The sequence below is a fragment of the Vibrio sp. 14N.309.X.WAT.E.F5 genome, from assembly GCF_030397615.1.
Classification (GTDB): domain Bacteria; phylum Pseudomonadota; class Gammaproteobacteria; order Enterobacterales; family Vibrionaceae; genus Vibrio; species Vibrio lentus.
Genome location: NZ_JAPNXR010000001.1, coordinates 1 through 57,671, shown reverse-complemented (window position 1 = coordinate 57,671; position 57,671 = coordinate 1). Strand labels below are relative to the sequence as shown.

57 protein-coding genes and 1 pseudogene (1 of these 58 running past the window's edge) are annotated in these 57,671 nt (G+C 44.4%); 27 read left to right on the top strand and 31 right to left on the bottom strand.

Translation table 11 applies throughout. The annotated features are described in order from the left end of the window. Window positions 1-348 carry the 3' end of a M14-type cytosolic carboxypeptidase gene (locus tag OW495_RS00290; protein WP_029225770.1) on the top strand. It extends 777 nt beyond the left edge of the window, so the window shows 348 of its 1,125 coding nt (coding positions 778-1,125); the start codon falls outside the window, past its left edge; it ends in the stop codon at window positions 346-348. Window positions 349-504: 156 nt separating this feature from the next. Here OW495_RS00290 and OW495_RS00285 read toward each other — a convergent pair whose 3' ends face one another. Further along, window positions 505-861, bottom strand: coding sequence for a hypothetical protein (locus tag OW495_RS00285; RefSeq protein ID WP_017109877.1), 357 nt, complete (start codon window positions 859-861; stop codon window positions 505-507). A 218-nt stretch (window positions 862-1,079) separates the two neighbouring features. Then, the gene (locus OW495_RS00280) at window positions 1,080-1,706 is read right to left on the bottom strand and encodes a LysE family translocator (protein ID WP_017105700.1); all 627 of its coding nucleotides are present in this window, start codon (window positions 1,704-1,706) and stop codon (window positions 1,080-1,082) included. 248 nt (window positions 1,707-1,954) lie between these two features. Here OW495_RS00280 and OW495_RS00275 point away from each other — a divergent pair, with 248 nt between their 5' ends. The 3 genes from OW495_RS00275 to OW495_RS00265 all read left to right on the top strand — a co-directional run bounded on the left by OW495_RS00275 (window position 1,955) and on the right by OW495_RS00265 (window position 4,109). Beyond that, window positions 1,955-3,193: a DEAD/DEAH box helicase gene (locus OW495_RS00275; protein ID WP_289884364.1), complete on the top strand. Its 1,239-nt coding sequence runs from the start codon at window positions 1,955-1,957 to the stop codon at window positions 3,191-3,193. Between the two features lie 251 nt (window positions 3,194-3,444). Next, window positions 3,445-3,666: a hypothetical protein gene (locus OW495_RS00270; protein WP_065103807.1), complete on the top strand. Its 222-nt coding sequence runs from the start codon at window positions 3,445-3,447 to the stop codon at window positions 3,664-3,666. A 140-nt stretch (window positions 3,667-3,806) separates the two neighbouring features. Beyond that, a complete protein-coding gene (locus tag OW495_RS00265) occupies window positions 3,807-4,109 on the top strand; it encodes a thiamine-binding protein (protein ID WP_032501079.1) in 303 nt (100 codons plus the stop codon). A gap of 74 nt (window positions 4,110-4,183) precedes the next feature. Here the strand turns inward: OW495_RS00265 and OW495_RS00260 are convergent, their stop codons facing one another. Further along, window positions 4,184-4,351 carry a hypothetical protein gene (locus OW495_RS00260; RefSeq protein WP_229633946.1) on the bottom strand — a complete coding sequence of 56 codons (168 nt, stop codon included), beginning with the start codon at window positions 4,349-4,351 and terminating at the stop codon, window positions 4,184-4,186. 109 nt (window positions 4,352-4,460) lie between these two features. Next, window positions 4,461-4,721 carry a DUF1289 domain-containing protein gene (locus OW495_RS00255; RefSeq protein ID WP_017109882.1) on the bottom strand — a complete coding sequence of 87 codons (261 nt, stop codon included), beginning with the start codon at window positions 4,719-4,721 and terminating at the stop codon, window positions 4,461-4,463. Window positions 4,722-4,911: 190 nt separating this feature from the next. Here OW495_RS00255 and OW495_RS00250 point away from each other — a divergent pair, with 190 nt between their 5' ends. The 5 genes from OW495_RS00250 (at window position 4,912) to OW495_RS00230 (ending at window position 9,812) form a co-directional block, all read left to right on the top strand. Further along, complete coding sequence (locus OW495_RS00250; protein WP_004734625.1) at window positions 4,912-5,358, top strand: META domain-containing protein; 447 nt, start codon at window positions 4,912-4,914, stop codon at window positions 5,356-5,358. Window positions 5,359-5,716: 358 nt separating this feature from the next. After that, window positions 5,717-6,883 carry an ABC transporter substrate-binding protein gene (locus OW495_RS00245; RefSeq protein WP_102485150.1) on the top strand — a complete coding sequence of 389 codons (1,167 nt, stop codon included), beginning with the start codon at window positions 5,717-5,719 and terminating at the stop codon, window positions 6,881-6,883. 5 nt (window positions 6,884-6,888) lie between these two features. Continuing rightward, a complete protein-coding gene (locus OW495_RS00240; protein ID WP_289884363.1) occupies window positions 6,889-8,589 on the top strand; it encodes a thiamine ABC transporter permease in 1,701 nt (566 codons plus the stop codon). Continuing rightward, on the top strand, window positions 8,555-9,205 hold the full coding sequence (locus OW495_RS00235; protein WP_289884362.1) for an ATP-binding cassette domain-containing protein: 651 nt from the start codon (window positions 8,555-8,557) through the stop codon (window positions 9,203-9,205). The genes OW495_RS00240 and OW495_RS00235 overlap by 35 nt, the downstream gene beginning before the upstream one ends. Then, window positions 9,195-9,812, top strand: coding sequence for a CDP-alcohol phosphatidyltransferase family protein (locus tag OW495_RS00230; RefSeq protein ID WP_289884361.1), 618 nt, complete (start codon window positions 9,195-9,197; stop codon window positions 9,810-9,812). Before OW495_RS00235 ends, OW495_RS00230 begins: the two co-directional genes overlap by 11 nt. Before the next feature lie 80 nt (window positions 9,813-9,892). Here the strand turns inward: OW495_RS00230 and OW495_RS00225 are convergent, their stop codons facing one another. From OW495_RS00225 to OW495_RS00210, 4 genes are all read right to left on the bottom strand, one after another. Further along, the gene (locus OW495_RS00225) at window positions 9,893-10,846 is read right to left on the bottom strand and encodes a class I SAM-dependent methyltransferase (RefSeq protein ID WP_102514215.1); all 954 of its coding nucleotides are present in this window, start codon (window positions 10,844-10,846) and stop codon (window positions 9,893-9,895) included. A gap of 8 nt (window positions 10,847-10,854) precedes the next feature. Then, complete coding sequence (locus tag OW495_RS00220; protein ID WP_102514247.1) at window positions 10,855-11,553, bottom strand: TIGR01621 family pseudouridine synthase; 699 nt, start codon at window positions 11,551-11,553, stop codon at window positions 10,855-10,857. 179 nt (window positions 11,554-11,732) lie between these two features. Next, window positions 11,733-13,349 (bottom strand): methyl-accepting chemotaxis protein, encoded by a 1,617-nt coding sequence (locus tag OW495_RS00215; protein WP_102514214.1) that lies wholly within the window; start codon window positions 13,347-13,349, stop codon window positions 11,733-11,735. 205 nt (window positions 13,350-13,554) lie between these two features. After that, window positions 13,555-14,988, bottom strand: a complete 1,434-nt coding sequence (locus OW495_RS00210) for a sodium-dependent transporter (RefSeq protein WP_076671411.1) — start codon at window positions 14,986-14,988, stop codon at window positions 13,555-13,557. A gap of 367 nt (window positions 14,989-15,355) precedes the next feature. Between OW495_RS00210 and cls the strand changes: the two genes are divergently transcribed. Together cls and OW495_RS00200 are read left to right on the top strand one after the other, a co-directional pair. Continuing rightward, complete coding sequence (cls, locus tag OW495_RS00205; RefSeq protein ID WP_076671410.1) at window positions 15,356-16,810, top strand: cardiolipin synthase; 1,455 nt, start codon at window positions 15,356-15,358, stop codon at window positions 16,808-16,810. Window positions 16,811-17,010: 200 nt separating this feature from the next. Next, window positions 17,011-18,195: a cystathionine beta-lyase gene (locus OW495_RS00200; protein ID WP_076671408.1), complete on the top strand. Its 1,185-nt coding sequence runs from the start codon at window positions 17,011-17,013 to the stop codon at window positions 18,193-18,195. Window positions 18,196-18,283: 88 nt separating this feature from the next. Here the strand turns inward: OW495_RS00200 and OW495_RS00195 are convergent, their stop codons facing one another. From OW495_RS00195 to pspA, 9 genes are all read right to left on the bottom strand, one after another. Beyond that, window positions 18,284-18,757 (bottom strand): hypothetical protein, encoded by a 474-nt coding sequence (locus OW495_RS00195; protein ID WP_102266617.1) that lies wholly within the window; start codon window positions 18,755-18,757, stop codon window positions 18,284-18,286. Then, on the bottom strand, window positions 18,748-19,767 hold the full coding sequence (locus OW495_RS00190; RefSeq protein WP_102514213.1) for a winged helix-turn-helix domain-containing protein: 1,020 nt from the start codon (window positions 19,765-19,767) through the stop codon (window positions 18,748-18,750). The genes OW495_RS00195 and OW495_RS00190 overlap by 10 nt, the downstream gene beginning before the upstream one ends. A 109-nt stretch (window positions 19,768-19,876) precedes the next feature. After that, the gene (locus OW495_RS00185; RefSeq protein WP_102339494.1) at window positions 19,877-20,443 is read right to left on the bottom strand and encodes a DNA-3-methyladenine glycosylase I; all 567 of its coding nucleotides are present in this window, start codon (window positions 20,441-20,443) and stop codon (window positions 19,877-19,879) included. Window positions 20,444-20,577: 134 nt separating this feature from the next. Continuing rightward, on the bottom strand, window positions 20,578-23,688 hold the full coding sequence (locus OW495_RS00180) for an efflux RND transporter permease subunit (protein WP_102327741.1): 3,111 nt from the start codon (window positions 23,686-23,688) through the stop codon (window positions 20,578-20,580). After that, window positions 23,681-24,766, bottom strand: a complete 1,086-nt coding sequence (locus tag OW495_RS00175; RefSeq protein ID WP_102352627.1) for an efflux RND transporter periplasmic adaptor subunit — start codon at window positions 24,764-24,766, stop codon at window positions 23,681-23,683. Before OW495_RS00175 ends, OW495_RS00180 begins: the two co-directional genes overlap by 8 nt. Before the next feature lies 1 nt (window position 24,767). Then, window positions 24,768-25,802 carry an efflux RND transporter periplasmic adaptor subunit gene (locus OW495_RS00170; protein WP_029223414.1) on the bottom strand — a complete coding sequence of 345 codons (1,035 nt, stop codon included), beginning with the start codon at window positions 25,800-25,802 and terminating at the stop codon, window positions 24,768-24,770. A gap of 156 nt (window positions 25,803-25,958) precedes the next feature. Beyond that, window positions 25,959-26,345: an envelope stress response membrane protein PspC gene (gene pspC, locus OW495_RS00165; RefSeq protein ID WP_032499058.1), complete on the bottom strand. Its 387-nt coding sequence runs from the start codon at window positions 26,343-26,345 to the stop codon at window positions 25,959-25,961. Then, entirely contained in the window at window positions 26,338-26,571 is a 234-nt protein-coding gene (pspB, locus tag OW495_RS00160; RefSeq protein ID WP_009848775.1) for an envelope stress response membrane protein PspB, read from the bottom strand. The genes pspC and pspB overlap by 8 nt, the downstream gene beginning before the upstream one ends. Window positions 26,572-26,586: 15 nt before the next feature. Then, window positions 26,587-27,258: a phage shock protein PspA gene (gene pspA, locus OW495_RS00155; protein WP_004734604.1), complete on the bottom strand. Its 672-nt coding sequence runs from the start codon at window positions 27,256-27,258 to the stop codon at window positions 26,587-26,589. A gap of 299 nt (window positions 27,259-27,557) precedes the next feature. On the opposite strand from pspA, the gene pspF reads away from it, so the two are divergent. The 7 genes from pspF (at window position 27,558) to OW495_RS00120 (ending at window position 34,814) form a co-directional block, all read left to right on the top strand. Further along, window positions 27,558-28,580: a phage shock protein operon transcriptional activator gene (gene pspF / locus OW495_RS00150; RefSeq protein ID WP_102339497.1), complete on the top strand. Its 1,023-nt coding sequence runs from the start codon at window positions 27,558-27,560 to the stop codon at window positions 28,578-28,580. Between the two features lie 102 nt (window positions 28,581-28,682). Further along, on the top strand, window positions 28,683-30,305 hold the full coding sequence (gene sapA, locus OW495_RS00145; protein WP_017108392.1) for an ABC transporter substrate-binding protein SapA: 1,623 nt from the start codon (window positions 28,683-28,685) through the stop codon (window positions 30,303-30,305). Further along, window positions 30,305-31,267, top strand: coding sequence for an ABC transporter permease subunit (locus OW495_RS00140; RefSeq protein WP_017108393.1), 963 nt, complete (start codon window positions 30,305-30,307; stop codon window positions 31,265-31,267). Before sapA ends, OW495_RS00140 begins: the two co-directional genes overlap by 1 nt. Continuing rightward, the gene (locus OW495_RS00135; protein ID WP_017108394.1) at window positions 31,254-32,141 is read left to right on the top strand and encodes an ABC transporter permease subunit; all 888 of its coding nucleotides are present in this window, start codon (window positions 31,254-31,256) and stop codon (window positions 32,139-32,141) included. Before OW495_RS00140 ends, OW495_RS00135 begins: the two co-directional genes overlap by 14 nt. Further along, entirely contained in the window at window positions 32,141-33,142 is a 1,002-nt protein-coding gene (locus OW495_RS00130) for an oligopeptide/dipeptide ABC transporter ATP-binding protein (protein ID WP_017109900.1), read from the top strand. Before OW495_RS00135 ends, OW495_RS00130 begins: the two co-directional genes overlap by 1 nt. Beyond that, window positions 33,139-33,921, top strand: coding sequence for an ATP-binding cassette domain-containing protein (locus OW495_RS00125; RefSeq protein ID WP_017108396.1), 783 nt, complete (start codon window positions 33,139-33,141; stop codon window positions 33,919-33,921). The genes OW495_RS00130 and OW495_RS00125 overlap by 4 nt, the downstream gene beginning before the upstream one ends. A 152-nt stretch (window positions 33,922-34,073) precedes the next feature. After that, on the top strand, window positions 34,074-34,814 hold the full coding sequence (locus tag OW495_RS00120) for a DUF2927 domain-containing protein (RefSeq protein ID WP_102514246.1): 741 nt from the start codon (window positions 34,074-34,076) through the stop codon (window positions 34,812-34,814). 187 nt (window positions 34,815-35,001) lie between these two features. Here OW495_RS00120 and OW495_RS00115 read toward each other — a convergent pair whose 3' ends face one another. Together OW495_RS00115 and OW495_RS00110 are read right to left on the bottom strand one after the other, a co-directional pair. Then, window positions 35,002-35,391, bottom strand: a complete 390-nt coding sequence (locus OW495_RS00115; RefSeq protein ID WP_004734596.1) for a DUF2750 domain-containing protein — start codon at window positions 35,389-35,391, stop codon at window positions 35,002-35,004. Window positions 35,392-35,531: 140 nt separating this feature from the next. Then, on the bottom strand, window positions 35,532-36,437 hold the full coding sequence (locus OW495_RS00110; RefSeq protein ID WP_102327746.1) for a manganese-dependent inorganic pyrophosphatase: 906 nt from the start codon (window positions 36,435-36,437) through the stop codon (window positions 35,532-35,534). Between the two features lie 201 nt (window positions 36,438-36,638). Here OW495_RS00110 and OW495_RS00105 point away from each other — a divergent pair, with 201 nt between their 5' ends. Beyond that, the gene (locus OW495_RS00105; RefSeq protein ID WP_102560878.1) at window positions 36,639-37,859 is read left to right on the top strand and encodes a putative manganese transporter; all 1,221 of its coding nucleotides are present in this window, start codon (window positions 36,639-36,641) and stop codon (window positions 37,857-37,859) included. Between the two features lie 370 nt (window positions 37,860-38,229). Here OW495_RS00105 and torA read toward each other — a convergent pair whose 3' ends face one another. Genes torA through torE form a run of 3 tightly spaced genes read right to left on the bottom strand, consistent with a single transcriptional unit; the run spans window position 38,230 to window position 42,130 of the window. Then, window positions 38,230-40,692, bottom strand: coding sequence for a trimethylamine-N-oxide reductase TorA (torA, locus tag OW495_RS00100; RefSeq protein WP_099166376.1), 2,463 nt, complete (start codon window positions 40,690-40,692; stop codon window positions 38,230-38,232). 24 nt (window positions 40,693-40,716) lie between these two features. Then, window positions 40,717-41,895 (bottom strand): pentaheme c-type cytochrome TorC, encoded by a 1,179-nt coding sequence (gene torC, locus OW495_RS00095; RefSeq protein WP_102352624.1) that lies wholly within the window; start codon window positions 41,893-41,895, stop codon window positions 40,717-40,719. Window positions 41,896-41,947: 52 nt separating this feature from the next. Then, a complete protein-coding gene (torE, locus tag OW495_RS00090; protein WP_017093170.1) occupies window positions 41,948-42,130 on the bottom strand; it encodes a trimethylamine N-oxide reductase system protein TorE in 183 nt (60 codons plus the stop codon). A 438-nt stretch (window positions 42,131-42,568) separates the two neighbouring features. On the opposite strand from torE, the gene OW495_RS00085 reads away from it, so the two are divergent. Further along, window positions 42,569-43,363 carry an ABC transporter permease gene (locus OW495_RS00085; protein WP_017108401.1) on the top strand — a complete coding sequence of 265 codons (795 nt, stop codon included), beginning with the start codon at window positions 42,569-42,571 and terminating at the stop codon, window positions 43,361-43,363. 299 nt (window positions 43,364-43,662) lie between these two features. Here the strand turns inward: OW495_RS00085 and focA are convergent, their stop codons facing one another. Beyond that, a complete protein-coding gene (focA, locus tag OW495_RS00080) occupies window positions 43,663-44,505 on the bottom strand; it encodes a formate transporter FocA (protein WP_017108402.1) in 843 nt (280 codons plus the stop codon). A gap of 350 nt (window positions 44,506-44,855) precedes the next feature. After that, complete coding sequence (locus OW495_RS00075) at window positions 44,856-46,160, bottom strand: ATPase (RefSeq protein ID WP_289884355.1); 1,305 nt, start codon at window positions 46,158-46,160, stop codon at window positions 44,856-44,858. A gap of 261 nt (window positions 46,161-46,421) precedes the next feature. On the opposite strand from OW495_RS00075, the gene OW495_RS00070 reads away from it, so the two are divergent. From OW495_RS00070 to OW495_RS00060, 3 genes are all read left to right on the top strand, one after another. Continuing rightward, complete coding sequence (locus OW495_RS00070; RefSeq protein ID WP_004734587.1) at window positions 46,422-46,652, top strand: TIGR02647 family protein; 231 nt, start codon at window positions 46,422-46,424, stop codon at window positions 46,650-46,652. A gap of 114 nt (window positions 46,653-46,766) precedes the next feature. After that, entirely contained in the window at window positions 46,767-47,621 is an 855-nt protein-coding gene (locus OW495_RS00065) for an NAD(P)H-binding protein (protein ID WP_289884354.1), read from the top strand. Beyond that, complete coding sequence (locus tag OW495_RS00060) at window positions 47,614-48,306, top strand: YdcF family protein (RefSeq protein WP_289884353.1); 693 nt, start codon at window positions 47,614-47,616, stop codon at window positions 48,304-48,306. Before OW495_RS00065 ends, OW495_RS00060 begins: the two co-directional genes overlap by 8 nt. A gap of 135 nt (window positions 48,307-48,441) precedes the next feature. Here the strand turns inward: OW495_RS00060 and OW495_RS00055 are convergent, their stop codons facing one another. Together OW495_RS00055 and cysS are read right to left on the bottom strand one after the other, a co-directional pair. Continuing rightward, a complete protein-coding gene (locus OW495_RS00055; RefSeq protein WP_004734584.1) occupies window positions 48,442-49,020 on the bottom strand; it encodes a thymidine kinase in 579 nt (192 codons plus the stop codon). Window positions 49,021-49,121: 101 nt separating this feature from the next. Then, window positions 49,122-50,507, bottom strand: coding sequence for a cysteine--tRNA ligase (cysS, locus tag OW495_RS00050; protein WP_102512797.1), 1,386 nt, complete (start codon window positions 50,505-50,507; stop codon window positions 49,122-49,124). A gap of 191 nt (window positions 50,508-50,698) precedes the next feature. On the opposite strand from cysS, the gene OW495_RS00045 reads away from it, so the two are divergent. The 4 genes from OW495_RS00045 to OW495_RS00030 all read left to right on the top strand — a co-directional run bounded on the left by OW495_RS00045 (window position 50,699) and on the right by OW495_RS00030 (window position 54,248). Then, window positions 50,699-51,193 (top strand): peptidylprolyl isomerase, encoded by a 495-nt coding sequence (locus tag OW495_RS00045; RefSeq protein WP_004734582.1) that lies wholly within the window; start codon window positions 50,699-50,701, stop codon window positions 51,191-51,193. 349 nt (window positions 51,194-51,542) lie between these two features. Then, window positions 51,543-52,289 carry a UDP-2,3-diacylglucosamine diphosphatase gene (lpxH, locus tag OW495_RS00040; protein WP_102512796.1) on the top strand — a complete coding sequence of 249 codons (747 nt, stop codon included), beginning with the start codon at window positions 51,543-51,545 and terminating at the stop codon, window positions 52,287-52,289. Window positions 52,290-52,400: 111 nt separating this feature from the next. After that, window positions 52,401-53,618: an EAL domain-containing protein gene (locus tag OW495_RS00035; protein ID WP_017109913.1), complete on the top strand. Its 1,218-nt coding sequence runs from the start codon at window positions 52,401-52,403 to the stop codon at window positions 53,616-53,618. A gap of 117 nt (window positions 53,619-53,735) precedes the next feature. Continuing rightward, window positions 53,736-54,248, top strand: a complete 513-nt coding sequence (locus OW495_RS00030) for a YchJ family protein (protein ID WP_102512795.1) — start codon at window positions 53,736-53,738, stop codon at window positions 54,246-54,248. A 200-nt stretch (window positions 54,249-54,448) separates the two neighbouring features. Here OW495_RS00030 and hisIE read toward each other — a convergent pair whose 3' ends face one another. From hisIE to OW495_RS00005, 5 genes and pseudogenes are all read right to left on the bottom strand, one after another. Next, complete coding sequence (gene hisIE / locus OW495_RS00025) at window positions 54,449-55,099, bottom strand: bifunctional phosphoribosyl-AMP cyclohydrolase/phosphoribosyl-ATP diphosphatase HisIE (RefSeq protein WP_017109915.1); 651 nt, start codon at window positions 55,097-55,099, stop codon at window positions 54,449-54,451. After that, complete coding sequence (gene hisF / locus OW495_RS00020) at window positions 55,096-55,869, bottom strand: imidazole glycerol phosphate synthase subunit HisF (RefSeq protein WP_102512794.1); 774 nt, start codon at window positions 55,867-55,869, stop codon at window positions 55,096-55,098. The genes hisIE and hisF overlap by 4 nt, the downstream gene beginning before the upstream one ends. Then, a complete protein-coding gene (gene hisA, locus OW495_RS00015) occupies window positions 55,851-56,588 on the bottom strand; it encodes a 1-(5-phosphoribosyl)-5-[(5-phosphoribosylamino)methylideneamino]imidazole-4-carboxamide isomerase (protein WP_076671376.1) in 738 nt (245 codons plus the stop codon). The genes hisF and hisA overlap by 19 nt, the downstream gene beginning before the upstream one ends. A 43-nt stretch (window positions 56,589-56,631) precedes the next feature. Continuing rightward, window positions 56,632-57,246, bottom strand: coding sequence for an imidazole glycerol phosphate synthase subunit HisH (gene hisH / locus OW495_RS00010; RefSeq protein ID WP_008223538.1), 615 nt, complete (start codon window positions 57,244-57,246; stop codon window positions 56,632-56,634). Window positions 57,247-57,270: 24 nt separating this feature from the next. Continuing rightward, a pseudogene (locus tag OW495_RS00005) lies at window positions 57,271-57,671 on the bottom strand (bifunctional histidinol-phosphatase/imidazoleglycerol-phosphate dehydratase); the annotation flags it as partial.

Below are 57,671 nucleotides of genomic sequence, written 5' to 3'. Positions count from 1 at the left end.
GGCGACGAAGCAATCCCGTATAACTTTGTCGCGGGCAGCGAAGGCACACCTTCATACAACGAGCGCATTGCAAAACTAGAGAATCACTTCAAGCAAGCGCTTCTGACTATCACGCCAGAGTTCCAAGATGAATTTGGTTACGATAAAGATGAGCCGGGCAAAGCGAATATGACGGTCGGCACAAACTGGATCGGCGAGCAGTTCAAATGTTTGGCTTACACCGTAGAGATGCCATTTAAAGATCACATCAGCCACGCTGACGAACTGTACGGTTGGTCTCCAGAGCGTAGCGTTGCATTTGGTCACGACATGCTAGCAGCGGTTTGGGCAACAGTAGACGAGCTATAAAACGAACCATAAGACGAACTAAGCTCCTTAGTTTGTCCGTATAGTTAGTTTGCTTACACATATAGCAAAGCCCAGCTCTTGTGAAAGTGCTGGGCTTTTTAATATCGGATCTAAATGAGTGACTTGGGTTTTAAGGCATCTAACTTTAAATGCGTTCTATGCCACTCTGAGGCTAGCAAAAAACACCGGGTACCTTTGCCTAATGTGTCTTTGTTCTGACACCATATCTTTGAAGCTTGGTCCTTGTAGCAACTGAACAATCACTTCATCGCCTTCTTGTCGCAGCACTGCACCACTAATATCAATGGTGTTGTTATCGTGCAATCTTAAGCTTCCTGCCATTGAGAAACCTCGATAAACAGGAATGATGTTACGCATCATCAAGCGCACACCCTTTTCAGACACTTCACTGACATGAAAAAGCTCATCCTTAATTCGCATCACTGGACGTGCCTTTTTTGGGTACTTCAAGCGGTAATATTTGCGTTTCTGGGTGAATGACTCTTCACTCATCTGTGACTCCCTGTCTCTGTTTACTCGGTCAAACAATAGTCGTTAGCTTCAATTGGTTTTCGAACGAACATATTCACCAAATTGATAGCTGATTATTATATCGACTTTACGACCTAATGCTTTAGAGATTTATACAGAGGAACAAGAATTACTGAGTATTCAGTAAAAAGTGAGATGTGAGTCGGATATGTTAGGAGCTCGATTGTTAGCGATGAACCCTAAAGCTGAAACAGCGCCAATTGAATACTGAAGCCAACAAACAACAACCCGCACACAATGTTCATCCATTGAGAAGTGCGCTTTTGAGTTAATAACCTCTTAAACGTATCAGCCATCAGAATGACAACCAAAAACCATGTAGCAACCACTGTCGCCTGTATCGCGCCCAACATTAAGCTGTCGGATACAATGTTGTTCGTAGAAACAAACTGAGGGAATATTGAGAGGTAAAACAGAACAATTTTAGGGTTGAGTAAATTGGTCAATAACCCTTTCACAAACTGATGATAAAGCTTACTTCCCGATGCACTCACCACAGCAAGCACGCCATCTTGAGCGCGCAGTGCCGCTCGAAAGTGATTATAACCGAGCCAGACTAAATACAAGACGCCCAGCCACTTAAGACCTTCAAACGCCATTGGGGTCTGAGATAATAGTAAGCTCATGCCATTTGCAGAAACAAACGCATGAAAAAAGAACCCGCATGACACACCCAACACGTTAATAAACGCAAACAGCTTTCTTTGGGTTAAAGCCGTGCTCAATACCAACAGAGCATTTGGGCCCGGAATAATGGCAATAAAAAACACGATGACAATAAACAGCCAGATACTTTCCCAACTCATTTCGCTCTCATTTCCTTATCGCTTCCTAATCATTCTTGATCGTTTTAGGGCGGGTATTGTACGTCCATTCAACACCATTACAATATGCCAAACGTTTATTAGCTTATGCTTGTCTAGTTCACTTGTATGGATAACGCTTAAATTTAACGTGTATAATTCGTCCGTTTATCCTGTAACGCTGCAAAACTCATTCTCTAACATTTATAGCCCTGTTAGACTCCATCTCCCTTTTGATACTTGGTTCATTTATGTCATTTAATAGCCTAACCCTAAACGCTCAAACTCTTGCTGCGATCCCCATCCACCTCCAGACTCCTACAGAGGTGCAGCAATCGGCTATTCCCCATATTGTTTCGGGCAAAGACGTTCTCGCCTTAGCCCAAACAGGCAGCGGGAAAACATTGGCGTTTGGCTTACCTGTGTTAAATAACATCAATGTTGCGATACGTGAACTGCAAGCGGTCATCATTGTTCCAACCCGTGAGCTTGCCTCTCAAGTAGCCAAAGCTCTAGAACCCATCGCAACCGCACTTGATATCAAAACGGTGACACTGACTGGTGGAATTGATATCGATAGTCAGCAACAGCAATTGTTAGAGAAGCCACAACTCGTGATCGCAACTCCTGGCCGCCTACTTGCCGTTATTCAAGAGAACAAGCTAGCGCTAACCCAATGCAAGTCCTTAGTTCTTGATGAGGCAGACCGTTTACTCGACATGGGGTTTTGGCCAGATATTCAAACCATTATTTCTGCTCTTCCGAAAAAACATCAAACACTGCTGTTTTCGGCTACGCTGCCAAAAGAGCTGGTCAGTCAGGCTGAGGCGCTACTTACTAATCCAGTAAAGGTCACGACGCACCAAGAGAACAGTGTCGTTTCAGCCATTGAAGAAACACTCTACCTAGTGAACAAGGGAAGCAAACCTCAAGCACTGATCGCGTTATTGAACCAACATCAGTGGCCACAAGTACTGGTTTTCATCAGTGCCAAAGACAATGCTGACGCGCTCACCAAGCGACTGAATAAAGCAAAAATTAGCGTAAGTGCTTTACACGGCAACAAAAGCCAAGAAGAAAGAACGCAAGCATTAGAAAATTTCAAAAATAGTGAAACACGAGTGTTGATCGCAACTGATGTGATGGCTCGAGGCATACATATAGACCAACTGCCCGTCGTGATTAACTTTGACTTGCCATCTCACTCTGCGACTTACGTGCACCGTGTCGGGCGCACGGCAAGAGCAGGAAGCACTGGATTCGCAATTTCCCTTGTGAGCCACGGTGAAACTGAGTATTTAGACGCCATCCGTACTCTCACCAACAAAGCACTTCCGTTGCAGTCATTAGACGGTTTTCCGGTAACAGATAAACCCGCCTCTCAAGCAACAGCGAGAAAACGTCCACCAAAGGACAAAATGGCCAATCGCAGAACGGCAAAAAAGAAGAGTGTTAAGCAATTTAAGAGCAAGCCAAATTCTTCGAGATAACCAGTTCTTCAAAATAACCATAGAAAATCGATTAGCCCAGTATTAACTGGGCTTTTTTATTCAAAGAAAAACTGCCAGCTAAACCTGAAAAAGACCGCTTAATCACACCAAGTTAAATGACACTTTTATGAATTATGATGCCAACGTATTGATTCTTGGTTGCTCAAAAAAAATACTTTCTGATCACGTTGACGCCCTTATATCTGGCAACTAGATTTTTCTATTAGTGTCTAAAACAGGAGGTCATTGAAATGAAACGTGCTAGCTCTACATATCGATTGCAACTGATTAAGGAAGTGGCAACTCGCCGAGATCGTCAGTGTTCCAATGACCCGATGGCAAACTACATACAAAACCTAATAGATAACAAAGACGAGAGTGACTGTTCTGTTGAACGCAACCACAGATTCAGTGGCAGTCATTTCGATGAGCACATAGGCGGTTGGGTTAGCGACCACTGGGGTAGTAAGTAGGCTATAAGCTCATAAGCGAATAAGCGAATAAGCCAGCATAACCGCTGTAGAATTTATCTCCGCATTAACCTATTATCTGCAACAATTTCCCTTCATTGAGTAAGCAGAAAGTGTCTGAGTTAAAAAGAGAAAAAGAAGTGATGGTTGCCTTCCAAGTGATCCCTCGCGTTAAAGAAGGCAACAATTTCGAAGTGGTTGATAAAGCGATTGAAGTAGTGAAAGCAGCCGATGTTCCTTTTCAAATTGGTGCGATGGAAACCACAATGAAAGGTGAGCTTAACCAATTACTCGAAATCGTTAAAAAGGCTGAGCAAGCTTGTTACGATGCAGGGGCTGTCGAAGTCATCACCAACATTAAGATTCATAGTAAGACCACCGAGGCCGATGATACATTTTGCACATACCATCGTGGTGTAACGAAAGCGAATCACATGTTTGTTTAAGAAGACGTTCATTTAAGAACTTGTTGGCTTACGAAAATGTGACTATTGAGAAAGACTCTGATGAACCAGTGATGTTATTGAAAAGGCATGTCCGAAAGGTGAGAAAGGATTTCCATTCGCTCTTCTTCTGACATCGAGTGCCAATCACGCGGGCTCTCTTCAGGGTCATATTTCGCCCCGATAGGTTTTTTATCCAGTGCTTTGACTGGTTTTTTTTTGATTTTCACGTCCTTTTTATTCATACCGACACCACTCCTTCTGGTACAAAGGTACCTACCTTAATATTACACCCCAACCATTATGTAAAGTAATAGTTACTTCGGAGTTAAATAAAAACTCAATAGTTATTGTTTAGCCGAAAAGATCTCTTTGGGGACTTGTGTTTCCCTCTTCCTCTTCAGGCTTACCAACCAAGTTGTTTTGCTTCATTATTTTTCTTCTATAGCGCTGACGGCATAATTTTATGACATGCAACTGCTCCGCAGATGTCATCGACATCCAATTAAAGCGCTCTTCTCTTTTGCGCATACAGCCATGGCAATAGCCTTTTTCATCGCTTGAGCAAACCCCAACACAAGGGCTTGGAACTTGGAAAAACTCTAACTGCTCCACCCTGTCTCCTTACACATCGAAATTAAGCTTACTAATTCAAAAATAAGCGATTAATTTGTCGCCAGACCGATTAAATCCATACTAAACTATGACCTTATACTGACACATATAGTGTTTTGTAAACTATACTTTGAACCCATCAAGTTACACATATTCAGTAACTTCGTTCTTTCCTTTGGAGCCTTATAATATGAAGTTTAGTTCAAAAAAATTACTAGCAGTAGCCGCTTTACCTATGATGCTAGCAGCATGCACAACAACAGGTGACAACGCGATGCAAGTAACACCAACCGATCTACAGCACCATAATTGGGAACTTGCGCAAATTGATGGCAAGGACATTGTGAAAAGCGAAGACCAAGCAGCTCCTCGTCTAGAGATCGGCGAAAAGATGACTGCAAACGGCATGGCTGGTTGTAACAACTTCTTCGGTCAAGGCGAGCTGAAAGACGGTCAATTCCGTATCAAGCAAATGGGCATGACAATGAAAATGTGTCACGGTTCAGCAATGGAAATCGAACAATCGGTTTCAGCTACTCTAAGCGAGTGGAGCGACGTAACCCTAACAAACGATACGCTAGTACTGAAAAACGATGTACACACACTAACGTACACAATTCGTGACTGGGTAAACTAATCCGTCATCGAAAAAGATATTGATTGAAGGAGCCTTAATGGCTCCTTTTTTATTGCTTGCTCGACAGCCCAATGCATTCAAAACACCACTTATCGCCCGCTTTTCGTACCAACCTCCAATAAATATCAAAAAAACCTCATTTAGGTGCAATTAATTCACCACTTTAACGGTCTGTTGCTAGGATGGCAGAGGCTCCTAGTAATTGATTGAATTTACTATTGAATTAGAAATTATTTCAGAAACAGATAGAATAACTATTATGCCGTGTTGATCTTTCGTTAGCCACGAAAGGTCAACACGGCCAAGGGAGTTCGACAATACAATGCTCTTGCCCGTTCACTACCAAATGGAAAAGTTTATGAACAAGATAGTAAGTACGTTAGGAATCATGGCAACCGTTGCATACAGCGCAACCATTTATGCTGATGAAGCAACATCCACCGACAGTTGGAACCAAATAGAACAGCAGGCAGAGGGAGAAACTGTCTACTTTCACGCTTGGGGCGGAAGCCAAGAGATCAATCGTTACCTACAATGGGCAGGCAAGAAGTTACAGAGTGACTACGGTGTTACCTTAAAGCATGTCAAAGTAACCGATATTGCAGAAACCACCACTCGCTTACTTGCAGAAAAAGCGGCAGGCAAGAACAGTGAAGGCAGTGTCGATATCGTTTGGATCAATGGTGAAAACTTCCGTTCGATGAAAGACAACGCGCTGTTGTTTGGACCATTCACAGAATCACTTCCAAACTGGCAGTACGTTGATAAATCTTTACCGATTGATGTCGACTTCTCTGAACCGACAGAAGGCCTAGAAGCACCATGGGGCGTTGGACAACTTGTGTTCATCCATGACCAAGAAACGCTGCACAATCCGCCACAATCGTTCTCAGAGATGTTGAGCTACGCTCAAGCTTTCCCTAACCGCTTAAGCTACCCTCGCCCACCTGAATTTCACGGCACCAGCTTCATCAAGTCTCTACTGATTGAGCTAACAGACAACAACCCTGCACTTGCTAAGCCTGTGTCTGAAGACAACTTCCAAGAAGTTACAGCACCACTGTGGGCTTACTTAGATAAATTTCATAAAGTGGCATGGCGTGGTGGCAAACAATTCCCAGCAGGCACATCTGAAAGTATCCAACTTCTGGATGATGGTCAGCTCGATTTAGCCATTACCTTTAATCCAAACTCTGTGTATTCAGCACAAGCGAGTGGCCGTTTAGCGGAAACCACCAAAGCTTATGCATTAGAAAGCGGAGCTCTGTCTAACATCCACTTCCTTGCGATTCCTTGGAATGCTAATGCAAGTGCTGGCGCTCAAGTCACCATCAACTTCTTGTTGAGCCCGGAAGCACAATCACGCAAAGGCGACCTTAATGTTTGGGGCGATCCTTCAGTGTTGAGCAGCAAGTACTTAACCGGTAGCGCTAAAAACACCCAACAATTTAAATCAATTGATGAACCGCACCCTAGCTGGCAAAACGCGCTCGAGAAAGAGTGGCTTAAGCGATACGGTAACTAAACTTCATGCTACGCGCTCTATATTTGGTTGTTATAGCTGTGTGCATTATCCCTACGATTCCTGGGGTAGCGGGAGTAGTGGCCTCGTCACTGAGTTTCATCCCGCCCCTAGGTTTAGAGGAGCCCTCACTCAACGGTTTTAACCAAGTCTTCCAATGGGTAGGGGCTTGGCACTCGATTGGCTTAAGCCTAGGTTCAGCGATCGCCAGCAGCTACATTGCCTGCTTCCTGACTTTTTGTATTCTTCAAGCATCTTGGGGAAACAAGTTTTGGAGAAAGATTGAGTTAACGCTATCGCCAATGCTTGCTATTCCGCATGTTGCTTTCGCCATTGGCTTTGCTTTTCTATTTAGCCCAACGGGGCTTGGCGCAAGGGCCGTGCACCACATACTCGGCGAATCGGCTACCAGTTCTGAATTAGCTTTGTTGGTCAAAGACCCTTACGCGTTCGGTCTCATCATCATGTTGGCGCTCAAAGAAGTCCCGTTCTTGTTGCTGATGAGCATATCGATACTTCAACAAATCGATGTCGAACGCATCACTAAGGTCAGTGCCTCTCTGGGTTATAGCCGTGCTCAGATCTGGTGGAAGTGTATTTTCCCACAATGGTTTACCAAGCTTCGCTTCCCTATGTTGGCCGTGCTTGCTTACAGCGTGTCGGTTGTCGATATTGCTTTGATCATTGGCCCAACTAACCCGCCGACCTTTGCCGTTTTGGTATGGCAATGGTTTAACGACCCAGACCTTAACTTATTGCCACGAGCAGCCGCTGGCGCCATCGTTTTATTTGGTTTGGCTTCGTTGATCATCGCCTTAGCGCGTTTAATCGAATGGGCAATTCTGAAGTACTTTAGAACTTGGCAGTACTCAGGCAGAACAGGTACTAACCTTCCAGGAAAAACGATCTTCGCAGTGCTTGCTGCATTGTCACTGCTGATCATTCCACTAATGGGGACTTGGAGCGTCGCCCAACGTTGGCGTTTCCCTGATTTACTTCCAAGTCGCTACAGCATGCGTTTTTGGGAATTTGAGTGGGATGGCATCATGAGCACCGTCGGGCAAAGCTTATGGATTGGTCTGATTGCGGCTTCAGTCGCTTTGTTGCTTGCGCTGGTTGCTCACGAATACCGAATCAAATACAAGTGGCAAGTTCCGGGCTTCATTATCGCTATCCCAATGTTGATACCTCAACTCTCGGTGTTGTTCGGCATGCAAGTGACCACGCTTTATATCGGCAGCAGCGCCTATGAGTTCTGGGTAATTTGGGCACATGTGTTCTTCGCATTTCCGTTTGTCTATCTATCTCTAGACGGCCCTTGGAAAAGCTTCAATGATGGCCTAATAAAAGCTTCACTCAGCTTAGGAAAGTCGCCATTTCAAAGTTGGTACTCCATTAAGCTGCCAATATTGCTGCCTGCTATCGTCTTCGCTTGGGCGGTCGGGATCAGTGTGAGTTTGGCTCAGTACCTGCCGACATTGATGCTCGGTGCAGGTCGCATTAGCACGATCACCACAGAAGCCGTTGCCCTAACCAGTGGTTTCGACCGCAGGGTAACCGCAATTTATGCTATCTGGCAGGCCCTATTGCCTCTGTTCTTTTTCTCTTTAGCGATATTAGTCAGCCGACTTCAACTCAGATATCGCCGTCTTACTTTTAAAGGTTCTCTAACGAATGAGTCTGCATCTCAACGACCTCGCCATCCGTAAAACCGATGGAGATTCGCTGTTCTCAGCGCTAAACGTAACATTAGAATCTGGCCAAATACTGGCTTTGATGGGGCCGAGTGGCTGCGGAAAGTCGACCTTACTGGATGCGATTGCTGGTCACTTAAGTGAAGAGTTTTCGTATTCTGGCACCGTTATTTTGAACGACATTCAGCTGGATCACCTACCTTCACATCAGCGTGAAGTCGGTATTCTTTTTCAAGATGACTTACTGTTCCCTCACCTCAAGGTATGGGAGAACTTGGCGTTCTCTCTGCCTAATTCAGTTAAGGGTTCTGCTCGCCAACAGCAAGCGATGGCCGCATTAAAAGACATTGAACTGACCCACTTGGCAGAGTCTTTCCCTGATCAGATATCCGGTGGCCAACGAGCAAGAATAAGCTTAACTCGTATGCTGTTAGCGAAGCCTAAACTGGCTTTACTTGACGAGCCTTTCAGTAAGTTAGACCAAGAGCTCAGAGCCCAATTTCGCGATTGGGTGTTTGAACAATTGACGAAAGCGAATATCCCTACGTTAATGGTCACGCACGACGAAGCTGATGTGTCTCAAGGGGCGCAAGTGCTGTCTTGGCCATGGAGAAGTCATCATGCTGGATAAGTACTCAATCAAGGTCATTAAGTGGCCATTAAACCAATCAGCTAAGTTACTGAGTCAATTCGGTATCACCGCTAATCAAACCACCTTGTTTGGCTTTCTGGTCGGGTGTTTAGCATTTCCAGCGTTGGCATTTCAACAATATGAATGGGCGCTAGGCTTCATTGTATTCAACCGAGTATGTGATGGGCTTGATGGAGCCTTGGCTCGAATCCAAGGCATTAGTGATGCGGGTGGTTTCCTAGACATCAGCCTAGATTTCCTATTCTACTCGCTGATCCCTTTTGGATTTGTGATTGCCAACCCAGAACACAACGCCATTGCCGGTGCGTTTTTGATCTTCTCTTTTATCGGCACGGGCAGCAGCTTTTTGGCGTTTGCCGTGATGGCAGGCAAACGAGGCATCGAAAACCCAGTCTATAAACATAAGTCTCTGTACTACATGTCTGGGTTAACCGAAGGTACAGAAACTATCGCTTGTTTCATTGCTTTCTGTATTTGGCCTCAACACTTTGCCGTTATCGCTTATACCTTTGGCGCTGCATGTTGGCTGACTACGTTTATGCGTATTTATTTTGGGTTCCAGACACTCAAGAATCAAACCAGCTAGTCAAAGTTTCTGTATTCCGCATAAACAAAAACGCCGCTCAATGATGAGCGGCGTTTTTTCTAACTGATGTATAGGATCAATTAAGCATCAGCAGAAGCGCTAATCTTAAACCTCAGCACTTTTAGGCTTGAATCAAGATCGACATCGACAAACTCAGGTGGGTTTTCCAGACGCTCAATGAACTCAACGCTAGGCGCTTCTTCTGCCATCGTCTCAATCAGGAAGTTTGGTGATACCGCTGGTGAGTTTACACACGCAATCACTTCACCACCTTCTGTTAGAAGCTCAGGCAAACGACGTAAGATCTTTTTGTAATCTTTAGTGAGTGCGAAGCTGCCTTTTTGGAATGACGGCGGATCGATGATAACCAACTCGTATGGGCCGCCTTTCTTGATTTTTCCCCACGACTTAAAGATATCGTAGCCAAGGAAGTTAACCGATCGCATGTCGTGCTCATTCAGACGGTGGTTATCACGACCTTTGTTTAGCGAGCCGCGAGACATGTCCACGTTCATGCATTGGCGAGCCCCACCAGCGATAGCCGCGACGGAGAAACCACAAGTGTATGCGAACAGGTTAAGAACATTCTTATCCTTGGCATTATCTTGTACCCACTGACGACCATTGCGCATGTCTAGGAACAAACCAAAGTTCTGATTACGGCCAATGTCGAGTTGATATTTAAGACCGTGCTCAACCACAACGGGTGAGTCATTGAGTTCGCCCCATAAAACCTCTGAAGGCGCGCCATCGGCATAACGGTGTTGCAGAACAATACTAGTGCCCTGTTTTGCTTGCCAGATGTCTTTATTAGTCAGATCAACCAATCCAGCTTTAAGCGATGATAATAATTCGTCATCCACCTCTTTGAATACGTTAACCAATAACTGCCCATCAACCCAATCACATGTCAGTTGATCTAGGCCCGGCCAAAACTTACCACGACCGTGAAAAATACGGCGTAGTTCATTCGGCACTTCATTAAGTTGCTGTTCAATATGACTAAAAAACAGAGGTAAAGCTGATGCTTCCATTATTTCACTCACTTAGTGTTTAGCTTTGGCCAAATTAATGACCAAGGTTCAAGCCAACTGTCTAAACCAGAAGACACGGTCTCTTGATGCCACTTCTCACCTAAGGAGACTAGGCTCCTTGGGTCGCAGACATATTCGTAGGCTTGTGATTGATAGGTAAATCGAATCGCGAAGGCATGCAGATATCCTCTGTCAGCCTCACTCGATGGATTGTAAATAGGGTCACCAACAATGGCCGAGCCGATCGACTTCATCGCAACACGGATCTGGTGTGTGCGCCCCGTATAGGGTTTACATAAAAGTAGACGCTCGCCGGGTTCAGCGGTTGCAGATAAAAACTGGGTAATCGCTGGATTTTCTTTACTTGTCAGAAGCTTCCAACTTGAGCGTCGTGAACGCTCCATATCACCAGAAATTAACCCCTGCTTTTTCTTTGGCTTCTTCGAACCAATCGCAAGGTAGTATTTCTCGACTTCACGCTTTGCGAACAGCTGTGAAAGCTCACTCGCTGCCGAGGCACTCTTTGCTAACAGCAGAATACCTGAGGTCATTTTATCGAGGCGGTGAACGAGATATAACTTCGGCTCATTAAGCGCATTAGCGACTTCTTGCAGCAGCATGGTGTCACCATCGTCTTTGTGGACGCTGACTCCAGGGTGCTTATTAATGAGTAAAAAATCTGAATGGTTCAGAAGAATATCGAACATGTAAAGGCTAGCTCCATTGTAGAGCGTGGAGTATACCGTGTCTGAACCCAGATTCCAGCTACGAAAAAGCCCAACGAACTCAATAAACATTGAATCATTGGGCTTCTTTTTAATTGTCCGCTTTCGGTAATCGATTTTTAGTCCCTATCGAACACGAACTAAGCACTAAGCACTAAGCACTAAGCAAGCTTGAACTTACCGACTAATGCTTCTAGCTCAGCAACCTTAGCATTCAAACCTGAAGTGTTTTCAGAACTGCGAGTCGCCAGTTGCAAGGATTGCTCTGAGATATCACTGATCGCGGTAATATCCGCAGCAATTTCTTTGGTCACAGCCGTCTGTTCTTCTGCCGCAGTAGCGATAGAGTTGACCATGCTTTGTACATTGCCAGCACCGCTAACAATTGCTTCTAGAGCCGATACTGCCCCTGTACTTTGCTCTACACCAATTTCAACTAAACGACAGTTGTCTTGAGTGTAAGTCACTGCTTCTTGAGTACCAGACTGAATCGATTGGATGATGCCAGACACTTCTTGCGTTGCTTTGGTGGTTCTTTCCGCCAACGCTCTTACTTCGTCAGCTACCACGGCAAAACCTCGGCCAAACTCACCAGCACGTGCCGCTTCAATCGCCGCATTCAAAGCCAACAGGTTGGTTTGCTCAGCAATGTCTTCAATCACTTTAATCACGCTACCAATTTGTTCACCATGTGAACCTAGCGTGTTCATCTGTACCGACATGTCACTCATTTGAGCAGAAACTTGTTGAATGCTTGCTACCATCTCTACAATCACATTACGGCCATCTTCTGCTGAAGACTCAGAACGTCGAGCTTCTTCATAAGTAGAGGTGCCCTGCTGTGCCACTTCAGAGATGGTTAAGCTTAACTCTTCCGCTGCTGTTGCAATCAGATTCGCTTTATCCGCTTGTGCCGACGCACCAGAAACGATGTCATGACTAATCGACGACAGTTCTCCGGTAACCGATTGAACTTGGTTGGTCACAGAAGAGATCGAACCCAGTAGATCTACCAATGATTTCTGCATCTGGTTGATCGACTGAGCTAAATCAGCCAGTTCATCGCCAGAATCATCCACGATATCTCCAGCCGTTAGGTCACCATTTGCCACACGTCGCGCTACTTGTTCAACGCGAGTTAAACGGTTGGTGATAGAGCTAGACAATACATACGCAATCACACTACCAAATACAATCGCAATGCCAGCCAACACCATAATGGTACGTTCAATCGTGGTAAACGACTCAGTTAATACAAGCAGTGATTGCTCTGTATCAGCACGCTCACTTGCTGATGCTTGATCCAGTAAGTTTTCAACTGGGATTAGGTTGCTCTCATATAAAGAACGAAGCTGCTGGATATTCGATAACAGCGCAGATTCATCGTTGATCTTAGGTACAAGCTTCGATTCAAACTCTTGAGTGAAGCGTCCCATTAGCTCTTCGATTCGCTGAATACGACGATGGTCTTCTGAGCCTCGACTCTCTAATCGTTTTGCTTCTGCGATGGCTTGAGCAAACTCGTTCTTATTCGAGCGGTAATCATTGAGTGCATTGTCGACCTGAATAATCGCACCTAATGCATCTCGGTAGACGTCTCCTGCTTCATCTATCAGAACAAGGTAAGTAACCGTACCCGGCACATCGTCCATTCTAATTTCATCAGCGCTCTTGTGAGCCCCAATCACTTCTATCCACACAATACCGACTAACGTGACAAGCACCGCCAATATAGAGCCAAAACCGGCATACAGTTTCTTTCTCACTGACAATTTCACACAACACCTACCTAAAAAATACAGGCTCAATTGGCCTAACCGATAAGTATATCGGCTATCACACGGATAACTTTAGTGAATGTAAGCCTTTTATTTTTCGATGATAATTAAGTTAATAACATAAAAAAACGGGAGCCAATGGCTCCCGTTTCTTAACTTACTTTAACTCGCGATTGTAGCTTCTTAGAATTATGGTTTCTTAGAACTATAGCTTCTTAGAGATGATCGCAGAGCCAGCAATGATACCAATACCTAGTAGCATGATTGCACCTTTACCGCTGTCGAAGCCAGAAGAGATACCCATGAACGCTACGATAGCGATAGCTACTGGGATGATGTACTTAACTAGTGTGTACCATAGACCGAATAGTGGGAAAGATACTTCACCGTCGTTAGTGATTTCTTTCTCTAGGTCAGCACGGTTTAGTCTCCAACCAGCGAAGATACATACCAACATACCGCCAACTGCTAGGAAGATCTTATCAGTTAGTAAGTCGAAGATATCGAACGCACCAGTACCGAACAATGTTGGACCGAATCCACCAAGTGATAGAGAAGCGAAGATACATAGAATCGCCATTACTACACTTGCAGACAATACTGCAGTCACACGCTTCATGCCTTTCTCATCGATTAGGTAAGAAACCACAACTTCAAGTAGAGATACTGAAGAAGTCAGTGCCGCAACACTTAGACCAACGAAGAACATAAGAGCAAATAGAAGACCAACTACGCCGCCCATTTCAGCGAATAGCTGAGGAACAACAACGAATACTAGACCAGGACCAGCTGCTGGTTCCATACCGAATGCGAACATTGCAGGGAACATTGCAACACCAGCTAGGATAGCTACGCCTGTATCCATCGCAGTAACCATTGCTGTAGTTTGAACTAGGTTCTCTTTCTTCTTAAGGTAAGAACCGTATGTCAGCATACAACCCATACCAAGACTTAGTGAGAAGAATGCTTGACCTAGTGCAGCTAGGATTACACCGCTGTCTACTTTAGAGAAGTCAGGGCTGAATAAGAATTCAAGACCAGCCATCGCGCCCGGAAGCATGATGCCTTTGATTGATACCACGATAAGGATGATGAAAAGAAGTGGCATCAGAATCTTACCCGCTTTCTCAATACCACCAGAAATACCCTTCATAACGATGACAACGTTAAGTAGTAGGTATAGGCCCATCCACATAAGTGGTTGAACTGGGTTCGAGATAAAGCCACCGAAGCTGTCGCCGATTGCTTCAGGTGCGTCTAGTAGACCACCAGCAATCTTACCGATGTATGCGATTGACCAGCCACCTACTACAGGGTAGAAACCCATGATGAGTAGACCACTCACTACGCCGATAACACCAGCGAACGTCCAACGACGGTCAGTCGATTTAAATGCACCTACTGCTGATTTTTGCGTATGACGGCCAATCGCAAATTCAGTCAGCATGACACTGAAACCAATGAAGATTACAAAAAACAGGTAAATTGCAACGAATGCACCGCCGCCACTCTCGCCTGCTGTGTATGGGAATTTCCAGATGTTACCTAAGCCAACAGCAGAACCTGCTGCAGCCATTACGAATCCTAATTTCGAACCCCAGGTATCGCGGGGTGTTGTGGTTGCATTACTAGTAGCCACGTGTACTCCAAACTTTTGTGTTATGTGATGTTGTGTTTTGCTTTGGGTGGCGTCTTTAAAAGATAAGATGTACAAATATTTTTACACATCTAAAAGATTTGATTGACGCTCGTTATATAGCAAGTAAACCAGTTTAAGAATAAAATTGGAAGTCCGAACCGTACATATTTCGTTACCAATGTAAATTTTTATGGTTAAATGCCGACTTTTCGTACAAAACAATCGTTTTCTTCTTAAGTTAACTAAAACTTAACAACTTTCACCTATTTACCGTTTTTACTCTATTTTGTAAATAGTTGATTCCGCAAATTCCCATATTGGCAAAATAGCATTACTATCTAAGTGTCTCTTTTTTCGAGTAATCAATGTGGAAAAGCTCTACCATTTTTTAACTTTGGCTTCTGTTGCTTTGTACTGGATCCTCGTAGCCGGTGTGACTTTCCGTGTCGTACTAAAACGACGCTCTGTGAGTGTTTCTCTCGCGTGGCTGATGGTTATCTACATTATCCCGATTGTCGGCGTGGCTTGTTACTTCCTTTTCGGTGAGCTAAACCTAGGTAAGAAGCGGGCTGAGCGCGCGCACCGCATGTTTACTCCCTTCGGTGATTGGTTCCGACAACTAAATGATTGTCAGCTCCACCTTCCAGGTAAAGTTGGCTCCCCTATCCACAAGATCGATGAGCTTTGTAACAACCGAATGGGCATTCCTGCGCTCAGTGGAAACACACTTTCTCTGCAATCTTCACCCAATGAGATCCTACACGCAATTATCGAAGATATAGAAAACGCCCAGACCAGCATCAAAATGGTTTTCTATATTTGGCACCCCGGCGGCCTAACCGACTCCGTCGCTTCAGCACTCATTCGAGCAGCGAAACGCGGCGTTGATGTTAAAGTTTTGCTCGATTCTGCAGGTAGCCCTCGCTTCTTCAAAAGCCATTGGCATTCAATGATGAAAGACGCTGGCGTTCACGTTGTGCAAGCATTAGAAGTTAGCCCTTGGCGTATTTTTTTACGACGTCTCGATTTGAGGCAACATCGTAAAATCATTGTCATCGATGAAACCATTGCCTACACAGGCTCAATGAATATGGTTGACCCTGCTCATTTCAAACAGAGCTCAGGTGTTGGTCAATGGATCGACGTCATGGTGCGCGTGACTGGGCCAACAGTTAATGTTTTATCTGCGATTCATGGTTGGGATTGGGAAGTTGAAACGGGCGTACGCATTCTTCCAGATCTACCGGAGTGTGCTGTCGAAGAAATAAAGACTCATCACCCAGTACAAGTGGTTCCGTCTGGTCCAGGTATGCCGGAATATTTGATCCTCCAAGTTTTAACCATTGCGATTAATCAGGCGAATCACTCAGTTCGTATCACTACGCCCTACTTCGTACCCAGTGCCGACTTATTAGAGACACTAAAAATGACAGCGCAGCGTGGTGTGAACGTTGAACTGATCATTCCACACAACAATGACTCTTTGATGGTCAAATGGGCTTCTCGCGCGTTTTATACCGAACTGCTTGAAGCTGGCGTCAAGATCTATGAGTTTTACGGTGGCCTTCTTCATACCAAGTCAGTAGTCATCGATGAAGAGTTCTGCTTGATCGGAACGGTCAATATCGACATGCGCAGCTTGTGGCTGAACTTTGAAGTGACGCTTGCCGTTGATGATGTGCACTTCACTCAGCAACTATCTGAATTACAGCAATCCTATATTGATTCTTCTCATCCCGTCGAATTGGAAGAATGGGAAAAAAGGAATCTGAGAAACCGTTTCTTTGAAAGGCTTTTCTACTTATTTAATCCGCTCCTCTAATGTAAACAAAGTCGTGAATACATCGAAACATCAAGATCTATCACGACTTTTATATCCATCGCTTTTTAGCCTTTCATAGAAAAACCAACTGAAAAGTTAAAAAGCGAAAGAAAACCGTAAAAACTCCGCCTCTCCTCTTGCTTTGATGCGTCTTCGCGTGTTTTAAATAGAACATAACCGTTCGATAAGGAATTCACAGCATGTCCGAAAGCAAAACCACCAAACTCATCACTGCAGGCCGTGATAAGAAGTGGACCAATGGCGTCGTAAACCCACCCGTGCAACGCGCTTCAACTGTTGTTTTCAACACAGTAGAAGAGAAACGCAAAGCGACCGTTAATCGCGCTAACAAGACACTTTTCTACGGACGCCGTGGCACCACGACTCATTTCGCATTTCAAGATGCAATGGTTGAAGTTGAAGGCGGTGCAGGCTGTGCTCTTTACCCTTGTGGTACTGCAGCCATCTCAAACGCAATCTTATCGTTTGTTGAAACAGGTGATCACATCTTAATGGTCGATACCTGTTACGAGCCGACCCGTGATTTCTGTGACACCATCATGAAAAAGATGGGCGTAGAAACGACTTACTACGAGCCAACGATTGGCGAAGGCATCCAAGACCTTATCAAGCCAAATACCAAGGTACTGTTTACCGAGTCTCCAGGTTCAGTGACCATGGAAGTTCAAGATGTTCCAACTCTAGCTCGTATTGCTCACGAACATGACATCATCGTTATGCTTGATAATACTTGGGCGGCTGGTGTGAACTTCTCACCGTTTGATTTCGGCGTTGATATCTCGATTCAAGCCGCGACTAAATACATCGTGGGTCACTCTGATGTAATGCTAGGTACCGCGGTTGCCAATGAGAAGTGCTGGGATCAGCTGCGAGAGCAAAGCTACTTGATGGGACAGTGCGTATCTCCAGATGACGCTTATCTTGGTCTTCGTGGTATTCGAACTCTTGACGTTCGACTTCGCCAACACGCTGAAAGCAGCTTGAAAGTCGCGAAATGGTTAGAAACACGCCCTGAGGTTGACCATGTTCGTCACCCTGCCCTTGAGTCTTGCCCCGGTCATGAATTCTTCAAACGAGATTTCACTGGCGGTAATGGCCTGTTTTCATTCGTTCTGAAAAATTCAAACCCACAAGCGACGACAGCTCTACTTGATGGTATGACACACTTCAGCATGGGTTACTCATGGGGTGGATTTGAGAGTTTGATTCTTGCTAATGAACCAAGCAGCTTTAATAGCCTAAGAACCGTCGCCAATCCTAATTTCGAAGGAACACTAATCCGTGTACATATCGGATTAGAGGATGTCGATGATTTGATTGCAGATCTCGAGGCTGGCTTAGAGCGTTACAACGCTTTGGTTTAAGTTAAATAATAAACAAGCTTCTACAAAAAAGGCAGGATTCATCCTGCCTTTTTTATTTCAGTAAATTCTTAGCGTAAACGTTATATAACTACTTCTGGACCTTGAAACATACCCAATTAAAAATTTCGAAGCGGTTTTTATTAAATAGATAAAGTGAGTCCTCGGTAACAATAGCAGAGTAGTCAACATTCAAACCCTCATACGAACTATACTCTTGATTAATAACAGGATCACTAGTTTCAGTTGTTGGCGAATAATCAACAATAGAGATAGACAACTCTCCATCTTTTAACGAATAACGACCAGAAGAATGGTGCTCCAATTTACTCACTTGACCATCCTTTCCTTCGATCTTCACCGACTCGGTAATCATAAACGTATCATCGGATTGGAAAGTAAAAGTCATACGTTCATACAAGGATTGATAAGGTTGAAATGCTTGCGTCATGAATCCTGTTTTAATGGTTTTACAATGCCAACGAGTGCCCGCTAATTCGTTCCTATCAATCATGAAACTTGCCGCTGTCAGTACTAACACCACCAGTAAACCAATTATTCGCAAAAGTAACTCCTTTGAGCCATGTAGGTTACAAGCGAATCAAAAGCTGACTCAACTTCGAAAATTGATGAAATATAGTTAAAAGCTTCACCATTTTCCCTCTGAACTAACATATACATAGCATCATTTTCTGGTTGGTTAACCGACGGATAGATACGGACAAAGACATCGACATTACAATGACTAGGAATCACTTGTATCAGCTTCTCAGTGATGGCGGGCAACGAGTAGGCTTCATTGCGCACAATGTGGAAAAAGTAATGATTGGTTTTGTGTACAAAGCTGTCGCGATAATCACTTTTATCAACAAAGTATGGCACTGGTTGATAATAAGTCTGGAGAACATTAAATAAACTAACTAACACACAGACAAAGGCTAAAAAGTAGCCTGCACTGACTAAATGGCGATGTACAAAAAGCTTGAAGATCGACGAAGTAGCCTTAGCTGAACCATTCGTAACATCTGACGACAACGAAGTTTCCCTACCCTCTTCAACGTTTCGTATTGCAGGTGTAGAGATAACATGGTTTTGCTCATCTAACGGCTTTTTATCCGGTGACTTATTTGATGTTTGTATTTGATTTGTCATCGCTGACAGTGGCTTAAGATCTGCTTGAGAGGATGCTATCGGAGACGTTTCTGGCAAGAAGCCCGCATCTGGGGTTAGCGCTTTGGGCTCTGCAATTATAGGTTTAAATGATCCTTCGATCTCCAGAGAATAACCCGTTTTACTGACGGTACGAATCGTCGCACAACCGCAGGTAACTCTGTTAAGTGTTTTTCTAAGCTTAGAGATCACGTTGGTCAACGCTTGCTCAGAGACAATCACATCCCCCCAACACTTCTTGAATATCAGACCTCGTTCAATGCATTCGCCGACGTTTTCTAACAAGAACAGGAAAACCTTCCCTTCTAACGGCGCGATAGTTTCTACGCGGCCATCCTCACGCACAAACTGCCTAAGTAAAGGATCATAGCTAGCATCACATATTTGGTAGTTTTGTTGATTCACTATCGTTGTCTACATTAGAATCCGGCCGCATATGATATTGAATAGTTTATAAATGGCCAGTGAAATTTCCAGTTTTCACTCAATTATTTCGCGACGATAAATAACAATTTTATTTATATGGGCAATCAATCATATGATCGTTAACCATTCCTGTAGCTTGCATAAACGCATAACAGATTGTTTCCCCTACAAACTTGAAGCCTCTTTTTTTCAAAAACTTGCTCATCGCTTTTGATTGCTCGGTAGAAGCTGGAACTTGAGACATCTCTGTCCATTGATTATCAACCACCTTGTTATCAACAAACTGCCACAACGCATTAGACAGAGAACCGAACTCCTTTTGAAGCTCAAGTGTCGCTCGGGCATTATTATAGACGGAGGCGATCTTGCCCTTGTGCCTAACCACATCAAAGTTCTCAATGATTTTTGGCACATTGTCTTCATTGAGTACAGCTAGCTTATTGAGGTCGTAGTTTTCAAATGCAGCACGATAGCCTTCGCGTTTTTTGAGTATCGTAATCCAGCTAAGACCTGCTTGTGCCCCTTCTAAGGTAATGAACTCAAACAAAACTTGGTCATCATAAACCGGTACACCCCATTCCTTATCGTGATACTCCCTTTCAAGCTCGTGCTTAAGCGCCCATGCACATGTTCGATCCGATGCAGCTATTTCCATTTTAAGCCTCTCTATTTAGGGTCTGTTGACCGTTAGCCATTAGCCGTTAGCCATTAGCCGTTAGCCATTAGCCATTAGCCATTAGCCAAAAATAATGCCCCATTAAGGGGCATTCATTCTTAGGGTAACTGATATTACCTTACTTCAATTTTATGAAATAAACGGTAAAGCACAGGAACAACAATTAGTGTCAGTACTGTAGCAAAGCCCAAACCAAACATAATGGTTACCGCCATTGGCTTGAAGAAGATATCAGGCAGTAGTGGGATCATACCAAGAATGGTCGTAATCGCCGCCATACATACCGGACGTACACGACTCAATGCCGCATCCACTACCGCTACATACGGATCTTTACCTGATTTCATCTCAATCCCAATCTGATCAAGCAATACAATACCGTTCTTGAGTAGCATTCCCGATAGACTTAAGAAGCCTAGCAGCGCCATGAACCCAAAAGGTGTGTTTAAGGCCAGTAGACCCGTCGTCACCCCTATCAAGGCAAGTGGTACGGTTAGCCAAACAATCAGCGGCTCTTTCACTGAGTTGAACAGGAACACAGTGATCAAAAACATGAACAAGTAACCCAAAGGCATCGTCGTAAACAATGATGCTTGCGCATCTGCCGACGATTCATATTCACCACCCCATTCAAGTGAATAACCCGGTGGCATCTTGATCGCTTCAATTTGTGGCTGCAAACGCTTTTGAAGCGTTGATGCTGTTTCTTCACCCAATAAGTCAGGGTCAGCCATAACCGTTAGCATACGCTTACGGTTCTTACGAATGATCAACGGGTCTTCCCACTCTAGCTCATAACCTAACGTCACTTGCTGTAGCGGAATGTACTCACTTAATGCAGGGCTCCAAATCTTCATTCCTTCGATGTTACGAATATCAATACGCTCATCTTCCGGCAATCGCGCCACGATAGGCATCAGCGTCGTACCATCACGGTACACACCAATCGACTTGCCTGAAAATGACATTGCTAGGAAATCATCAACGTCAGACTTCGTGATACCGTAACGACGCGCTTGGCTTTCATTGAACTGAGGCTCTAACACCTTAGTTCTTTCACGCCAGTCATGACGAACGTTAAAAGCACCTGAATCCGCACGCATCACATCCATCACTTGAGACGCAATAGAACGAAGAATCGTTGGATCGGAACCGACAATACGAGCTTCAATTTTTGCGCCGCCGCCTGGACCTAATTCAATCTGTTTGAGTTTGTAATCAATCTCAGGGAATTGCGTATCAACATGCTCACGGAAACGAAGCATAAGCGCTTCAAGTACTTCATAGCTCTTTACACGAACCGTTATTTCACCGTACGCGCTATAACTTTTCTCCGGTGAATAGGTCAACATAAAACGCTGTAAACCTTTACCCGCTGTGGTTGTGATGTGCTCGGATTCCTCTTGCTCCGATAACCAGTTTTCCAGCACTTTAAGTTTGGTGTTGGTCGCTCGGATATCCGTCCCTTCAGGCATCCATACATCAACTTGGAACATTGGTGTTGTAGAAGATGGGAAGAAAGCTTGTTTTACAAAACCAAAGCCGTAAACGCTCGCACCCAAGCCGATAACCAAAACAAACATGGTTAACCAAGCTCGTTTCATACAAAACTCTAGGAAGTTTTTGTAGATAACGAAAACCATCCCGTTGTATGGGTCTTTACCTTCACTCTCAGGATCAACCTTCTGACCTTTGAAGAAAATATCTGCGAAAAACGGGGTAATCGAGATCGCAGTAAACCAACTCAACATTAACGAGATCAGTAGAACCGTAAACAAGGTGCCACAGTATTCGCCCGTCGAGTCTTCAGATAGACCGATTGGAGCAAAAGCCGTAACCGCAATAACGGTAGCACCGAGCAGTGGCCATTTTGTTTGAGTGACGATATCAGTAGCGGCCTGCATCCGGGATCGTCCCTTTTGCGTGCCGATCAATATCCCTTCTACCACCACAATGGCGTTGTCCACCAGCATCCCCAAGGCAATAACCAATGCGCCTAGTGAGATACGCTGAAGATCGATTTTGAAGTACTGCATGAAAATGAAGGTACCGAAAACGGTCAATAGCAGTATCAAACCAATCAACAAGCCGGAGCGAAGCCCCATGAAAAACAGTAGTACGATAATTACGATGGCAACCGCTTGTCCAAGGCTGACAACAAAACCACTGACCGACTTATCCACTTCTTTTGGTTGGTTATAGACCTCAGAAATATCTATTCCAACGGGCTGTTGATACTTAAGCTCAGCCAAACGTCGGTCAAAGGCTTCACCTACCGCCACTACGTTCACACCTTGAGCAAAAGACACCCCGAGGTTTAGAGCCAGTTTTCCGTTGTAACCAATGATATTGGTAGGCACTTCAACATAACCGCGCGTTACGTCAGCGACATCTTTTAAGTAGATAAGCCCTTGCGCGCCACCTTCAGTCAGAATCAAATCGCCGAGTTGTTCAACGTTTTGGAATTCTCCCGTTGGGTGGATACGTATATATTCATCGCCTATCCGGACTGCGCCAGCACTGGATACAATGTTTTGGGTCGATAGTAGATTGAAGACGGTGCTTGGAGAGATCCCTAGTGAGCTTATCCGTTTCATCGATATCTCAATGAAAACCTGCTCTTGCTGTTGACCGGAAACAGAGACTTTACTGACTCCATCAACCAGTTCCAGCTCGCGCCTTAGGTAATCAATATAATCGAGAAGCTCTTTATAACTGTAACCATCACCTGTCACAGCAAGCAAAATACCGTAAACGTCACCGAAGTCATCAATGACCTGAGGATCATTCACCCCGGGCGGTAATTCCACCTTGAGATCGTTCACCTTACGACGTAATTCATCCCAAATTTGCGGAAGATCGTCGGGGCCATAGTTGTTTTTCATGGTGACCGTAACCTGTGACAGGCCACGACTTGAAATAGAGTTAACTTCATCCACATAAGTCAGCTGTTGTATCGCCTTCTCTAGTGGGTAAGTCACTTCCTCTTCCACTTGTTGCGGAGTTGCACCAGGATACGAGGTAACAACCATTGCATCTTTAATAGTGAAGGCTGGATCTTCTAAACGACCCAAGCCAAAAAATGCAGAAACACCACCAATCAAAAAGATCAGCGATAGCATCCAGCTAATGACTTTATTACGTATAAAGTAAGACGCGACACCTGTGATCTGGTCATCACCTTGCGGAGCGTCATTTTGAGGCTTGTTATTCACTTCACTCATCGTTCGTCTCCTGAGGCAATACTTCCACTGTCATTCCATCACGCAATCGTGATACGCCCGCAACAACGACATGCTGCCCCATTTCTAATCCTTTAATAATTTGTAATGTAGTCTGGTTTGCTTTGCCTAACACGACTTGCTGCTTAGAGACAGTATCGTCATCGTTAAGAACCCATACGTAAGAATTTGTACGAGTGAGGTCATCCCCATCGGCGTTGAACACCGCTTCAATTGGGATAAGCACGCCAGCCTTCAGCTCAAGGCCGATATCTCTGCCGTGCGAAGTTACTTCAACCGCCATACCATCAAGAATCAAATCATCTTTAGGCATCGGTAATGCTAGCGTTACGGTGAACGTTCCAGTGCTTGGATCGGGCTCAGTCGTAAACTCTTTTATTCCAGCCGAGTACTCATTGCCGCTTGGCACCCTCACTAAAGCTTCAACGTTTGACAAGATCGTCTCGTTGGGTTGGTTTACGTAGATTTGATCCGGAAGTTGTATAATCACTTCCACATCTTCAACACTGTGAATGTTCACGATCTGTTGGCCAACTTGAATATTTTCATATTGATCAACACTGACACGCGAAATAATCCCATCAACAGGAGCACGAAGTTTAGTAAACGACAAACGCAGTTTTGCCAATTCAAGTTCGGCGTAAGCAATTTGGCGTTGGGCTGCAATTTCATCAAACTGAGACTTAGCTAGTAAGCCTTTTTTAACCAAAGGGCTAGAACGTCTGTATTGACTATCAATTACGGTGTATCTCGCTTGAGCATTGTCCACATCTAACTGGTAATCAGTCGGATCAAGCTCAGCAAGAATGTCGCCCTCTTTTACGCGCTCGCCTTCTTTAACATCCAGCTGAAATATCTCACCTGCCACTCGAAAGCTAAGGTGGGCTTTTTCAGCTGCGTTTGCGACGGCAGGGAAATAGAGTTTGTCATTAAAGTCGAGAACCGAAATTTCGATTGCTTTGACGAGAGGAAGCTTGTCAGATTCAGTGCTGGCCTTGTCTTTACAAGCCGTCAGCAAAGCTAGACAGGATAGGCTGAGAGCCATTTGAATTGTCTTCATGCTACAGCCCCCTTTCCTTGATCCACTCGCGAACCTTAACGCCAGATTCAAGTCCGTTAACACCAGAAGTCACCACACGGTCACCATCATTTAAACCCGAAACAATATGACGCTTTTCGTCGATCACAATCGCAACTTCTTCAACAATGCCGTCGTTATTCACGCGCCATACAGAGACATCGTCCCCGTCAGTCATCATCGCAGAGGTTGGAATCTTGGTTGCCGCTGCTTGTGCAGACACCAGTTTCACAGTCCCAGACATGCCCGGCAGTATGCCAATATCAGTAGGTCTCTCCATTATCATGGTGACTTTGTAAGAGCCTGTTTTTGGATCCGCTTCGGTATCGACCTCTTGAAAAGTCAGTTCGTAAAAATGTTCTGGAAAAGCATCGAATACCATGGTCGCGTCTGTTTCAAAACCTGAAGAAAAGCGAGTAATTAATTGGTCAGGTAATAGGAAGACGACTTTGAGAATTTGATTGGTTTGAATATTCATTACCCCTTGCTTTGCCGCAATATACTCGTGGTTTTCAGCAGGAATAATAGAAATAGTGCCCTCATAAGGCGCAATCAATGTGGTATAGCGTAAGTTAGCTTTCGCTTGATTCAATACAGCTCGAGCAGAATTGTGGTTGGCTTTCGCTTGATCAAAATCTTGCTCTGAGACCACTCTATCTTTACGCAGTTTAATCGCACGCTGATACTGCACATCGGCAAGTTTGAAGTTAGCTCTGGCTTGTTTCTCTAGTAGCTGATACTCATCAGGATTGAGCATCGCCAGTTTTTCGCCTTTTGATACCTGTTGCCCAGCAGTAACATCGAGCGTTTGTAATAAACCTGGAACACGAAAGGCCAAGACAGCTTTATCGCCCGCTTCAGTGGTGGCGGGGAAATTTCGTTCAAAGGCATTATTACCAACGGAGACAGTGAAAAGTTTAGCAGGTCTTGATTCGGGCTCAGGAACAGGAGGCAGCTCCTTACCACACCCAGATAACCCGGACAGGGTTACCAACAGGACTAGGGAGGCTTTGTACATGGTGATCATCCATATCTATAAGTATCTTATTAACATAGATTAATCACATGTAAGTTACCAGTTATGACAATATTTATTTAGACAAAATTATTAAAAAAAATAACGGCTTGGGATAAATTTTCCTAAACCGTTCTCTATTATTTTTAGGGTAACACGCTACATGTTCTTAAATGCACGATCGACTTTAAATGTGTCGGAAGTAACATAAGCTTCCATATTGCGTACACTGGTCTCTAACGTCTGGAAATCACCCTCTAAAGTGCCCAATAAAGACTCTGCAGTTTGCCCCTTTTCCCAAGGCTTTTGCTTCAGCGTGTGTTCTTGCTTGGCTTTCATTTGGTCGACATACTGAGGTGGTTGTTTTTCCAGCATAAATGTTAAAGCTAAATACGCTAACAAGACCAGAAAGCTACCACCAAGCAGTGCCGCAGAGATAACCAAGATACGAACCAACCAAACTTCAAGGCCAAAGTAGTTCGCTAACCCTGCACACACACCCGATAATTTGCCGTTAATGGGATCGCGATACAATTCTCTACTCATAGTTTCGTCTCCAGTTTGGCGACTCCGCATCCAGTATTTTTTCCAAAGTTTTCACACGATCTTGCATGGATTCTGCTTGCTCAGAAAGCTTGTGCAGGCGTTGAAGATCGGTTTCTGAAAGACCATTACTGGATTTCTTCTTGCTGCGGTAATGTAAGAATAACCATAGCGGTGCCACGAAGATTAAAAAGACAATCAGTGGACCTGCAATTAGAAATGTTGACATAGACAACTCCTAAAATTATTTATCGCGGTTTTCAACTTGTTGCTTCAGTTTCGCCAGCTCTTTTTCGATTTCATCTTGAGCTTGTAGATCTGCAAACTCTTGGTCTAACGATTTTGCGTTACCCGTTTTGGCGTAAACGTCCGCTTCAGCTTCTAATTCGTCCACTTTACGCGAGAATTGCTCAAACTTCGCCATTGCTTCGTGGGTTTTGCTTGAATGCAGATGCTTTTGAACATCACGACGATTGCTTGCCGCATTATTACGAATCATTAGTGCTTGCTGCTTTGCACGTGTTTCTGCGATTTTGGTTTCAAGCTTGCCAATCTCACTTGTCAGCTTTTCGATGGTTTCATGAACCAAAGTTTGCTCGGTATGAAGGCTTTTGATGATGTCTTCTAGCTTTTGCTTTTCGATTAAAGCGGCTCTTGCCAGATCTTCACGTTGCTTAGTTAGCGCGAGTGTTGCTTTATTTTGCCAATCTAGAATCTGAGTTTCGATAGCTTCAACTTTACGCGCTAGCTCTTTCTTATCTGCGATTGCTTTTGCTGAGTTCGTGCGAACCTCAACCAGCGTGTCTTCCATTTCTTGGATAATAAGGCGAATCATCTTTTCAGGATCTTCAGCCTTATCTAATAATGCACTGATGTTTGAATTTACAATGTCTGCAAAGCGAGAAAAAATACCCATGAGGAACTCCTTAATTACAATGATGGCAAATGTGCTTTAAACCGATGTTCGATTTCTCAATCCACTTGCTCACAAATTTACGTTTGTTGTTAAACCTACCATAAGTAATCCAAGTAGCGTGCCAACTTTTAAGCTATTTACTTTCAATCACTTACAATAAAATGGTGATTAACGCGAACCATGCTATGATGAATTTAACCAAGTATTGGTATTTTTCACCACTACTCTCTTACTTAAGCGATTTAAATAAAGCTCTCTGACTCACATCAACCAGTGTTCAAACCTCACAAGGACCCGCTATGCAGCAGAATCTTATTGGTGAATCCCCAAGCTTTCTCTCTGTTTTAGATAAAGTTTCTCAATTAGCACCAATCGAAAGACCGATTCTGATCATCGGGGAGCGTGGTACAGGTAAAGAGCTGATCGCGCAAAGGTTGCATTACCTTTCAAGACGCTGGGATCAACCTTTGATTTCGCTGAACTGCTCAACACTCAGTGAAGGTTTGATTGATTCTGAGTTGTTTGGTCATGAATCGGGCTCTTTTACCGGTTCAAAAGGCCGTCATCAGGGGCGCTTTGAAAGAGCAGAAGGTGGGACGCTGTTCTTAGATGAGTTGGCAACAACCCCTCTTTCGGTTCAAGAAAAACTGTTGCGCGTTATCGAATACGGCCAGTACGAACGTGTAGGTGGGCAAAAGGCATTAAGTGCCAATGTCAGGCTAGTCTGCGCAACCAATGCCGACTTACCCGCAATGGCACTCAAAGGTGAATTCAGACCAGACCTTTTAGACAGACTCGCCTTTGATGTCATTACCATTCCTCCTCTTCGCGAAAGAAAAGAGGACATCACGTTGCTCGCCGAATATTACGCCATCAAGATGTGTCGAGAGCTCGAATTGGAGCTTTTTGTCGGCTTTGCGCCATCGGCTGTTGAGGCGTTGTTGGATTATTCTTGGCCTGGGAATGTGAGAGAACTCAAAAACGTCGTTGAACGTGCTATCTACCAGCACGGTAGAAATCCATATCCTATTGAATCTTTGGTGTTTAATCCGTTTCAACCTGCATGGATAACTGAGCAAAATTCTGCTGAAGAAACTGGCAATGAGCCAACCAACAGCCATACTTCATCTGAAGGCGCTTTTTCTTTGCCTCTCGATTACAAAGCATGGCAAGAACAACAAGATATCAAACTACTCAATCAAGCCTTAAAGCAAAGTAAATACAACCAGAAACAAGCCGCCGAATTACTTGGGTTAACCTACAACCAATTACGTGGAATGGTGAGGAAGTACGCGATTGTCGGACAAGCGAACGATAAATAGCTGTCCACGCTTGATTATTATTTGGAGCCGAATAAATAAAATGTTAAATTGTCCGGATCTTGAGGCTCCTCTAACGCCTCGTTTCGAAAAGTATTTCTTTTTATGAAAGCACTAATAAGACTATCACTTAGCATCTGCACGCTTGGCTTTTTAGCTGGATGTGGTGAAAGTGTCGATCACGCGCAAATCCGTGAAAAAGGCTTCACTTATTGTGGCCAAGGTAACCCTAGTACGTTCAATCCGCAGCTGGTTGATAGTGGCATTACCTCTGAATCGTTGAGTCCTCAAATCTTCGATACGCTGCTCACTCTTGATCCCATGACATATCGACCAAAACAGAACCTAGCAACCAGCTGGTCTGTCGACAAATCAGGTACAGAATACACCTTCACATTGCGACCAAACGTTTCATTCCAAACCACCGATTGGTTTACACCGACTCGTAGCTTGAACGCACAAGATGTGGTCTTTAGTTTCGAACGTATTGTTGATAGCTCCAACCCATTCCATTATGTGGGTGGCGGTTTATATCCATGGTTCGCTGGCATCGATTTTCAGAATCTGATTGTTGATATCACAGCGGTCGATGACCTAACCGTAAAATTCCAATTAAGTCGCCCAGACAATTCATTTCTCAACAATATCGCCACCAGCTATGCCGTCATTCACTCCAAAGAATACGCCAACAAGCTTGTCGCCTCTGACGAGAAAAACGAACTCGACTCTAAGCCTGTTGGTACGGGGCCCTTTTACCTAGACGAATACCAAATCAATGACCTAGTGCGCTTGAAAAAGAACAAGCACTACTGGAAGGGTGAGGTACAAATGGACCAAGTTGTGTTCGACACTTCCCAACGTGGTACCGGAACACTGGCCAAACTGCTTCGCAGTGAATGTGACGTGTTGAATTCACCGATCTCTAGCCAAATCCCAATTATTCAAGCTCATGAAGAGTTAAAGATTTCCGCCACGCCTGCGGTGAATGTCTCTTTCATCGCGCTCAACACTGAGCACCCTGCACTGCGTGACTCTCGTGTAAGAAAGGCGTTGAATTTGGCCATCAACCGCCAAAACATTCTCGACTCGGTTTATTACGGTACGGGCACGAAAGCTTACACGCTGTTGCCACCTACTTCGTGGGCTTACCAAAAAGACAGTGTTCAAGTTCGCTATGACCGCAACTACGCTGTTGCGCTTCTTAAAGAAGCCGGCGTAGAACCCGGGCTAGAGCTGTCAATGTGGGTGCCTCTAGAGCCAAGAGCTTACAATCCGAGCCCAAGAAAAACCGCAGAATTAATCCAAGCTAACTTGGCCGATATAGGCATCGAACTTAAGCTCTATACTGATGACCGATTCGACCGCACACAGCTGTCTTCTATCGCTTCTACCGATCTGCTGCTTACTGGCTGGATTGGTAATACGGGTGACCCAGATAACTTCTTACGTCCCCTGCTCTCTTGCAGCTCTGAACGTGCCGGATTAAACGTTTCTATGTGGTGTAACTCAGACTTTGATTTCCTTCTGGATCTCGCTTTGGAAATCAATCAACAAAGGCACCGTGTGAACTTGTATCGCCAAGCCCAAAACATTCTCAATGAAGAAGTTCCAGTGATCCCTCTGGCTCACGGTGTGCAATTTCGCGTGCACGACCGCTCACTGACCGGCTTTAAACAAAGTCCGTTCAATGCCCAACCTTTTGATCAAGTCAGAAGAGAGGTGCGCTGATGTTTTGGTACACACTGAGACGCGTTAACTTATTCGTCATTACACTCGCTATTCTTACGTTAGTGGGTTTTTCCCTGCTTCGACTAGACCAGACTTCACCTTGGGCGATTCAAGATTTTTGGCCAGGCTGGATTAGCTATATCACAGAGTTATCGACGCTTAACTTTGGTTTGAGCAAACATGGTGTCCCTATCATTGATGAGCTGGTTGTGGTTTTTCCTGCCACTCTAGAGCTGTGTTTCTTTGCCTTTATTCTAGCGCTGTTTATCGGTATTCCTTTTGGTACGATAGCGGGTATGAGACAAGGCAAGTTTGTCGATACCACCATATCATTTACCTCGATGGCAGGTTACTCGGCACCAATCTTTTGGGTCGCGTTGCTGATGATCATGGTGTTCTCCTTGCACTTCGAGATGTTCCCTGTTGGCGGTCGTTACGATCTTCTTTATGAAATTGAACATGTGACTGGATTTGCAATGATCGATGCGTTCTTTGCCGAAGGTAAATATCGCGCGCACGCTCTGCAAAGCGTTATTGAGCATATGGCATTGCCTTGTCTGGTTTTAGCATTAGCGCCAACCACTCAGGTTATTCGATTGATGCGTGCATCCGTGGCAGAAGTGATGACACAAAACTACATCCGAGCGGCTCGAATTAAAGGTCTTTCAACGCGAGAGATCGTCACTCAGCACGTACTAAGAAATGCGATTCCACCGATCATTCCAAAAGTCGGAGTTCAACTATCGAGTATGTTAACGCTGGCTATTATCACCGAGTCTATCTTCAACTGGCCGGGCATTGGCCGCTGGCTACTCGATGCTCTGTCTAATCAAGATTACGTTTCAATTCAAGCGGGTGTGATTGTGGTCGCGACGTTGGTTTTGACTGCGAATATTTTGTCAGACCTGTTGGGCGCAATGGTCAATCCACTGGTAAGGAAGGAATGGTATGCTAACAAATAACGTCTACCAGGAAGAACAAATTCCAACCCAGTTTGAGCGTTTCTGGCGAAGCTTTCGTGCCAACAACCTAGCGATGTTTGGGTTGTGGTGTTTGGGGCTGATCATTTTAGTGACGATAACTTCACCTTGGTTGGCTCCTCACGATTCTCAAGAACAAACGGGGCATTTGTTAACACCGCCCTCTTGGGATCCGGCTGGTACGGTTGAGTATTTCCTTGGTACTGATGACTTGGGCCGAGACATTCTTTCTCGTCTGATCATTGGTTCGCAGCTGACCTTTGGCGCAGCGGTTATCATTACCTTCATTGCAGCGGTCATCGGCTGCCTGATTGGCGTTCTCGCGGGCATGACTCGTGGGTTGCTATCAAGCACGTTAAACCACCTGCTTGATACCGTAATGTCTATTCCGTCTTTGCTGCTCGCGATCATCTTCGTGGCTTTTCTAGGCTTTGGTGAGTTTAATATCTTACTGGCGCTGTGTTTGGCATTGATCCCGCGCTTTATACGCTCGGTGTACATTGCCGTGCATGCTGAGGTAGAGAAAGACTATATTCTGGCTTCGCGTCTTGATGGTGCGAATGACTTCTATTTGTTATGGAACTCAATTGTTCCTAATATTCTGACCGTTGTTGCGCTTGAGATTACACTGGCGCTGTCTGTCGCTATTCTCGACATTACTGCTTTAGGCTTCTTAGGCTTAGGCGCGCAAGCACCGAGTACTGAGTGGGGCTCAATCTTGGGTGACTCAGTCGAACTAATTTACCTTGCACCATGGACAGTAACCTTACCCGGCTTAGCTATTATGTTTACCGTTATCGTTGTTAACCTCGTGGGTGAAGGTGTTCGCCAAGCGCTAAATGCAGGAATCGAATAATGCCGTTACTTGATATTCGACACCTAACCATCGAAATTGAAACCCCACAAGGGATGGTTAAAGCCGTTGACCGAATGAGTCTGACCCTAAATGAAGGGGAAATCCGTGGTCTGGTGGGTGAATCAGGCTCGGGGAAAAGCTTGGTTGCGAAAGCGATCGTCGGGGTTTGTAAAGAAAACTGGAAAGTGTCTGCTGACCGAATGCGCCTTGGCAATATCGATTTGCTTCAGTTGACGCCCAAAGAACGACGTCGTGTGATTGCTCGCGATATCGCGATGATCTTCCAAGAACCATCCTCCTGTCTTGATCCCTCTGAAAAAGTGGGTCATCAACTTATTGAATCGATTCCTTCATATTCTTTCGAAGGTCGATGGTGGCAACGATTCAAATGGCGTAAGAAGCAAGCCGTTGCTCTACTGCATAAAGTCGGTATTAAAGATCACTCTCGCCTGATGGACAGCTATTCGTATGAGCTGACTGACGGTGAATGTCAAAAAGTCATGATTGCGATGGCGATTGCAGCCAAACCAAAGATCTTAATTGCCGATGAGCCGACTAACGATCTCGATCCAATCACTCAATCGCAGATCCTGCGCTTATTGAGCCGAATGAATCAACTTCACAACACGACGATTCTCCTCATCGGACACGATTTAACGACCATTACTCAATGGGCAACACGAATCACCGTGATGTATTGTGGCCAGTCAGTAGAATCAGCGGATACAGCCAAACTGTTGGATGTGCCAAAGCACCCCTATACCGTCGCGCTGCTCAAAGCGATGCCCGACTTCAACGATTGGATTCCACACAAAGAAAAATTGCAGTCGCTGCCAGGGTCAATCCCTCCATTGCAGCATCTACCGATTGGTTGCCGATTAGGGCCACGCTGTCCTTACGCACAAAGACAGTGTGTTGAGATCCCTCATACCAAACGTATTAAAAGCCACAAATTTAATTGTCACTTCCCTCTCAATATGGAGAAGAAAAAGAAATCATGAGTGCATTATTAGAAGTCAGCGAGTTATCAAAAGACTTTACGACACGCTCTGGTCTTTTCCGTAAGAAGATTCATCAGGCAGTGAAACCTGTGAGCTTTAGTCTGGAAGCCGGTCAAACTATTGGTTTTATTGGTCAAAATGGCTCTGGAAAATCGACATTGGCTCGAATGCTTGCAGGTATGGTTGAACCCACCTCAGGCGAGATTCGTGTTAACGGTGAAAGGCTAGAGCACAAAGACTATTCAACGCGCTGTAAACTGATTCGTATGATCTTCCAAGATCCCAACACCTCGCTTAACCCGCGCATACAGATCGGTCGAATCCTCGAAGGCCCTTTAAAGCGAAACACGGGCATGCCTCCAGAAGCCCGTATGAAGCGTGTGAAGGAAACTTTGTTGCGTGTTGGACTCTTACCAGAGCACGCTTACTTTTACCCGCAAATGCTGGCTGCAGGTCAAAAACAAAGAGTATGTTTGGCGCGTGCCTTAATCCTTCAACCATCAATCATTGTTGCAGACGAAGCATTGAATGGTTTAGACATGGCGATGCGTTCTCAGATCATCAACCTCTTCTTAGAGCTCCAAGAAGAGATGGGCGTATCATTTGTTTATGTGTCTCAGCATATCGGTATCGTTAAGCACATCACCGATAAGATCATTGTCATGCACGAAGGAAACGTCGTTGAGTCTGGGGAAACACATGAGGTTCTCACCAACCCAACCCACCAGATCACTCAAAGACTGGTAGAAAGCCATTTCTTCAAAGCGCCGAACCACTAGCTCACAAACTCACTCCCATCGCTAATAAGAACGTAGAGGTGGGAGATTTCGATGTGGTTCTCAAGGAGGAGAAACACTTGTTGATACGAATTCCAAACCTCAAACCAATTCTCTTACTAGCATTTCCTTTATTAATATTTCCCTTATTAACAATGCTTTCTTTCAACGTTGCCAGCACTCCACTCACTTGGCTTGATAAAACGTTTGTCGAAAATGCCTTTTATGATGTCGCGTTACGCCACGAATACGCTCAAGGCAACAAGCCCCTCGCCAAGTGGAAACAACCTATTAAAATATGGATCGATCACCGAGTCGGAGACGAAGAGCTTCATCAAGAACTCACCGAATTGCACATCCAGCACCTATCACAAGTCACGCAACATCCGATTAAAATCGTCACTCGAGAATCGGATGCAAACGTTAAATGGATATACACAAGGCAGAGTCAGTGGATAGCTGAAGCCAAAACTGTACTCAAACTGAAATCGACACAGCATCTAAACAGCGCCATCTGTACAGCAGGCTATCGAACTAATTCCAAAGGGGAGATTGTATATGCTGGGATTGTGATCCCAGTGGATCAAGCGAGAGCAAGAGGAAAGCTGGTCGCCTGTATTGTTGAAGAGATCACACAGGTACTTGGGTTACCCAATGACTCAGACAAAGCCTACCCTTCTATCTTCAACGACTACACGCCTGAAGACTTATTATCGCCACTAGATGTGCTACTACTAAAGCTGTTGTATGAACCAGAATTGAAGGTTGGAATGACTGAAGCAGAAGCAAAACCCATTGTCCGAAAGATACTGAAGAGATACAGCGAAACAGATGTGCTTCAACAAGCGTCCACAGAAGCGCAGCAGGCACCTTTGTATCAACTTATTGGGTATTAACGAAATAATCGGGTATTGACGAAGTGATCGAGTGTTAACGGAATAACTGGTTACTAACGGAAGAATCGGTTACTAACGGATATCAGTTGAGTATTGCTTTGTTTTTTGGAAACAGTTTATAAGGGAAGAATAGAACCACAGCGTTGTCAAAGATAAGACAACGCTGGCTTACAATTTGACGAGAGAATTAGCGCTTAGCAGCCTGCTTCTTCAGTTCGAAATCGAATTCGTCAGGGAACAAGATAACGCCTTCTTCTTGCTCGTTCGGGAATACCACAACGGCAAGTTCATCGTCTTCTAGACCGTTCGTCCAGCGACTGTGCCACTTGTTTAAAGAGATAGACTCAGCTTTACACTCAGACCAATCACCCGTCGCCCACGATTCTGCGAACTCTTGGTTTGGCCATACTGGAACACAATCTTCGTCTTCGGTGTTCAGCATCACACAACCGTGCTCATCGGTTAAGATCCATACTTCACGGTTTGCTACGATTTCTTTCACACAGTATTTCAGGCGTTGCTCACCCGTATACTTATTAATTTCAGCGATTTTTTTATCGTCTAGCTGTGTAGTCATCTTAATTTCCTACGTTAGTCAGTAACTTTGTTCATTTTATGCTGAGTAGCATTAACTTCAAATATTTCTATTGAGAAGAAAGTCTACTTCAAAGAAAAACGCCTGCTAAATTAGCAGGCGTTTATAATTAAGCGACTTGGTTAAACAAGCTCGCCTTGAAGCCAAGGCCAACCTTGCTTCTTACGGCTCAATGTATTTTCCATCATCAATACACCGTCTTTCTCGAATTTAACCAGCTTATCAGCCCACTCACCTTTGTATAGAAGACGAGTTTGAGCTGTAGTGATATCTGTCAGCATTACTGCAGCGAACGCTAGACCATCTTTCTCACAACGCTCTTCAAGATCAGCTTCTAGCGCTTCGATCATGCCGTCTACTTGCTCAAGAGTAGCAAGCTCAACTTGACCAACAACAACATCACGACCGTTGAATGGGTAGCCTTTAAGGTCTTTTTCTACTAACTGTGCAGCAGATAGGCCTTCGATGTTTGTTTTAGCAATTAGAAGTGCTTTGATGAAAGCATCAACGTCTGTTACGCCAGCGATTTCAGCAAGCTCAGCAACAGCGTCTTTGTCTTTTTGAGTACATGTTGGAGAAGCAAAACCAACCGTGTCTGAAAGAATTGCAGACATCATCAATTTAGCGATCTGTTGAGAGATAGCGTGACCTTCAATCTTGAACATGTTGAAAAGTACAGTGTTTGTACAACCAACAGGCCAGATCCAAGCTTCCATAGGGTTAACTGTCATCACGTCACCTAGACGGTGGTGATCGACAATGCCTACGATCTCAGCTTCAGCAACATCGTCTGGTGCTTGTGCTAGATCTGAGTAGTCTACTAGCCAGATTTTCTCACCAGCAACAGAAGTACGAAGCTCTGGCTTTTCAGCACCAGCGACTTCTAGAATGTGTTGAGTTTCGCGGTTGATCTCGCCTTGGCGAATTGGTGTCGCTTCCTCGCCACGAGCTTTAAGAAGCTCCGTTGCAACTAACGCACTACAAATACTGTCACTATCAGGGTTTTTGTGACCAACAACTAAAATCATGTTTCTTCCTATTACACTAACAATTATGACTCTACCTTTAGAGCCTCTCTTTATTAGCCATACTTTACCTCATTTTTTTAGATTGGTCATGTTTCCTAGGTTTAGCCAATGGTAACAATAGATAAAAAAACAACAAATGCAATTGATAATTATTATCATTCGTATATATTTATCTTAAGCCACTAATTTTGAGTAACACCTATGGATCGACTAATCTCTTTTTTGCCAAGCAGTAGCGCTGCGAAAACAACTCAGTTTTCATTGTCTTTTAAGCGCTTGCTATTGCCGATTTCACTTGCAGCATTGGTTGCAGCCCCTGCTACACGAGAGCTGACGGTAACGACCTTGTCAGACGCATTCTGGGCTGTATCTTGTTATGTCGCTTTAACGTTAGCTATTTACCACTGGTTAAGCTTGTACATCAACAAAGACAACGTCTTCAATAAGCTCGTGCATCAGTCTCGCTCTAACCAAGTGGTGTTTGCTGCGCTGATGGGGGCATTGCCTGGTTGTGGCGGTGCGATCGTCGTTACAACACAATTTATTTCCGGGAAGCTGGGATTTGGAGCCGTCGTTGCTGTACTGGTCTCCACCATGGGTGACGCAGCCTTTTTGTTGATTGCGAGCGAACCTAAAACAGGCTTAGCCATGATGGCAATGGGCGTGATTGTGGGCACAGCGTCAGGTCGCATCATCAACCTATTTCACGCTGATGATTTCTTACGTCCGAAACAGTCAGAGAAAAATGAAGCGGCGCGCAGCTGCTCATCTCAATCTCAAGAGGAAGACAAAGAGGCCGTTTCTAAAAAGGCGATCAACCTACAGGGCTACTTATGGTCTGTCCTGATTATTCCGGGCGCTGCGGTTGCCCTACTTGGCTCTTTTCAAGTTGATGTCAACGAGTTGCTTGCGTTACCTGAAATGTCGATGGAGTGGACAGGAACGATCTTGTTGATTAGCTCGATGTTCCTATGGGGTCTGACTCGTGAAATTGAAGATTATAAATCGGCCGTCAGTGAAGATGAGAAGTGTGTAGGCTCTCACCCATTACAAAAAACGGCTCAAGATACTAACTTCGTGACAGCGTGGGTTGTGGTGGCCTTTCTGTTCTTTGAATTTGGTTCTGTGATAGCAAATGTGGATTTTGCGACGCTATTCTCAAGTTGGGGCATCATGCTCCCCCTGGCTGGCGTGTTGATGGGGCTATTACCAGGCTGTGGTCCTCAGCTGTTGGTGACCAGTCTTTATCTTTCAGGTGCACTGCCACTCTCGGCTCAAGTCGGTAATGCTATTTCAAATGATGGTGACGCGCTATTCCCTGCGATTGCAATGGCACCGAAAGCAGCGCTCGTCGCGACCTTGTACTCGAGTGTACCCGCTTTGATTTGTGCATACGGTTATTGGTTTATGTTCGAACTGTAGCTTTACGTTCAAAGCTTAGGTTTTTAATCGAGGCTTAGGTTTCTACCCAAGGCTCCGGTTTGTATCCAGGTTCAAGCTTAACTCCATAGGTTTCTACTAGGTCGGTACTTTGTATCGGCCTTTTTGTTTCCAGTAGCCTAATTGTTTTCAGTGACCTAAGCTTCTCACAAGAGATTCTTTTGACTCACCCTCTCGGCTCAATTGCTTCAATAGTAGTACGTTATAGTGCTTCTCAAAGACGCCTCCATAAGCTTCACCATAATGCGTAAGTAGAAATCCCAACACAGACACTAGAAAAACAAAAAGCCCCTGTAAGAATCCTTACAGGGGCTTTAATTCAAGCTTTAATCTTGGTTCTCAAGCACAAGTCTTAAGAAACTTCGATTGGACCACCGAATGACGTTACTGGAGGCAGTTTGCCTTGGAACTTCTCGAAGTTAACCAAACATGTGTTTGCTGACGTTGCTTGAGCAAGTTCAGACGTACCGATGTCTTGAGTTAGTGTGTTTGGATCGCCGTATGTATCTAGCGCGCCCACTTTCTCGTTGATCGGGCCGTACCAAGCACCTTCTTCGATACGAACAACACCAGGAGCATAGCTATCCATTAGAACAGCACCTGCTAGTAGTTGACCACGGTCATTGAACACACGTACTACATCGCCGTCTTTGATGCCTTTCTTCTTAGCATCCGTCGGGTTGATATAGATTGGCTCACGGCCTTGTACCGCGTAAGTCGCACGCCACTCTTCAGATTCACACATCTGAGAGTGAAGACGCTTGTCCGGGTGACAAGATTGTAGCCAGTACGGGTGTTTATCAGAGCCTGGACCACCGTGTGAACGTTCAGATTTCTCGAACCACATTGGGTGTTCTTGACAGTGCTCGTAACCCATATTGCCAACAGTACGGCTTGTGATTTCGATGAAACCAGAAGGCGTACCCAGTGCGTTGATCTCTGGGTCTTCACGGAATGAAGCGTGACGAGTCCATGGCTTACCTTTACCGAAGTCTAGGAAACCTTTCTCCCAGAACTCAGCAAACTCAGGCATTTCAATCGTGCCTTCATTCGAAGCGCGGCAATCGTCATACAGAGATTTAACCCACTGCATTTCATCCATACCACGCGTGTAATCGTCGTAACGACCCCAACGCTTAGTCAGGCTAGACATGATCTCGAAGTCAGTCTTAGACTGGAACAGAGGATCCACTAGCTTGTGCATTGCGATCAAACCACGACCAGAGTACGCACCGTAACCATCGATATCGTTACGTTCCCACTGAGTACAAGCTGGAAGAACAATATCAGAGTGACGACAAGTTGCAGTCCAAGCGAAATCAACAGCCACTACAGTTTGTAGGCTCTTGAATGCTTTACGCATCTTGTTGCGATCTTGGTGGTGATGCCACGGGTTGTTACCACTGAAGACCATCATCTTGATATCTGGCAGCGTCACAGTAGAACCGTTCGCTTTGATCTTCTTACCAGGTTCAAGCAGGCTATCTACCCAACGAGCAACTGGAATTACGCGGCTGTAACCGTTGTAATCTGTATTGGTGTACTTAGGTGATTGACCTTGGTCGATGTTCAGCGGGAAAGAACCCGGAGCAGCGAAACCAGTTGAAGATACACCGATACCAGAGTAGTGGTGACCGTAAGAGATACCGCCGCCAGGTAAACCAATTTGGCCAACCATTGCTGCGATAACTGCACACATCCAGTAAGGCTGCTCACCGTGTTGTTGACGTTGAATACTCCAACCAACAAGAATCTGTGTACGGCCGTTAACCAACATCTTAGCGAAATCACGGATAGAGTCCGCGCTTGCGCCACAGATAGCTGAAGCCCATTCTGGCGTCTTCTCAACTTTGTCTTTCGTTTCACCTTGAACGTACTTGATGAAATCTTCAAAACCTAGACAGTAAGTTTCGATGAACTTCTTGTCGTATAGGCCTTCGTTGTAAAGAACATGAGCAACACCCAACATGAACGCCACATCAGTTTGTGGGTTGATGTACATCTGCTCGTTTTCTAAGTAACGACCTGTTTTGTTCTTCACAGGGTCAACAGAAACAACGTTGATCTCTTTCTTAGCAACTTTTTCTTTCAGCTGTTCTAGGTATGCGAATGATTCGTGAGTCTCACACGTCCAACCTACTTGCAGGTTCTTAACTGGATCGTTACCCCAAAGAACAATGTTGTCACTGTTTTCTAGGATAAGTTCCCAAGATGTACCTTGAGCATATACTTCAGTAGAACCTAGCACGTAAGGCATGATCGTTTGACCAGCACCTGTTGAGTAGTCACCGATTTTCTTCACAGAGTAACCGTGAAGTGCCATTGCTCGTTGCATGTGGTTAGTACAGCTGTGGAACTGACCCGTTTGTCTCCAACCAGTTTGACCTGTGTGAAGCGCCCATGGACCGTAATCTTTCTGTACACGTTCTAGTTCGCGGTAAACAAGGTCTAATGCCTCATCCCAAGTCACACGAACAAAACGGTTGTTACCACGCGTGTCTGCGCTGTATTTGTGCTTCTTCAACCAATCTAGGCGAACCATAGGGTAACGCACACGTGATGGGCTGTAGATAATACCCTTGATACCTTTCAACATCTCAGTTGGATGCTGATCGATTTCTAGAGGCTTAATTTCTTGTACTTTACCCGCATAAACGCGAGCTCGGAATGCACCCCAGTGAGAACCAGAGACTTTCCACGTACCATCAGTTTCTGCAGCTGAAGCCGATGCCGACGCCAATAAGCTAGGACCGATAACCGATGCCGCACTTGTTGTAGCGACACCTTTCAGAAAACTTCTTCTTGTAATTGCCATTGTGTTACTCCAATTGACGTCTTATTAGTGGCCTTCAGAAAAATCTGATGAGTGCTTCTGTAGATACTTAAGAACAAGTGCTTCTGTATCTGTATCGAAGTTCACGAATGCGATCATACCATCTAGCATGCCTACCCAACCGTTAGCGCTGAAGTGGCCTTCATCTGGTTGTGAGTGACAAGTAGAACAGTTTGACTGGTAAGCCTGACCTGCTGCGTTCCAAATTGGATCGAAGTTATCAACCATAGACTCTTTCTTCATCCAAAGTGCTAGGTCAACTTTTTCCCATGGAAGGCCCGTTAGCTCATCTTCTTTCTTCTCGCCAACAGTGATCACGTCACTTTGAGAGACTTCTTTCGTCAAGATTGCAGTCGAGATGTTCATACCGAAGTCTTCTTGGATTACACGTCCGAAGCCTTTCGCTTTACGCCAACCGTCGATTTGAATCTTGATCATGTCGCCTTTTTCGTCGATAACCGCAACTTTACTTGCAGGGCTTAATAGACCCGCTTCAACTGTTGCTGTCTCATCCGTGTACATTGGAAGATGACGAATAGAGATCACGTCAGAACCATTTGCATAAGATGTGTTGCTTGCTACATTTTCTAGCTCGCCAACAATACCGCTCGCTGATGCCATATCTAATGGAAGGTTGTGAGCAATACCTTTATGACAGTCAACACAGCTTTGATCACGCTCTGCCGCGTTCTTCATCTGGATACGCGCTGTTGGGCGCATGTTTTCGAAATCCATTGAATCGTAGTTGTGGCAGTTCTTACACTCTAGAGATTTGTTCGAAGAGAAACGATCCCATTCGTGTTTAGCCAGTTCGATACGACGAGCTTCAAATTTCTCAGGTGTGTCTAGGTCACCAAATACTTGAGCGAATACTTCTTTAGATGCTTGCATCTTACGAGCAATTTTTGCTGTCCATTCATGTGGAACGTGACAGTCAGGACAAGTTGCGCGTACACCAGATGTATTTTTCCAGTGAACCGTTTCTTGTAGTTCTACGTAAACATTGTCACGCATGGTGTGACAGCTTACACAGAACTCTTCTGTATTCGTGTGTTCTAACGCAGTGTTAAAACCACCCCAGAAAATAACACCGGCGATAAAGCCACCCATGGTAAGTACACCAAGACTGATGTGTACTGCTGGGCGAGTCATTGTGCGCCATAATTTAACTAAAAATGATTTCATGTTTAGCTCTCTTAAAAATTAGTTCTAATAAAAATGTGATAGCAAGAGGGCATTACATGCCGCCGTGTGCACCTGGAGGACCTAATACAAACACTTGCAGTGCCCAAACTAGAAAGCCGTAGCCTCCTACAAAAGCCACACTTAATATTGGAAAGAGAACCACCGCAATGAAGAGGAATGACTTCCACTCCAACGAGCGTTTTTCGCCAGTTTCAATTTTCTTAACATCACTCATACATTTTGCCTATTTTGTATTTAGTAATTTCGAGTAACCCATTCTAAGGGGCTAAAGTTCTTGAGTATCTAACGATGAATTTTAGACCATACACAAAGTAGGGTTCAATCAAATCTCCCGTTATAACCCTTGCTAATCAATACTTTTTTGAGCTCATCCAAAGTTGTTTTTAGTTAAACAAAGTTATTAAAAAGTATTAACAAATGTGAAGAATTAAGTATATTTCACAAATGTTAAAAGCCAACATTTGCGCAACTATATTGTAACTAATTTTAACGTTTTACCTACTAAGTAGTAGCCAAAAAACCCTCAAACAACCATTATTTTGTACTTTGAATGTTAAATAATTGAGCCTTTTTTGAGTTCGACAGGTATGAAGCTGAAATGCATCATTTGGCACTTTCAGATATGATGGAGACCTACTTAAAAGGAAGCATTATGCAAGACGTTATTGATATATCTTGGTGGCAATTGCTGTTATTTAGCTCACTTCTCATACTGCCCATCGCCATTAACCACAAACTAAAGCTCGGCTTAGGTAAAGAGGCCTCTATTAGTATTTCTCGTATGGTGGTACAGCTATTCTTGGTCGGTCTTTATCTCGAATACCTTTTTACTTTGAATAGCTTATGGATCAATTTATTGTGGTTATTCGCTATGATTGTAGTGGGTGCAAGTTCGATTGTTGAAAAATCAAAGCTCCCGAAACAACTACTATTAGCACCTGTAGCGTTCAGCCTTGCGGTTACCTGTGTACCCATCGTCTTATTTATTTGTTTCTTTATTATCAAGCCGACCCCACTCTTCAACGCACAGTACTTAATTCCTATTGCGGGGATGCTGTTGGGTAATAGCTTGAGCAGCAATATAGTGGCTCTACAGAACTTGTTCGGTGCTTTTGAAACCCAGAAGTCAGAGTACGAAGCGGCTATCGCTTTAGGCGCTTCTCCAACCTACGCAGCTGCACCTTTTGTACGTAATGCGATACAGAAGGCGATGTCTCCTATCATGGCTTCTATGGCGACCACTGGCTTAGTCACACTTCCAGGGATGATGACAGGTCAAATTCTAGGGGGAGCTTCACCAATGATTGCGATTAAGTATCAACTGATGATCATGTTGGCTATTTTCGTGATGATGAGCAGTTCATTGGCGCTCGCACTTCACCTTTCTTTGAAGACATCTCTGACGAAAGAAGGTCGAGTCCTCGCCCGAATTAAGCCCACAGACTAACCTCTTTCTTCCTTTACGATCTGGTTACACACTGACTTTGAGACAGGTTATCCACAGAAACTGTGGATAACCAAAACAGTATTGATCCTTTTTTAGTCACTTTGACTCGACTAAGGATCATTTACATTGATCCTTACTTAATTTCAAAGGCCTATGTTGCCCTACTCGATCCTGCTATTGAGTGTTTTAATGATTATTTAAAAGAGAAACTAAAAGGTTTTCCACAATAAAAAACGGCCTGCAATGCAGACCGTCTTTTAATCGTAATCATTCAAATCGATACGATGACCGAATCATGGTTAATCTCGTAGATAAATCAACCAATACCACATGCCGACAAAGATACCGCCGCCAATGATGTTGCCTAAAGTCACAGGCAATAGGTTGTTCGTTAAGAAATCCATCATGTTTAGGTCAATATAGTCGGCAGGGTTAGCACCTGTCATTGTCCAAAACTCAGCAGGAGCAAATGTTTTAATGCCGATAGCGAGTGGTACTTGGAACATGTTCGCAATACAGTGCTCAAAACCCGACGATACAAACATCGCTACAGGTAAGATCATAACCGTAATTTTATCCGTTAAGGTACGCCCACTGAATGTCATCCACACCGCAATACACACCAACACGTTACACATGATGCCAAGCGCAATCGCTTGAATAAAGTCATGATGCATTTTGTGCTGAGAGATAGCCATAGCATTGAGCCCGACTTGGCCATTGTCAAACATGTATTGTTTAGTCGCGAGCATGCATGCCACTAGCAATAAAGCGCCAATAAGGTTGCCCACATAAACCGTCGCCCAGTTTTTAAACAAGGTCACCCAAGTGATCTTGCCGCTCGCTCTCGCCACTAACGTTAAAACAGAGCTGGTAAACAACTCGCCGCCAGTAACCACCACAAGGATCAAGCCTAAGCTAAATGCCAAACCACCGAGTACGCGAGTAATGCCCCACGGTAAATCACCAGCACCTGTCGTCACGATGGTGTAAAACACGAACGCAATGCCGATATGTATGCCCGCTGAAATAGCGAGAAGAAAGGATTTGATTGGATCTTTTGTTGCTTTACCTACGCCAATATCTGCAGCGCGCTCAGCCATTTGTGGCGGTAATAATGAGTCAAATTGGTTTAGATTCATAATTTACATTTTGAAACATGTCGTTGGGGAGCGCGATAATCCTCTCTTTCATTTCTGAATTCAAGAGCTATTTCGCGCTCAAATAACCTTCAACAATCGAGAAAACACCAAACCTATAATGATATTGAAAATTCATACGACTTTAGTAGTAAAAACAAAACCCTGATGAATGAAAACTTATCAACAATAAAAACAACACATCTATAAATATCAACAAGTTACGTTAAGTAAAAGGAATGACGTACACTATCCAGATCCTTTCATCTCTAGATTTTGATATAGATCAACAGAACGTAAAAAAGCGCCCTGAGGCGCTTTTAAGTCAATCACAAATAAAGAAATTAGTTATGCTAAACCGAAGGTTCAATCACTTGTTCTGATGATTGCTCTAAAGCGGCATCTTCAAGGTTGGACTCAACGTTAGTCGGTGTCACGTCGGAGTGACTTTCGGTAGCAACTTTACCACCTAAGCTTTTCAAACTGTCCACCAGCTCTTCCAAGCTTTTTATGTGTGCATCACTCTTAGTAACCTGCTCATCCAAAAACTCGTTATGTTTGTTTGTCTCAGCAAGCTGTTGGGCTTGTTTCTGATTTTCGAGTTCTAAATCGGCAAGTTGTTCTGAAAGTGCTTCAACCTCAGACTTCAGTTGCGTGGTCATATCAGAGCTTTTAAGCGCTTTAATACTCTCTACGATTTTTTGAGCTTGAAGACGCAACACCACATCACGGTAGTCTTGATCATTCAGGATCTGAGAAATACTCAGAAACTGGTTCTCAGCATTCAATACCGATTGCTCAAATCGATCACCCTTCACGTTAGCAAGCAACTTAACTTCATGCGCAACACTTCTCACATGATTCAATTCGAATTCAGCAGCTCTAACGGCGTCTTCGATAATCGATTTTTCACGAGGACTTGCCTTAACTTGATTTTCCGCCAATGCGATTTGAGAACTTGCTTTAGCAAAGGTAAGCGGCACAACATCATCAAAGTCTTCATCTTCTAAGAACTCTAATTCGTTCTTTAGCGGTTCAATGTATTTCTTATGGGCGACTTTGACTTCTAATGAGCGAGCATGGTTAAGAAACTCAACCTGCGCTTCCTGAGCATCTTCAAGCTCATCAACCAATACGTATTCAAATAACTCACTGTATTCAGCGTAAAGCCTCTTATAGTTCGACGCGAACATCGTATCGGCACCCAAATATTTCAGATAATCCATCTGAACAATCGAATCCGCTAGTACTCTATCAGCCTTTTTCTTTAACACTAGAATCGAATCATAGTTTGATTTAACCAAAGCGATTTTTTCATCAAAAGCTTCAGCGTACGTTAGGCTCGAAAAAATTGAATAGCTTTTCGTTAGACGAGTTTCGTCTTTCAGTAAATCGGCATAAATGCTTTCAGCATCATCCCAAGCATCTAATAGTTCATTGTAATTTTCTGGCGCATAAAGAGACAATTGAACATGGCTTTCAAGCTTACTTTCCCATTCGAGATGAACACTTTGCACAGAATCAAACGTGCGGGCATTTGATGAAGACTCACTGCCATTCGTGCTTTGGTTCGCTTCTGTCTGTTCAGAGGGAGTGCTCTGACACCCTGCAATTGCAAATAGCATACTGATCATTAATGCTACTTTGTTGGCTCTCACTGATGCATTTCCTTTTTTTAAACAATATTTGCTCGATGCATTATATTTCTAGTCTCACAATATATTACAACCACTTAGCAATAAACATCATTCATTAATGAAGCGTGTGAAATTCGCCCAATTAAACAAAAAACAACCGCTCATGCGCTGATTAATCATTCAATTTGGTATCACTTATCAATTCTCTTTATTTGCTATTGCCTGAGTTGTGAATGCGCACTAAGGTGAAGGTAGAGAACGTTATGAATATATAGGTTAATTATGAAGTACAACGCTGAAAACATTGCTGATTTAAACCTCCTTCTTCAATTTGATGTAAGTAGCGCAGCTACTGGAATTAAAGTTCATCAAGAGGCAGCTCAAGAAACTCAAGACGCTGTTAAGCGCCTATTCGAAAAGAACCTTTGTACTCAGCCAGACGGCGGTTACCTAACAGATGAAGGTATACAGATGGCAGAGCGCGCAGACAAACTACTTCGCGTACTAAACTAAAGCTCCATTGTTCTAGTAAAAACTCCACTTGCCTCGGCCGTGGAGTTTTTTCATTTTTGGGCAAAGGTTTGTTAGGCTTGTTGTAAATTCGTCATTTGCAGTTGTGAGGAACACATGGCTTCTATATTTATTGTTGGTGCAGGCTGGGTTGGAGCGCCCTTATCGGAACATCTCGTCAAACATGATAACCAAGTCGTCGTGACGAAGACCACCCAAGAAGGCGCTGACGCTATTGGCAACGAACGCATTCCTTGTGAAGTATTCAGTTTTGATGCAATACAACCTGAACGCTCTATTGGCCAACTCTACTCACTCCTATTGGAAAACAATACTGAGATAGTTATTGGTAGCTTTCCTCCCGGCTTTAGAAAAGGCGCTGGTGTCGAGTACGCCGACTATTGGCAACAACTGACCAGTGCTTGCCAGAAGGCTAACGTGAAAAAGCTCATTATGGTCAGTTCGACGACGGTATACCCAACCAAGCCCGGAGTTCTGTACGAGCAAGACGCCTCACTCACTCTTTCTACCTCAGAAAACGAGCAAGCATCCGCATTTTCGGACAATGCACGCGTGATGCTGAAGGCTGAACAACTGGTGATGGATTCCGGCATTGATTACACCATTCTTCGTTTCAGTGGGTTAATCGGCCCTAGCCGTCACCCATCTCGATTCGCAAGCAAGCTAAAGCAGGTCAGCTCTCAAGCACCAGCCAACATGCTTCACCTTGATGATGCGATTGGTGCGGTCGATTTCGCCATCAATCAACTGCACAATGAAGTCGTAAATGTCACCACACCAAATACAGTAAGCAAGGCGGAGTTCTACGCAGCAGCATTAAAAAGCGCCAATAGCAGCGAGCCACTCCCTCCTATTGTCGACACCCCAGACAAGCTGATCTCTTCTAAAAAGATCCTCGGTTTAGGTTACTCGTTTAAATTCGATTCCACATTGGACGCTCTTTATGACTAAGCAATCCATAGCTAACCAATCCATAGCTAAGCAAGCCGTAACAAAGAACTCAAAGGGTAAGCTATATCACTCGATCGACACCCTTTGGAACTTCATGTCGATGGATCATGACATCACGCCTTCAGATTGTATATTTGTGTTGTGCAGTAACGACACTCGCGTTGCTGAATACGCAGCTGAGCTCTATCACCAAGGTGTGGCTCCTTATATCGTATTTTCTGGCGGTGTGGGACGCTTTACTGAAGGCAGTTTTGAACGCTCAGAGGCTGAAACATTCGCGGCTATCGCTCGAGATGCCGGCGTGCCTGACTCCGACATTATCGTTGAGAAGCACGCAACCAATACTGGGGAGAACGTACGATTCACCCACAAATTGCTGACTGAGCGTGGACTATCACCGAAACGCCTGACATTAGTACAAAAACCCTTTATGGAGAAACGTACTTACGCCACGTTTTCTAAACAGTGGCCTGACGAAGTTACCGAGATTCAAGTCACTTCACAATGGCAAGACTGGGTTGATTACTTTAACGAAGAGTTACCACTAGACATGGTGTTGGGTGCTCTCATTGCTGATTTCGAACGAATCAAGTCTTATCCAGCGCAAGGATTTCAGATTGAGATGCCGATTCCTGATGACGTTGATCATGCCTACCAAGCATTGAAGAAGCTGGGTTTCGAATAAAACTTTAAGTCACGCAATACACTTTTTCAGAAAACAAAAACGGTGGCACTTGGCCACCGTTTCTTATTCTTAGCTATTCCTTGAGCTTGTTGATTTCAGCTTTATTCACTTAAGAAAAACCAACCAAAGAGCCGCTTATTTACCTAACGCTTCTTTGTAGTGCAAACGGCAAGCTGAAACATATTGGTCATTACCACCAATAGCCACTTGGTCACCTTCAGCAATCGCAACACCGTGTTCATCAGTACGAATCACCATATTCGCTTTACGACCACAGTGACAAATCGTTTTTAGCTCAACCAGTTTGTCAGCCCAAGATAATAAATAACGGCTACCTTCAAACAGTTCACCCAAGAAGTCAGTGCGCAAACCGTAACAAAGTACAGGGATGTGCAGCTTATCAACCACTTCTGTTAGTTGGTAAACCTGCTCTTTCGATAAGAACTGACACTCATCGATCAAAACACAATGACGCTTTTCTTCTTCATTGAGTTTTTGTATCGCGTCAAACATATTGGTGTCGTTTTTAAACAGTTGAGCTTCAGATTGAAGACCAATTCGCGAGCTAACTTTACCGATACCATAGCGATCATCTAGCGCTGCAGTAAAGATCACTGGCGTCATGCCACGCTCTTGGTAGTTAAATGAAGATTGAAGAAGCGTTGTCGATTTACCCGCATTCATTGCCGAGTAATAAAAATACATCTGAGCCACAGAAATATTCCTGTTATTTAAAAGTTGAAGATAAAAGCAAAGGTGAAATTAAAGAATTTTTGCTAGAAAAAAGGGCTGAAAATCAGCCCTTTTTATAAGATTTACTTACGACGCCAAGTCGTGCCTTCTGGGCCATCTTCCAGAACAATGCCCAACTCGTTTAGCTTATCACGTGCAAGGTCGGCGTTAGCCCAATCCTTCGAAGCGCGAGAGTCATTACGTAGCTTAATTAGGCCTTCGATTTCTGCTACTTCGTCATCATTACCAGCAGTATCACCTTTAAGGAAAGCTTCAGGGTCTTGATGAAGAATACCGATGATGTCGGCAAGTTCACGCATCAATGCACCTAGAGCACTTGCTTTTTCAATGCTTTCAGTCTTAATGCGGTTGATTTCACGAGCCATTTCAAACAGCACTGAATAAGCTTCAGGTGTGTTGAAATCATCGTTCATTGCCGTAGAGAAACGAGTTACATACTCTTGACCACCAGCAGGAGCTGCGGTTAGGTCTAGGCCACGAAGTGATGTGTATAAACGTTCAAGCGATGCACGTGCTTGGTTTAGGTTATCTTCGCTGTAGTTCAGCTGGCTACGGTAGTGACCAGACATTAGGAAGTAACGTACTGTTTCTGCGTCGTAATGCTGAAGTACGTCACGGATAGTGAAGAAGTTACCCAGTGATTTAGACATCTTTTCTCTGTCTACCATCACCATGCCGCTGTGCATCCAAGTATTCACATATTGAGTACCGTGTGCGCAGCAAGATTGTGCAATTTCGTTCTCGTGATGTGGGAACTGTAGATCTGAACCACCACCGTGGATATCGAAATGGTTACCAAGGATAGACGAGTTCATTGCTGAACATTCAATGTGCCAACCTGGACGACCTGGACCCCATGGAGATTCCCACGTAGGTTCACCTGGCTTAGACATCTTCCAAAGAACGAAATCTAACGGGCTGCGTTTTGCAGAATCAATATCAACACGAGCACCAGCTTGAAGCTGATCAAGGTCTTGCTTAGAAAGCTTACCGTATTCGTCGAATTTCTTAACTTCAAACATCACGTCGCCGTTGCTTGCAACGTAAGCAAAGCCACGGTCAATCAGCTTTTGAACCAGTTCAATGATTTCAGTGATGAATTCAGTTGCACGAGGTTCAACATCTGGACGCTTCATGTTCAATGCATCGAAGTCTGCGTGCATTTCACCAATCAAACGCTCAGTCAGAGAATCACAAGATTCGCCGTTTTCGTTAGCACGCTTGATGATTTTGTCATCGATATCTGTGATGTTACGAACGAAGTTCAAATCGTAACCAAGGTAACGAAGGTAGCGAGTTACTACGTCGAAAGAAACGAACGTACGGCCATGACCAATGTGACAGAGATCGTAAATGGTTACCCCACAGACATACATGCCGACTTTGCCAGCTGTAATTGGTTTGAATTCCTCTTTCTGTCTTGTGAGTGTGTTATAAATTTTTAGCATGATCTCTATCTATATTTGTGTATTAATCAAAATAAGAGGGCAAGTATATCAATTCATGCGTTATTAGGTAATCCCCCAAAGCAGTAATTACCTCAAACAACCAAGTTAAGTTAATGATTTGGTGATTTGAAAGTCCGCCAACATGCGCTAGAATTCGAACTTCATATTAAAAAGACAGTAAGGTAACAATCATGATCATCCTTCACACAAATTTTGGTGACATCAAAGTTCAACTTAACGAAGAAAAAGCACCAGAAACAAGCGCAAACTTCCTACAGTATTGCCGTGACGGTTTTTACGACAACACGCTATTCCACCGTGTTATCGATGGTTTCATGGTTCAAGGCGGCGGCATGACTTCTGGCCTTAAAGAAAAAACAACTCGTGCGACTATCAAGAACGAAGCGAACAACGGCCTAGCGAACAAAGTGGGTACACTAGCAATGGCTCGTACTATGGAACCGCATTCAGCGAGCTCTCAGTTCTTCATCAACGTTAACGACAACTCTTTCCTAAACTTCCGTAGCGAAAGCCTAGACGGTTGGGGCTACTGTGTATTCGCAGAAGTAGTTGAAGGCATGGACATCGTAAACAAGATCAAAGGTGTTAGCACTGGTTCTATGGGTATGCACCAAGATGTACCTCTAGAAGAAGTGATCATCACTGGTACTACAATCGAAGCTTAATCACTTGCTTTCGATTAGGGCGTATTGACCTTTTGAGCTGATTTTTGCAGCGAGTTGCTGGGGATTTATACAAGGCAGAGGCTTTGATGTGTAGCTAGCCTACATAAGAAGCCGATAACGCAGTAGAAATACCAGCAAACGCTGCCCAAAGGGTTCGGCTAAAAGCGTTTTACTCTTTGTTGAGGGAAATTTGCTTAGAATGACTAGGCTTCCTACCCCTCGCCTCGATTAAATCGCTTTTATCTCGAACAAAATTTAACCGCCAAAGGTCAACACGACCTAGTATTAATAATTGATGAGCCTATAAAATCAGGATATAGGGAGCGAATCGCTCCCTTTTTTTAGACCTATGAAAACATATTTTATATCAGACCTGCACCTTGCTCCGTCACGACAAGACATCACCGACTGCTTCCTCACTTTCATGAAGAACGAAGCGGTAGAAGCGGATGCACTCTATGTATTAGGTGACCTTTTCGAATTCTGGATTGGTGACGACGACAAAAGTGAGTTTGCGACCTCTATTCGCCAAGCGTTTATTGATTTGGTGAAAACTGGCGTGCCTTGCTACTTCACACAAGGTAACCGTGACTTCCTAGTCGGTAAGAAATTTGCCAAACAAACGGGCGTGCAACTTCTTGACGAAGTATCAACGATCGATATCTACGGACAAAAAGCGGTCGTACTGCATGGTGATACCCTATGTACCGAAGATGTAAAATATCTCGCCTTCCGCGAAAAAGTGCATCAACCATGGCTGCAATGGGTCTTCAACAGAATTCCATTTTTCATCAAGAAGAAAATTGTCTCTAAGGTTCAATCTGATATCAAAGATGACAAGCAAACTAAATCTCTCGACATCATGGATGTGACACAACAAGAAGTCGAAGATGTGATGGCGCGAAACAACGTCGATCTGATGATTCACGGCCATACTCATCGCCCTGACATTCACACTTTCAATGCTAATAATTGCACTAAAACCCGTATCGTATTGGGCGATTGGTATACTCAAGGTTCAGTGCTGGTGTTCACTCCGCAAAGTTTTGAACTACAGAATCGAGAGTTTAGCAATAGCTTTCAACATCCGTCTTAAACTTTCACTTTGATTATTATTGTCGGTCAGACTTTCTTTGATTGTGTATGGTAATTTCCACTGAATTAGCTATTATCTCTCTATCAGAACTAAACCGAACACAGTACCAAGTTGAAATATTCATACGTAGCGCGTCAACCAATACTCGATACAGACAAAAAAACCATAGGTTACGAGTTGCTATTCAGGGACGGTCCTAAGAACACTTTCCCTGAAGTAGAGCCGGAGCTCGCTACTAGCCGTTTGCTTTCCGACCACTTTTTATCAACTCACTATAATACGTTGGGTGATAAGCTGGGGTTCGTTAACTTTCCTTATACAAGTCTGATTAACTTGGTCCCGACGCTGTTTCCAAAAGAAAGCCTCGTTGTTGAGGTTCTTGAAGACTGCGAACCAACCGACGAACTACTTGAAGCAATCAAAGCCATCTATGATGCGGGGTATACCATCGCATTGGACGACTTTGTGCCAAGCAAAGCGTGGAAGCGCTTCTTACCGTACGTTTCAATTATCAAGTTTGATATCCGTTTGATCTCAATTGCGAAAGCTTCGATGTTCATGAACTCTCTCAAAGGGTTAGACATTAAGTTCCTCGCTGAAAAAGTCGAGACTTACGACGAATATCAAGAAGCAAACCAAGCAGGCTTCACCTACTTCCAAGGTTACTTCTTCAGTAAGCCGGAAATGATCCAAACTCGTGCTCTCAACCCTGCGTTTTTGACGATTGTTCAGCTGTTGAAAGAGATCGCTAACGACCCTATCGACTTCGGTGAAGTTGAACGTCTGATCACATTAGACGTCACGCTGTCTTACAAGTTACTTGCCTATGTGAACTCTGCAGGCGGCTCAGCAACAACCATTCGTTCGTTTCGCCAAGCGCTAATCTTCCTTGGCGAACAAAAACTACGCAAGTTCGTTTCACTTGTGGCGATTGCATCCGCGAAAGAAGACAAGCCAGATTCACTCTATGGTTTAGCGGTATTACGTGCACGTGAGTGTGAACTATTAGTCGAGAAGATGAATGTGAAAGTTGAACCCGGACAAGCCTTTTTGACCGGTATGTTCTCCCTACTCGATTCTCTGTTTGACCAACCGTTGAAGCAAGTACTGGATTCAGTGCCAATTGATGAAGAGATTAAGCAAGCTCTGATACAACGCAAAGGCGTATTAGGTGCAATCTTGGCGATGGTTATCGCTTATGAACAAGCTCGATGGGATGAAGCAACGCGCATTCGTAAACTACTCAAACTAAGCGAAGCAGAGCTCGGGCAAGCTTATGACGAAGCGACGACTTGGGCTCAAGAGCTGTTATCACCGTCGTTGAAATAGTCCACTCACATAAGCGTACCAATGGAAACTAAGCTTTGGCGAGCAATCGTTTCTTGGTAAACTCCAACGCATTCATTTATGGCCTCTTAATAGAGGCCATTTTTACAGGATTTGACTATGTCTTCATGCCCATGCGGTAGCAAAAATACTTACCAACAATGCTGTGAATCAGCACACCTTAACCACAGTGCCGTTGAAACACCCGAGCAATTGATGCGCTCACGTTATTCTGCACATGTACTTGGTTTAGTGGATTATGTGGTTGCTACTTATCATCCAAGCTGCAATGCAGAAGCGCAGAGAGAAGGTATTGCCGAATCTATCGATAGTGATTGGGCAGGACTAGAAGTCATTGATACTGCGGCAGGCTCGCACCAAGACGAAGGCTTTGTTGAGTTTAAAGCTTACTTCAATGAAGAAGGCGCACAATACTGCATGCAAGAACGCTCTCGCTTTATACGTGAAGAAGGTCTTTGGTACTACATTGATGGTACCTTCCCAGAGCAGGAAGAAACTACACAACCAGAAATTGACCCACGCTTAAATCAAACCGTTGAGAGCTTTAAAATCGGCCGTAATGATCCGTGTATTTGTGGCAGTGGTAAGAAATACAAGAAGTGCTGCGGGTAAGTCAAACAATTAGGATGTTTGACTAAGTAAAGAGATTCCTAAAGTCGCTTAGACTCCTCGGAATGACGTAAAGTCAGAGGTGAGAAAGTAGCGTAGGGCTTAGAAAGCTTGAAAATTAAACAATTAAAAAGCCCCGTAAACATGGTTGTTTACGGGGCTTTTTTCTGTCTTTTGCGTGGTTCGATTAATCCAAAGAGAGCTTACTTATGACGCTCTTTTAGCTTGTTCACCACATCGTTCATCGATAAGCCTTGGTCTTGAAGAAGAACCATCAAGTGGTAAATCAAATCTGCTGATTCGCATACTAACTCCGCCTTATCGCCCGACGTCGCCGCAAGCGCGACTTCAACGCCTTCTTCGCCCACTTTTTGCGAAATACGCTTGGTGCCACGGGCATATAGGCTGGCAGTATAAGAAGATTCAGGATCGGCGTCCTTGCGGGCAGCCAGTAGCTGCTCAAGCTGATGAAGCCACACCATCTGAGACTCTTCTTGCTTGTCTCCATCCCAGCACGTTGTTGTACCAGTGTGGCATGTTGGGCCAATGGGATTAACTTTAACCAGTAAGGTGTCGCTGTCACAGTCCAAGGCAATGTTTTGCAGTTGCAATACGTTGCCCGACGTTTCACCTTTCGTCCAAAGACGCTCTTTGGTGCGAGAGAAAAACGTCACTTGGCCAGTCTCGCCTGTTTTCTCGAGTGCTGCAGGGTTCATGTATCCCATCATCAGCACTTGGCTTGACTGGTAATCTTGAACAATAGCTGGCACTAAGCCACCCACTTTTTCCCAATCAATACGCTCTGACAATGCGCCTACTTCTGTTTTTGATAAGCTTACGGGTTCAAAACTCATAGTCGCACCTCTACATCTTGTTGTTTTAAATACTGTTTAAGTTCACCAATATTGATGACTTGTTTGTGGAATACCGAAGCCGCAAGTGCTCCATCCACGTTGGTCTTTTTATAAGCTTCAGCAAAGTGCTCCATCGCACCTGCGCCACCAGAAGCAATCAATGGAACGTTACATACTGAGCGAACCATGTTGAGTTGCTCGATGTCGTAACCATTACGAACGCCATCTTGGTTCATCATGTTTAACACAATCTCACCTGCACCACGCTTCTGTACTTCTTGCACCCAATCTTTGGTTTCCCATTTGGTCGCTTTAGTACGCGCCTCATCGCCAGTGAATTGGTAAACCTGATATTTACCGGTTTCTTTATCGAAGTATGAATCGATGCCGACAACGATACACTGCACGCCGAACTTATCAGCAAGGTCAGTGATCAATTGTGGATTAGCCAGTGCCGGTGAATTGATTGATACTTTATCCGCACCAAACTCAAGAATGCGCGCTGCATCTTCTGCTGATTTAATACCACCAGCTACACAGAAAGGGATATCAATTACTTTTGCTACGCGTTTTACCCAGCTCTTATCAACCACACGGCCATCACTTGATGCGGTGATGTCATAAAATACGAGTTCATCAGCGCCCTCTTCCGCATAACGTTGCGCTAGCGGAACGATGTCACCAATAATTTCGTGGTTACGGAACTGAACGCCCTTAACCACCTGTCCGTCACGGACATCCAAACAAGGGATTATTCGCTTTGCCAACATGCAAATGCCTCCTCTGCGGTAAACTTACCATCAAGTAGCGCACGACCCACAATCACACCAGCAACACCGCTGCCTTTAAGCGCTTCGATATCAGCTAGGCTGCCAATGCCGCCCGATGATTGGAATTGTACTTGTGGGTACTGCTTACAAAGATCAACGTAAAGCTCTACGTTTGATCCTGCTAGCGTGCCATCACGTGAAATATCGGTACACAGAACGTGTTTAAGGCCAACCGTGAGGTAGTCTTCAATCAGCGCTTCAATAGTCACGCCAGAATCTTCTTGCCAACCTGAAATCGCGACTTTACGTGTGCCGCTTTCGTCAATATTGATGTCCAGAGCCAGCACGATTTTTTCCGCACCGTACTTCTCCATCCAACCTTTAACCAAATCAGGTTGCTTAACTGCCGTAGAACCAACCACAACGCGCTGCGCGCCAGCTTCTAGCAGATCAACGACATCTTGTTCGTTACGCACACCACCACCGATTTGGATGTTTGCAGGCGTGCTAGCAAGTAGCTTAGCGATCAAGTCTAACTGACGAGCGGTTGTGTCTTTTGCGCCGGTTAAATCAACAAGGTGAAGCCAACCTGCGCCAGCTTGGTGATACAGGTTGAACTGCTCTGCTGGGTCTACTTTGTATTCTGTTACTTGCCCGTAGTCCCCTTGGAATAAGCGAACTACTTGGCCTTCAATTAAATCTAACGCGGGAATAATCATTTACATTCCTTATAGGGCAACGTTAGCCGCTGCCAAATCCTTATTACAATTCCAAGAAGTTCTGAATCAGCTTAGAGCCAGCTTTTGACGAACGCTCCGGGTGGAACTGAACACCATAATAGTTGCCACTTTGCACCGCTGCTGTGAACGGATTACCGTAATCACATTGTGCGATAGTGTAATCACCCACCGGCATTGCGAAGCTATGTACAAAGTAGAAGTACTCGCCTTCTTCAATGTCTTTGAATAAAGGGTGGTTAGGTGTCGCGGTAACTGTGTTCCAGCCCATGTGTGGTAAAGGCAAGTCGCCCGTTTCAAGTAAACGAACTTCACCATCACACAAACCTAGGCATTCAACTAACTCGTCAGCCTTTTGGCCTTTCTCTTGAGACAATTTGCCTAACAGCTGCATACCTAAACAAATACCTAGCAGAGGCTTCTCTACTTGCTTCACAAGAGAAACAAGGTCGCGCTCTTGCAAGTTCTTCATTGCCTCACTTGCTGTGCCTACACCCGGTAGGAATAGCTTGTCAGCTGCAAGAACCACTTCTGGCTCTTTTGAAATCTCAACCGCATAACCCAGACGTTCAATCGCAAATTTCACCGATGAAACGTTGGCACAACCGGTATCAATGATGACTACTTTCTGATCTTTCATTGTCTTTCCTTGCTAACGTTAGCCTTACAGGACGCCTTTGCTGCTTGGTAACTCGTTACCTTCAACTTTGATTGCTTGGCGAAGAGTACGGCCAAACGCTTTAAACAAGCTCTCAATGATGTGGTGATCATTATTGCCAGCAGAAGAAAGGTGTAGCGTACAAGCCAGTGTGTCGGTTAGAGAACGGAAGAAGTGAACCACCATCTCAGTCGAAAGATCACCCACTTGTTCACGGCTGAACTTAGCATCGAACTTCAGATATGGGCGACCAGAAAGATCAAGCGCACACTGAGCTAAACACTCATCCATTGGCAAGCTGAAACCAAAACGGCCAATGCCACGTTTGTCTCCTAGCGCATCTTTCAGTGCTTGGCCTAGTGCAAGCGCCGTGTCTTCTACTGTGTGGTGATCATCAATGTGTAGAT

What these genes read in the sequence shown, in the direction of transcription:
- OW495_RS00115 (WP_004734596.1), bottom strand. Translation starts at nt 35,391, where the DNA reads ATGACTACACAGCTAGACGATAAAAAAATCGCTGAAATTAATAAGTAT.
- hisF (WP_102512794.1), bottom strand. Translation starts at nt 55,869, where the DNA reads ATGTTGGCAAAGCGAATAATCCCTTGTTTGGATGTCCGTGACGGACAG.
- OW495_RS00270 (WP_065103807.1), top strand. Translation starts at nt 3,445, where the DNA reads ATGAAACGTGCTAGCTCTACATATCGATTGCAACTGATTAAGGAAGTG.
- hisA (WP_076671376.1), bottom strand. Translation starts at nt 56,588, where the DNA reads ATGATTATTCCCGCGTTAGATTTAATTGAAGGCCAAGTAGTTCGCTTA.
- torE (WP_017093170.1), bottom strand. Translation starts at nt 42,130, where the DNA reads ATGAGTGATGTTAAGAAAATTGAAACTGGCGAAAAACGCTCGTTGGAG.
- torA (WP_099166376.1), bottom strand. Translation starts at nt 40,692, where the DNA reads ATGGCAATTACAAGAAGAAGTTTTCTGAAAGGTGTCGCTACAACAAGT.
- pspA (WP_004734604.1), bottom strand. Translation starts at nt 27,258, where the DNA reads ATGGGTATTTTTTCTCGCTTTGCAGACATTGTAAATTCAAACATCAGT.
- torC (WP_102352624.1), bottom strand. Translation starts at nt 41,895, where the DNA reads ATGAAATCATTTTTAGTTAAATTATGGCGCACAATGACTCGCCCAGCA.
- OW495_RS00220 (WP_102514247.1), bottom strand. Translation starts at nt 11,553, where the DNA reads ATGTTCGATATTCTTCTGAACCATTCAGATTTTTTACTCATTAATAAG.
- OW495_RS00045 (WP_004734582.1), top strand. Translation starts at nt 50,699, where the DNA reads ATGATCATCCTTCACACAAATTTTGGTGACATCAAAGTTCAACTTAAC.
- OW495_RS00180 (WP_102327741.1), bottom strand. Translation starts at nt 23,688, where the DNA reads ATGAGTGAAGTGAATAACAAGCCTCAAAATGACGCTCCGCAAGGTGAT.
- cysS (WP_102512797.1), bottom strand. Translation starts at nt 50,507, where the DNA reads ATGCTAAAAATTTATAACACACTCACAAGACAGAAAGAGGAATTCAAA.
- OW495_RS00060 (WP_289884353.1), top strand. Translation starts at nt 47,614, where the DNA reads ATGACTAAGCAATCCATAGCTAACCAATCCATAGCTAAGCAAGCCGTA.
- OW495_RS00170 (WP_029223414.1), bottom strand. Translation starts at nt 25,802, where the DNA reads ATGTACAAAGCCTCCCTAGTCCTGTTGGTAACCCTGTCCGGGTTATCT.
- OW495_RS00280 (WP_017105700.1), bottom strand. Translation starts at nt 1,706, where the DNA reads ATGAGTTGGGAAAGTATCTGGCTGTTTATTGTCATCGTGTTTTTTATT.
- OW495_RS00230 (WP_289884361.1), top strand. Translation starts at nt 9,195, where the DNA reads ATGCTGGATAAGTACTCAATCAAGGTCATTAAGTGGCCATTAAACCAA.
- OW495_RS00140 (WP_017108393.1), top strand. Translation starts at nt 30,305, where the DNA reads ATGTTTTGGTACACACTGAGACGCGTTAACTTATTCGTCATTACACTC.
- OW495_RS00200 (WP_076671408.1), top strand. Translation starts at nt 17,011, where the DNA reads ATGTCCGAAAGCAAAACCACCAAACTCATCACTGCAGGCCGTGATAAG.
- OW495_RS00275 (WP_289884364.1), top strand. Translation starts at nt 1,955, where the DNA reads ATGTCATTTAATAGCCTAACCCTAAACGCTCAAACTCTTGCTGCGATC.
- OW495_RS00135 (WP_017108394.1), top strand. Translation starts at nt 31,254, where the DNA reads ATGCTAACAAATAACGTCTACCAGGAAGAACAAATTCCAACCCAGTTT.
- OW495_RS00250 (WP_004734625.1), top strand. Translation starts at nt 4,912, where the DNA reads ATGAAGTTTAGTTCAAAAAAATTACTAGCAGTAGCCGCTTTACCTATG.
- OW495_RS00185 (WP_102339494.1), bottom strand. Translation starts at nt 20,443, where the DNA reads ATGGAAATAGCTGCATCGGATCGAACATGTGCATGGGCGCTTAAGCAC.
- OW495_RS00245 (WP_102485150.1), top strand. Translation starts at nt 5,717, where the DNA reads ATGAACAAGATAGTAAGTACGTTAGGAATCATGGCAACCGTTGCATAC.
- OW495_RS00085 (WP_017108401.1), top strand. Translation starts at nt 42,569, where the DNA reads ATGCAAGACGTTATTGATATATCTTGGTGGCAATTGCTGTTATTTAGC.
- sapA (WP_017108392.1), top strand. Translation starts at nt 28,683, where the DNA reads ATGAAAGCACTAATAAGACTATCACTTAGCATCTGCACGCTTGGCTTT.
- OW495_RS00240 (WP_289884363.1), top strand. Translation starts at nt 6,889, where the DNA reads ATGCTACGCGCTCTATATTTGGTTGTTATAGCTGTGTGCATTATCCCT.
- OW495_RS00105 (WP_102560878.1), top strand. Translation starts at nt 36,639, where the DNA reads ATGGATCGACTAATCTCTTTTTTGCCAAGCAGTAGCGCTGCGAAAACA.
- OW495_RS00065 (WP_289884354.1), top strand. Translation starts at nt 46,767, where the DNA reads ATGGCTTCTATATTTATTGTTGGTGCAGGCTGGGTTGGAGCGCCCTTA.
- OW495_RS00110 (WP_102327746.1), bottom strand. Translation starts at nt 36,437, where the DNA reads ATGATTTTAGTTGTTGGTCACAAAAACCCTGATAGTGACAGTATTTGT.
- OW495_RS00130 (WP_017109900.1), top strand. Translation starts at nt 32,141, where the DNA reads ATGCCGTTACTTGATATTCGACACCTAACCATCGAAATTGAAACCCCA.
- hisIE (WP_017109915.1), bottom strand. Translation starts at nt 55,099, where the DNA reads ATGAGTTTTGAACCCGTAAGCTTATCAAAAACAGAAGTAGGCGCATTG.
- OW495_RS00125 (WP_017108396.1), top strand. Translation starts at nt 33,139, where the DNA reads ATGAGTGCATTATTAGAAGTCAGCGAGTTATCAAAAGACTTTACGACA.
- pspB (WP_009848775.1), bottom strand. Translation starts at nt 26,571, where the DNA reads ATGTCAACATTTCTAATTGCAGGTCCACTGATTGTCTTTTTAATCTTC.
- focA (WP_017108402.1), bottom strand. Translation starts at nt 44,505, where the DNA reads ATGAATCTAAACCAATTTGACTCATTATTACCGCCACAAATGGCTGAG.
- OW495_RS00260 (WP_229633946.1), bottom strand. Translation starts at nt 4,351, where the DNA reads ATGAATAAAAAGGACGTGAAAATCAAAAAAAAACCAGTCAAAGCACTG.
- OW495_RS00120 (WP_102514246.1), top strand. Translation starts at nt 34,074, where the DNA reads ATGCTTTCTTTCAACGTTGCCAGCACTCCACTCACTTGGCTTGATAAA.
- pspF (WP_102339497.1), top strand. Translation starts at nt 27,558, where the DNA reads ATGCAGCAGAATCTTATTGGTGAATCCCCAAGCTTTCTCTCTGTTTTA.
- OW495_RS00175 (WP_102352627.1), bottom strand. Translation starts at nt 24,766, where the DNA reads ATGAAGACAATTCAAATGGCTCTCAGCCTATCCTGTCTAGCTTTGCTG.
- pspC (WP_032499058.1), bottom strand. Translation starts at nt 26,345, where the DNA reads ATGAGTAGAGAATTGTATCGCGATCCCATTAACGGCAAATTATCGGGT.
- OW495_RS00225 (WP_102514215.1), bottom strand. Translation starts at nt 10,846, where the DNA reads ATGGAAGCATCAGCTTTACCTCTGTTTTTTAGTCATATTGAACAGCAA.
- OW495_RS00285 (WP_017109877.1), bottom strand. Translation starts at nt 861, where the DNA reads ATGAGTGAAGAGTCATTCACCCAGAAACGCAAATATTACCGCTTGAAG.
- lpxH (WP_102512796.1), top strand. Translation starts at nt 51,543, where the DNA reads ATGAAAACATATTTTATATCAGACCTGCACCTTGCTCCGTCACGACAA.
- OW495_RS00235 (WP_289884362.1), top strand. Translation starts at nt 8,555, where the DNA reads ATGAGTCTGCATCTCAACGACCTCGCCATCCGTAAAACCGATGGAGAT.
- hisH (WP_008223538.1), bottom strand. Translation starts at nt 57,246, where the DNA reads ATGAAAGATCAGAAAGTAGTCATCATTGATACCGGTTGTGCCAACGTT.
- OW495_RS00030 (WP_102512795.1), top strand. Translation starts at nt 53,736, where the DNA reads ATGTCTTCATGCCCATGCGGTAGCAAAAATACTTACCAACAATGCTGT.
- OW495_RS00070 (WP_004734587.1), top strand. Translation starts at nt 46,422, where the DNA reads ATGAAGTACAACGCTGAAAACATTGCTGATTTAAACCTCCTTCTTCAA.
- OW495_RS00265 (WP_032501079.1), top strand. Translation starts at nt 3,807, where the DNA reads ATGGTTGCCTTCCAAGTGATCCCTCGCGTTAAAGAAGGCAACAATTTC.